We start from the raw sequence: 54,480 nt of genomic DNA, 5'->3' as shown, positions 1-54,480 counted from the left end.
CGAGGTACGCGGCGAGCAGCAGTTCGGGCTTCAACCGGCCGGCGCGGATGAGCCAGGCCGCTTCGGCGACGGTCAGCTCGGTGAGGTCGTCCAGGGCCTCGGGGCGGGGTTCGGTGTAGGCGTCGATCCGGTCCGGCGTGGTTGCCGACACGGGACCGGCGTACGCGATCGCCGGGAGCGCGACCGCGCCTCCGATCGTGGACGCGGCGGCCAGCGCGGCGCTGCGGACGACGAACGAGCGCCGGTCGATCAGCCGGTCGATCGGCTGTGTCGGTGTCCTCTCATCGACGGCGGTCATGCCGTCAGCCGGTCCGTGCTGATCGAGGGCGGTCATGACTTCCACCGGTCCGAGCGCGGTCATGACTTCCGCCAAGCCGTGCTGATCGACGGGTAGAGCATCGGCGCCGGCTGCTGCGACAGCGGCCGGACGTGTGCCGGGTCGGTGCCGGCCGGCACCGGCATCTGGTAGGCGGCGATCGTCGTGACCGTGCTCCGCACGAAGGTGCGCAGGGACGCCAGTACCGTCTCGCGTCCCGGCGATCCCGTCACCGGATCGGCCACGGTGCCGGCGGGAAGCTGGTCGAGGTCGATGCCCAGCGCTGCCAGGCGGGCGCGGATCATGGTGTCGAGTTCGGCGTCGGTGGGTGGGGTGGCAGGCACGGTTGCTCCTTCCGTCCGGGTACCGGAACCCTCGCTGTTGATCGTTTCGAACGTGTTCGAACCGTGTCACAGACCGGTCAGCGCGGCGGCCCGCCCTCGGGGTGCCGTCAGCATGGCGGCTCCGCTCGCCGTATTCACTGCCGGTAGCGTGCTCGCTCGTGGAAAACCGATCAGATGCGGCGCCGCTCCTGGCTGGAACGTGGCCGACCTTCGCAGCGGAGCTGAGGGCAGCCCTTGGCGAAGCGGGCGAAGATCGGTTGGCGTGTCACGTCGACCGGTTGCGCGTAGTCGAGGTCTGCGGTTGCGAAGATGACTTCTGCCAAAGTTTCCGCACCGGGCCGAAGCCTTCCGGAGCGTACGGCGATGGCCATCGCAACGTCAGCCTCGTCCCACCATGGCCCGGCGAACTCGTTCTTGACGTAGTCCACGAGGACATCCTGTACATCGAAGTGCTGTACCGACCACCGCTGTGCTGACGCAGTCCGCACGGCGCGGCACCGCCGCACGCCGCGGTTCTGGGTCATCAACCGATCGGACAACCGGAGGCGACGATCGGCTATTTCTATGTGCGACGGCCACCCTGCGACGCTTAGGAAGGACGCATGGCCAACGAGCGGACCGTTCCCCTGCTGCCGTGCGCATCCATTGACGACATCGAGACCTTCTACGGAGTTCTCGGATTCCGCACGACGTACAAGCAGCGCAAGCCCTACGCGTGTGTGGGGATCCAGCGGGAGGATCTGCATCTGCAGTTCTTCGAGATCGCCGGATTCGACCCGGAGCAGTCCTATGGCTCCTGTCTCGTGATCACCGAGGACATCGAGGGGCTACATCGGGCCTTCGCAGACGGCATGCGCGCCGCGTACGGCAAGGTACTGGTGTCCGGAACGCCGCGGATGACCCGGCCCAGGGCGCGGAAGAACGCCGACGGGTTGGGCGGATTCAGCGTCATCGACCCGGGCGGCAACTGGATCCGCGTCTTTCGGGACGCCGCCACCGCGTCCACGCCGGCCGCCACGCCGGCCGGGCGGCTGGCCAAGGCACTGGCGAATGCTGTCGTGCAGGCCGATTCCAGGGGAAACGCCGGACAGGCCGTTCGGATCCTCGACAGCGCGTTGGCCCGCCCGCAAGCCGACGACGACCCGGTCGAGCAGATAGAGGTCCTGGTCTACCGCGCCGAACTCGCGATGGTGCTGCACGATCCAAAGACTGCGGCCGAGATGCTGACCCGCGCCCATTCCGTCACGCTCACGGAGGACGAATCCGAAAGGGCGGCACCCGCGTTCGACAACGCCGCCGAACTCGCAGCAGCACTGCGGTGACTCACCCTACGGACGCCTCCCTGATCTCTGAAGAAGTACATCGCGGAGACGGGGCACCCGGCGGTGCGGCGGTGGTCCGGCTGAAGGTGGTTCTGGTCGGAAGCTGGCCGGCGCACAGTTCCAACTCGGGTCCGGCACACGTGAAGCCCCACACCGACTGGGCTCCCGGCTCGACGGCGTAGCGGCTGAGGACGGTGCCGTTGCGGCGCTGGACCACGACCTTGGTACTGGTGACGACGGTGATCGTGACCGTCCACGCGTCGGTGGTGTACCGGCTCGTGGCCGTACCGGTGGTCGTCGTGGTGAAGGCCACCGTGTTCGACGTGCCCAGGTCGATCCCGAGCCGCACAGCCGTCACGACGCGACAATAGCGCCGAACGGCAGAGCCATTGATCAATGGCGTAAATGCGCTCGTCGTTGTCGAGAGCGTTTGCGACGATGCGCCCATGACTGCATCCGACTCCATCGAGCTGATCCGAGCGTCTCACCTGACCGACCGGGCGCCGTACGCCTATGCCGCGGTCGCATCCGACGTACGCCGGTTGGTGTTCACCGCCGGTGCCTGCCCGCTCGACGAGGACGGCGCCACGGTCGCGGTCGGTGACGTGGCCGGTCAGGCCGAACAGGTGATGTCGAACCTGCGCACAGCGCTGGCAGCGGCCGGTGCCGACCTCACCGACGTGGTCAAGACGACCGTCTACGTCGCCAGCCACGACAGGGACGATCTCGTGACGGCGTGGGACGTGGTCAGTCGACACTTCGGCGCGCACGACGTGCCCAGCACGCTGCTCGGTGTCGCCGTCCTCGGCTACCGCGACCAACTCGTCGAGGTGGAAGCCGTCGCCGCCCTCCGCTGACCATCCGCCCGGCCAACGGCCCGATGCGGCGTCGTGGCCTCGCCGGAACGTGCCTACCGGTTGACCACCCGGAACTCGGTGCCGGCGATCGTCACCGTGCGCGCGGGCTGCCCGGCGGCGGCCCACAGGTCGATGCCCGTCATGCCGGGCTGCTCACGGGCCTCGACCTCGACGTAGGAGCCGTCGGGCAGCGGCAGCCGGTGCCCGTCCGGTACGACGTTGAGCACCTCCGCCCAGCGATCGCGTAGTGCGTCCGGATCGGGCCCGGCGATCCGGACGCCGGCAAGGCCGGTGACCACGCGCGTCCGGCTGCGGTCGGGCCAGTCGGCGCCGCCCCACCGCCACGACGACGGCGGCACCGGCCGGTCGAACGAGACAAGGGCGGCACCCGTGTCAGCCGGATGAGCGTGCGTGCCGCTGATGTCGTCGAGGTCCACCGACCAGACCTTCCGGACGCCGGAACCCGCAAGATGCGCACGGGCCGCGGCCATGTCGGTGACCTGCACGAGCACCATGTAGCCGCAGTCACCGCCGTGCCGCGCGAGATGCCGCCCGACGGCGGTGCCCTCGCGGCAGGGCGTCACCACCTCCAGGAACGCATCGCCGACCGGCACCACCCCGTTGACGAGACCGAACGCGGCGACTCCCGGGTCGTCATACGGCGCCCCGAGACCGAACTCGCGTTGCCACGCGGCGACAACGGCCGCCCGGTCGTGGGACGCCACCACCGCCTGCCGGATCCGCTCGACGTTCATGCGAACACTCTCACACAGCGGCACGGGCTCCCCGCCGGACCGGGCCTGGCGAACACGGCGTCACGGGGTTGAGGGCATAATCGCCGGTCGTGGATCTCGATCGGCTCGCCGCTCTCATCGGAGCGCCACCCACGGACGTGCCGCCCGTCGATTGGGCCGACGTACAGGCCCGGCTGGGAATGCAGCTGCCGGCGGACTTCCGGGCCTTCGCCGCCGCCTACGGACCGATCGACCTCGGCGAGTACCTGTGGATATGGTCGCCGGCGGGTAGCGAGGTGCCGTACCACATCCGCAACGTGTCCTGGCTTCGCGCCAGCCGGGACGCGGACCCCGACTCGGCGCCGTACCGGTTCTGGCCCGAACCGCGGGGGCTGCTGTGGTGGGCGATGAGCCGGGCCGGCGACCACTTCTTCTGGGACCCGTCGGGCTCCGACGACCCGGACACCTGGCCGGTCCTCGCCCGCTTCGGCTACCACCGTTGGCACCGGTTCGACCTGACGATGACCGATCTGGTCGCTGCCATGGTGACCGACGGCATCGACTGGAGCCCCGGCCACCGCACCGGCCCGCTGCCCGCCCGGTACGGACCCGACCGCAGCCTCGACCGGCCACGCCCGACGCCGGTCGCGCCGGTCACCCCGTCACGTGTCGGGCTGGACCGGCTGCGCGCCGCACTGCCGGCGGAGACAGCGTTGCCGGCGGAGACAGCGTTGCCGGCAGGGACAGCGTTGCCGGCGGAGACAGCGGCCCGTGGCCGGGCCGGCAGCTGGGCTGATGTGGAGGCTCCGGCCGACTATCGGGAGCTGCTCGACGCGACCGGGCCCGGGACACTCGGCGGCGTACTGCGCCTGCTGGCACCGGGCGGGCCGGGCGGGTTCGACCTCGCCGCCGAGCACGCCACCGCCGCCGCGACGCTGACCGACCCGCCGGCCGGCCTGCACCCGGACCCGCCAGGAATGAGGCTGTGGGGCCGGATGGCCACCGGCGAGACGTTGTGGTGGCTGCCGGCCTGGCACACCGCCGATCACTGGCCGGTCGTGGTGATCGGCAGCGGTTGGCAGCGGATCGACCTGCCCACGACCTCGTTCCTGGCCGAGTGGCTCGACGGGCGGATGGACCTGCCGGTGCTCGATCCGGCGGCGTCCCCCCGCACCGCAACAGGGACCGCACCGGGGACGGCACCGCCGGTGGCACTGTGGACGCCGGCCGCCGACGGGGTACCGCCCGCGCCGCCGCCGTCGAACCGGCACCGCGACCCGCTCACCCTGCTCACCACCCTGCTGGGGCCACCCGACCCCGGTGAGATCGACTGGACCGACACCGAGCGGGGGCTCGGGCTGCGGCTGCCCACCGACTTCAAGCTGCTGGTCGCCGGCTACGGCGAAGCCGTGCTCGACGGGCTGTCCCTCGGCGACCCGGGTGAGCACACGCAGTGGTTCACCGATCTGCTTGACGAGGATGAAGAACCGCCATACCCGGTGGTCATGTGCGGTGGCACCGAAGGCCGCGACCTCATCGGCTGGAACGCCACGAACTCCGACCCCGACACCTGGACGGTCGTCGTTGAGCGGGCCGGCAAACTGGAGCCGTTCGACGGCACACTCACCGAATTCATCATCGCCGTGGCCACCGGACGATCCGACGTCCTCGGCACCACACCGAGCAAGCCCCGATTGCGCCCGTGAACCCTGGCTGCAGGACGGCCTCGCCGACCTCAGCGTCGTTCGCCGTTGCTAGCAGCCTTCGCCGAGCCGGTCGCGGACCGCCTTGTCGAGCACATATCCCTCGCAGACGCCGCCGGTGCCGAGGTTGAGCGGGATCCACCGGTTCCCGGGCCGTACGTAGCCGAAGAGAAAATAGGCGCGTTCGTGGGTTTGCGTCTTGTCCGCGTCGCGGGCGTAGGCGTAGTTCTTGTAGCAACTGACGCCTTCGAGCGCGGTCGGGTCGCCTCCCCGATGTGCGATGTCGGTTCCCTTGAGAACCCCGAGCAGGGTCTGCGCGCTGACCGGGCAGGCGTCGGGCGCGTCGGCGTTGCCCGGGGTGGGCGTCCGGGTTGAGGTCGGTGGCGGGGTGTCGGTCGCGGTGTTGGCCGGCGACGCGGCCGTCGTCGCGGTCGTGGGCGGGGTGGTGGTGGGCGGCGCGGTGGGACCGCTCGTGGTGGTCGGGGCCGGGTCGCAGGCGGCCAGAGCCGCACCGGCGGCGATGATCAGGACGATGGTGCGGACACTGAACATGGAACTCTCCAATGTGGATGGTGCGGCCGGCAGCGGTCAGCAGCCGGGGAGACGGGAGCTGATCGCCTCGTCGAGGACGTAGCGGTCGCACATGCCCGCCGGCCCGGCGTTGAGCGCGATCCAGGTGCGTTCGGGCAAGGTGTAGCCGAAGAGAATCCGCACCGAGCCGACCGGAGGTACCGGCAACGCGGTCGCGTACCGCTTGTAACAGGTCACTTCGCTCAGCCGGGTTGGATGACCGAAGTCCGTGCCCAGGTGGGCATTCGGCAGCGTCGCCAGCAACGTTGCCGCCGACACGGGACAGCCCGTCGTCTCCCTGTCGTTCGATGCCGATGCCGATGCCGACGACGGCGTCGACGATGGACGGCCGCTCGACGTGCTGGGTGCCGGTGTCGCCGTCTCGGTCGGGGAGGCGGGGTCCCCCAGATGATCGGGCGGGTTGGGCGACGACCGGGACATGAGCACGACCGGCACGGCGGCGACGACCAGTGCGGCGGCGGCCACCGACATCGCGACGCGCCGCCGGATCGCCATCCGCCGCGACGCCCGCGCGACCCGGTCCTCCATGTCCGTCCACCCGGCCCCCTCGGCCAGGTCGGACAGGCCGGCGCGCAGCCGATCCTCCAGACCCATGTTCACACCCCCTTACCGGTCGAACGCTCGTCGAGTTCCGGTGCGATCTGACGCAGCCGGGCCAGGGCGCGACTGGTCAGGCTCTTGACCGTGCCGACCGAGCACGACAGCAGTTCCGCGGTCTCACGCTCGGTCTTGTCCTCGAAGTACCGCAGCACCACCGCGAGCCGCTGGCGGCGGTTCAACTGGGCCAGGGCGTGTTGCAGGCTCAGCCGCAGGGCGACGCGGTCCGGATGATCCGTGGGATCCCGCGGATCGGCCCACTCCCCGGCCAACACTTCCGAACGGGCCTTCCGGCGCTGCCACCACCGGATGTGCAGGTGGTAGATCGCCGTGCGGGTGTACGCCTCCAGGTGGCTCTCGGAGGTCAACCGACGGCGCGCCCGATGAGCCTTCGCCAACGCGTCCTGCACCAGATCCTCGGCCAGGTGCCGGTCACCGGTGAGCAGGTACGCGGTCCGCAGGAGCGCCCCCGTGCGCGCCCTGACGAAGGCGTTGAAATCGATGTCGGGACCGGTCGGCACGCAGCGATCCCCTTCTGCGCCGGTACCGGTCCCGGCGAGATCCCGGCACGTCAGCTCCAGCCGCATGCCTACTACATCCGGACGGACCCACAAAGGTTCCACCCGGGCACCAACTGTCATCCAGCCGACAGGGGCCCAGCCTCGGGGGTTCGTAAGGTGGATGGCCGACACGGTGGCTGGAGCGGAACTGACGAGAACCGGCTGGGTCGGCCTCGAACCACGGTGCTATGGCCGGCGCTTACCCCGTCGGGACTGATATACGACCACGCCGACCACAGCCAGGATCACCAGAACCACCAGAACCGCGAAGGTCACCGCACCCCACACCTGGAGCAGGTGCTCAGATACTTTGTTCTCGGCCTGGGCCTCCTCGTACGTCAATCCTTCCCGGTTGTTCGTGCGCAGGTTGGTGATCCAGCCGACGAACGAATCATAGGCGCATGCGATTGCCCCGGCGCCACAAAAAAGGATCACCACGGGCGACGCCAGCAGCGCAACTAGACAACCCGGGCTGCAGCCTTCTCCGGGCACAGGGACGAATTGCGTCGCTGCATCCGTCGCGGTCTCAGCGGTCCAGCCCACGACGTTGCCCGCAGCATCATGCAACGGGTTGGACATGTCACCATCCCAGGTCGATTGACCGTCGCTGTGCGGCACGAGTGAATCGCCGCCAAACGATTCGCGAAAAGAGCGCGCGATCCGGAGCGCGACAGCAACCATTCAACCCAGCTACACCCCTGCGGTCGATCGCACGAATGGCCAGATGACACTCGCGAGAGGGCCTGAGCATTGACGACGACCGGCTCGAGGGCCGACCACCGGGTACGAAGTAGGCTTCAGCCCTGTGGCCCTTGATGAACAAGACCTGGACCGTGAATGCTCCGCACTGCTCGAATTGCACGCACGAGTCCGCCGGGCGCACTTCGAGACGGACGTCGAGCAGCTGCTCGCCCACGACGCCGACGAGCGGATCAACGTTCGGGACGCGCGGGTCGAACGCCGTCGACGCGAGGAGAGTGTGCGCACGTTCACGGAGTACTTCGACGGCGCGACGTACCACGAATGGGACGACGTCGAGCCGCCGATCGTAAGCGTCTCCCGCGATGCCAGCCTCGCCTGGATGATCGTGTCCGTCCGGGTCCGGCGCACCAAGAACGGCGAGGAACTCCGGTTCCGCTACGCGGGCATCGACACCTTCGAGAAGCGTGACGGTCGGTGGATCAAGGTCGCCGAAGTAGGCACATTCCAACGGGAATGATTTCTCCGGGCGCCGGTCGCCTCACGAGCTACGCGGCCATGTCATTCCCGGATGAACGAAGTGAATCTTCATACTGCGAGCGGTTGAATACGAGTGGCCCAAGCCCGCTGAGATCCCAATTGCGGCTGTTGTTCCGAAATCCCGACCAGGTCACCGTTTGCTCCGTCAGGACGACTCTGGTCAGAAGCGCCCAGCAGTCATTGATGCCGCAGGTGCACCCCAACACCATGGTTTCGCCCTCATCCCCGCCATGAGGCAGTTCGAGACGCTCACCGAGAAAGTGGCGGCTGGGCCAGGCGAAGTTCGTCGAAAGGGGCATGTAGTTTCCCGCGAGTTCCTGTGCGAGTGTCCCAGGCGGGAGATCCGCAAATTCACTAGCGCGTTCGATCTCCTCGGCTTCTGCGTACGGAAGTTCCAACTCCCGGACGCGCTGAATCAGCGAGACACCGTCGACGGCGATGTCCACCACCGGCCATCTGCTCGGCTCCCAGGCAACCGGGAGCAGGACCGCACGAAACTCGATCGTGTTCACGTCCAGACGATACCGACGGTCGATGATCGAGATTCGTTCAGATGATCACTCGGTTAGCCTGTGCTCATGCCGTCCTTCAACGACAACATCATCGACATCTTCCGGGCCAACGACGGCGTCGTCGGCATGCATTGGGAGGGCAAGACCCTGGTCCTGCTGCACCACGTTGGACGGCGCTCCGGCAAGGAGTTCGTCACTCCCCTGGTCGCCGCCCCCGCCGGTGACGCGTACGTGGTCTGCGCCAGCATGGGTGGTGCGCCGGAGGACCCGCAGTGGGTGGCCAACCTGGAGACCGCCACCGGCCCGGCCACGATCGAGCTCGGCCCGGCCACGCTCAGCGTGGACTACGACGTGGTCCGCCCGGGCGATCCGCGTTGGGAAGACCTCTACGGGACCTGGCGCGCCTACTGGCCGGACGCCGCCGAGTACGAGAAGAAGACCGACCGCCAGTTCCCGGTCGTCCGGCTGCAGGTACCGCCGGCCGGCTGATCCGGCCGGTCGCCTCAGGTCTCTCGGCGCTCAGCCGCCGGCCTCGTCGAGCCAGCCCTGTGCGGCCACCCGGACGGACCCGTCCGGGTCGCCGCACGCGGTACGGCCGACGTCCAGGTACGCCTGGCCCTGGCGGCCCCACCACCGCAGCCCGAGAACCGACAACCGCCGCACCACCGGGTCCGGGTCGTCGGCGGCGCGGCGCGCCAGCACCGGCAGCACCCGACGGCCGGCGGCCGCACCGAGGCGCCGCTCGCCGAGAACGGTGACGGCATGGCGGCGCACCAGCGGATGCGGCGACCCGGTTCCGCGCAGCGCCTCGTCGACCTCGGCGGCACCGATCTGGCACATCGGCGTGCCCGGTGACAACTCGGACTCCAGCATCGCCAGCAGGTCCGGACGGTCCTCGATCGCCCGTTCCAGCGGCGCGTAGTCCAGCGGCCGCGGCGCCGACGCGTGGTCCCGGAAGCTCCGGTACGGGGCGGTGACCGCGGTCGCGACGTCGCCGGGTGGCCCCGGCGCGGCGAGGACGATGTCGAGCCGGCCGAGCCGGGACAGCGCCGACGCCACCCAGGACCGGTCCGCTCCGTTGGTGCGGTGAAGCGCTGCGGCCAGGGCCTGCACGACGGTGTCGTCGGCCAGGCCGATGTCGGCGAGTATCTTCGCCGCCTGCCAGCCCTCCCCGTCGACGGTGAGCCGCGGCAGCAGCGCCGGCACGGCGGCCGGTCCGAGGTCACGAAGAGCCGTCTCGGCGTCCTCGCTCCCGATCGGGCCGTCGAACGTGCCGAGCAGCCCGACCAGGTGCGCGGCCTGCCGGTCCGGCGGCAGCGCGGCGAGCTCGGACCGGGCCCGGGTCTGCTCGTCGAGTTCCGGGAACATCCGGCGGGTCTCCGCCTTCGTCAGGATCCGCGGGACGACCGTCGCGTGCAGCTCCGCGTCGAGCACCACCACCGGCAGGCCGCCGAGGCCGCGGCGAGCCCGCCGGCACACGGTGACCAGCGCGGTGACGAAACGATCGAACGTCGCGTCCCACTGCGCGACGGTGCCCCGGCGGGCGTGGGCGGCGAGGTCGTGCTCCCACCGCCGAGCGACGTCGCCCGAAAGCCAGTCGACGTCGTCGTACTCCCAGTCGGCAGGGCTCCACCGCAGGTCGTCCCGCTCGTCGGCCGGGAGCCGGCCGAGTGCCTGTTCGGTGTTGACGGCCAGCATCGGCAGCCGGATCGGCCCGTCGGTCTCGCGGTACAGCAGCCACAGCGCGGCGGCGTAGAACCGCTCGTCGTGGCGGTCGGCGACAAGCGCGGAGACGGCGCGCACGAGGGCGTCGGCGAGGTCGTTCTCCAGCGCCCGCCAATCGAACCGTGTCACGGCGACGACCATAGCGGCAATGCCCCGGCGACCCGGGCGACATTGACCAACATCAGTGCGCGTTGGGGCTGTTCTTCGCGCCATCCATCGATCATCATGATTTCATCATCGTGGTGACGGGGGTACCAGGTGCGGAGATCCAGGCGAGTTGGCGCTGCCTTGTGGCCGAGTGGCCGGCTGCCGTTCGCGGCCGTCGCCGTCACGGCGTTGCTGGTCGGAGGCGCGGCGCCGGTCGCGGCGCGCGCCGATCCGATCCCGCCGTCGCCCGCCGTCGTCGCCGCTCCGACCACGCTCGTCACGACCACGCTCGCACCCGGCCTCACCCTCCGCGACACCACCGCCAGCGGACCCAACGTGGTCAACGTTCTGACCGCGGACCTGTCCGAGCCCACCCTGAAGCCGAAGTACCTCAACCCCGGCACGGTCGGTGCGACCACGGCCCTGACCACGCAGGCCAACCGGGTCGGCGCCGTGGCCGCGGTCAACGGGGACTTCTTCGACATCGGTGCCACCGGGGCGCCGCGCGGTGTGGGCATCGACAACGGCACGTTGCTCAACGGCCCCGCCTCCGGCTGGAACCAGGCGGCGGCGCTGTACGCCAACGGCGCGGGCAGCCGTGGCGGGCTCGCCGACATCTTCCTCGATGCCACGATCACCCTGCCCGGCGGCGTCACACGCACCGCCACCAACCTCAACTCGCCGAACCTCGCCGCCAACGGGATCGGCATCTACAACCCGCTGTGGGGCGACCAGCCGCGCAGCCAGGTGCTCGACGGGGCGACCCGGTCCCGCGAGATCGAGGTCACCGGCGGCACGGTCACCAGGGTCGGCACGAGCCCCGGCGGCAAGGTCGCCACCGGCACCGTCGTCGTTCTCGGTGTCGACGCCGGCGCCGACGCCCTCGCCGCGCTGACGGTCGGCGACCCGGTCTCGGTGAACTACCGGCCGCGTGGCGGAGACGGCGCGCAGGTGGCGATCGGTGGCAACCTCGTGCTGGTGCGCGACGGCGTCGTCACCACGACATCGCACCCGCGTAACCCGCGCACCGCCATCGGATTCTCCGCCGACGGCCTCACGATGTGGCTGGTCGTCGTCGACGGCCGGTCCACCGCCAGCGTCGGAATGACCTACGTGGAACTGGCGAACTACATGAAGTCCCTCGGTGCGGACGACGCGCTCAACCTCGACGGCGGCGGGTCGACGACACTGGTCGCCCGGATGCCGGGTGCGACGGGCGTCTCCGTCCGCAACACCCCCTCCGACGGTGCGCAGCGCCCGGTGCCCAACGGAATCGGCTTCGTCTCCACCGCACAGCCCGCCGCGTGCGTCACCGCCAACCTGACCTTCACCAGCTATCCCGGCTCTCCTCCGGCGCGACCGGAAACACCGTGACCGCCGCGCAGTGCCTCCTGAAGAACGCCGGATTCGATACGGGTGCGGCCAACCCCTCCGGCACGTTCGACGTCGGTACGACGTCGGCCACCACGCGGTTCCAGCAGGATCGGGGACTCGCGGCGACCGGGATCGTCGACTCCCACACGTGGACCGCGCTTCTGTCCACAGGCGACACTCCGACGCTGCGCGTCGGCTCCACCGGGTACGCGGTCACCCGCCTGCAACGGGCACTCACCGCCGCGTTGTCCCGCACGGTGAGCGCCGACGGGCAGTTCGGGCCGCTGACAGAGCAGGCGGTCCGGGACTACCAGACCGCACGAAGCCTCGGCGCCGACGGCATCGTCGGCCCCCTGACATGGACGGCGCTGCAAGCCGGTAGATAGGTCCACGGAAGGACTGCGTGATGGGCTGGAAAGCAGTTGTAGCGGGCGTACTCCTCGCCGGTCTCGCCGCGCCGATGTCGATACCCGCGCCGGTGTCCGCGTCGGTTCCCACCCCGACGGTCGACACCACCGTCGTGTCCTACCACGGCTACCGCGTGGAGATCCCGGCCACCTGGCGGGTGGTCGACCTGGCCAAGTCCCCCGATGCCTGTGCACGGTTCGACACGCCGGCGGTCTACCTCGGCCATCCCGGTGACCAGTCGACCTGCCCGGCCAGGCTGCCCGGTCGCACGGCGGGCCTGATCGTCGAACCGTTGGACGGCACCGTCGCCGAGCGGATCACCGACGACGTCGCCGTGGTGGCCGCCGGCGCGGTGCCGCCGTCGGCCGTGACCCGGGACGGGTCCATCCAGGTGGCGGTCGAAACCGCCGGAGTCCTCGTGACGGCCCTGCACACGCCCGACGCCGAGCCGACCGTACGGAGCATCCTGATGAGCGCGCGCCTGACCACGGGTGGGCGCGCCGCGACGATTCCCCCGCGGTCCCCCGCCGGGACCGCGGCGGTGACGACGCCGCAGCCAGGTACGTTCCGCGGCAAGGGGTTCGACGCGTGCACGGCACCACCACAGTCCACTATGGACAAGTGGCTGTCCGCCTCGCCGTACCGGGCGATCGGCGTCTACATCAGCGGCGGATCGCGGGCCTGCGCCCAGCCGAACCTCACCGCTTCCTGGGTGTCGACCCAGGTGACCAAGGGCTGGCGCCTGATCCCGATCGACGTCGGCCGGCAGGCGCCGTGCACGAGCTTCAGCAGCCGGATCTCGAGCACCCCGGCGACCGCGCGTTCGCAGGGCAGCGACGCGGCCGCGACGTCCGCGCGAGCGGCACAGGCTCTCGGCATCCCGACCGGCAGCGCCATCTACAGCGACATCGAGGGCTACACGTCGACCGCCTCCTGCCGGGCCGCGGTGCTGTCGTACCTGTCCGGTTGGACCGAGGCGCTGCACGGGCTGGGATACCTGTCGGGCGTCTACTCCAGCGCCTCCTCGGGTATCCGGGACGCCTCCAACGCCTACGACGACGCGAGCTACACCCGCGTCGACCACATCTGGTTCGCCTGGTGGAACAACGCCGCGGACACGAACACCGGGTCGTACGTGCCGTCGACGCGGTGGGCCGACCACCAGCGGATCCACCAGTACGCCGGCAACGTCTCCGAGACGTGGGGCGGTGCGACGCTGAACATCGACCGCAACTTCCTGGACGTCGCGGCAGCCACCCCCGAACCGCCGGCGGCGTGCCTCACCGTCACCCTCGACTTCACCGCCTACCCGGCACTCGCCGCCGGCGCCACCGGCGGCCCGGTACGCGCCGCCCAGTGCCTGCTGGAGAACTCCGGCCACCAACCGGGCGCGGACGGACCGACGGGCACGTTCGACGCCGGCACGGTCGCGGCGACCCAGTCGTTCCAACAGGCCCGCGGACTGCCCGTCACCGGCACCGTCGACTCGCACACCTGGACCGCGCTGCTCGCTTTCGGTGACACACCGCTGCTGCAGAACGGATCAACCGGACCCGCGGTCAACCGGTTGCAGCGCGCGTTGACCGCCGCGCTCTCCCGCACCGTCACCATCGACGGCCAGTTCGGACCCCTGACCGAGGAAGCGGCTCGCAACTACCAGACCTCCCGCAGCCTGTCCGTCGACGGTGTCGTCGGCCAGCAGACCTGGACCGCACTGCAGACCGGAAAGTAGGCGAACGAGCTATGCACCGTCGTCGCCGTCGCGCAGGGAATGGATCATGCTCCGCAGGATCCGGAACGCCTTTGACTGGTCGGTCTCGCTCAGGCCGGCCAGCATTCTGACCTCGACGGAGCGGACCGCCACGGTCGCCTTCTCCAGGCTCCGCCGCCCGCGGGGGGTGAGCCGCGTGGGAAGAACCTTTCCGACGGGTGCCTCCGCGGGCCTGGTCACGTAGCCCTCCCGTTCCAGGGCCTGTAGCAGCACGTTCATCGACTGCCGGGTCACGAACGCGCCCCGCGCGAGCTCGGAGTTCGACAGGCCCGGCCGTTGAGCCAGCAGTTCGAGGCAGGCGTACCGCGTCACGTTCATCCCGAGCGGCCGCAGCACCTCCTCCATGGCCACGCGGAGGGCGCTCGACGCCTCTTTCAGCAGGTAGCCCAGTGACGTCTCCAGGTCGACGCCGACACCGTCTTGACTCATGTCAGCATTCTGACATACGGTGTCTCGTGTCAGACAACTGACACGAACGAAGGAGCATCATGCCCGCCACCGGCCCCGACTTCATCTCGCTCCAAGCGCGCGACCTCGACGCTTCGCAGGCGTTCTACGAGCGGTACCTCGGCCTCGTCCGCTCGCCGGCCGGACCTCCGCACGCCGTCGTCTTCGACACCAAGCCGATCGCGTTCGCACTCCGCGACGTCGTTCCCGGCACCGACCTCGCATCCGTTGCCCAGCCCGGCATCGGTGCCGCGATCTGGCTCCACGCCACAGACGTCCAGGCCATTCACGACGCCCTCGCCGCCGACGGTCACACCATCGTCTCCGCACCGATCGACGGCCCCTTCGGCCGGACCTTCACCTTCGCCGACCCCGACGGCTACCGGATCACTCTCCACGACCGCGCCTGACAGGCCAACCGCCACCGGTGCGCGTTCTGAGCGGGCCCCGACGGCGAGGTTCCGCCGCACCGGAGCTGGCGCCGCTGACCGCCCGGGAGACGGAGATCCTGCGCCTGGTCGGCACCGGCCGATCCAACGCCGCCATCGCGCGCACGCTGTTCGTCAGCGAGGCCACCGTGAAGACCCACCTGACCCGGCTGATGTCCAAGCTCGACCTGTCCAGCCGCGCCCAGGCCGTCGTGACCGCGTACGAGACCGGCCTGATCGTCCCGGGACGACGCGACGCCTGACCCGTCGCTCGGCTCGCGTGCCTACTGCGGCAGAGTGTCGGTCCACTCGGTGGTCAGGGCGATGGATCCGCCCTCTCCGGCCATGTACAGCCCTCCCTCGGGCAGGACGACGAAGGTGCTCCGATGGACCCGCGTGGTCGCCGGGTCGATGACCAGTTGCACCTGCAGGTCGTCGAAGAGGGTGATCCGCAGTCCGGTCCCGCCGTCGACCGGGCCGAGGTTGGTGACGTTCGGATAGGCGGCGATGGCCTGGAACGCGGCAGCGCGGACCTTCGGCGGCGCCGGCAGCTGGGACACCAGTGAGATGAGGCCGTAGAAGACGTGCTCGGCCCGACCGTCGGCGTCCAGCGGGCCGCCGCTGTTCCTGATGCCGCTGTTCTCGACCGCGGTGGTGACCCACGCCTTCAGCGCGTCAGGGCTGGTCGGCAGGTTCTGGATCTGCTGAAGGCTCACATTGTGAGCGCCGACGGTGAATCCAGCGTTGTTGGGCGACGCGACGGGCCGGTCGCCGAACTTGGGGGTGCGGTACCAGGCCTTTCCGTCGCGGTCGAACCAGTACTCCCACCGGGTCCCGTCCGTCGTCACCGTTTTGATGTACCAGTAGGTTCCGGTGCCGTCCGGCTGCTGCTGTGCGGTGGTCGCGGCCGCGAGCAGGAGGTCCGGCCCGGACAGCGTCGCGGTTGTCTGGCGGGGTGGCGGCGGACTGTCGCCGGAACCTCCCGTCGCCGTGACACCGACGACCGCCGCGATCGCCGCCGCGGCGGTCAATGCCGCGGTGACGAGGACGGGCCGCCGCACCGGTGGACGGGCCCGGGTGGTGCGTCGATCACGGTGGATCTCGCTCATCACGAACTCCTGCAGTTGGTGGTGACGGTCGCTCGGAAGGTCCCGTTCCACCGTTCCCGGCACCAGCCGGGCCAGTTCCTCGCGCACATCCGCGTCGGACCGGTTCGGGGATCTGTTCATCGGACTCTCTCCTGAGCGAGCAGGGCCACGATGTCGCGGCCACCATGTACCTGTCCGGAGCCGGCAGGCGGTTCCCCGTCTTCGTCGGGTGGGCGCAGCTTTCCGGCGGCGACGAGCCTGGCCAGCCGGGCGCGGGCCCGGGACAGCCGCGACCGCACCGTGCCGACCGGGACGCCGAGTGCCCGCGCCGCCTCGGTGTAGTCGAGGCCGGCCCACACGCACAGCGCCAGCACCTCACGCTCGGGCCCACGCAACGCCGCCAACGCCACACCCACCCGGGCCAGCCGGTCACGGTCGTCGATACGCGTGGCGACCTCGTCGGCGGGGTCGGGTACCGGCTCGGCCCGTGGTAGCCGGGCCAGCACACCGTCGTGCCGCCGGGCGGCCCGTCGGACGTTACGCGCGACGTTGGTGGCTATGCCCAGCAGCCACGGCCGTAACGACCCGCCGCCGTCGGGACCGGCGTCGACCCGTTCCCGCAGCCGCCACGCCTCCAGGAAGGTCAGGGACACGACGTCCTCAGCGGTCGACCAGGTGCCCGTCAGCCGGAACGCGTGGTTGTACACCGAACGGGCGTGCTCGACGAACAGCTCCCGGAAGACCTCCGGATCCCCGGCGCACACACGTTGTCGCTCAGGAAGACGCATGCTTCTCTCCACACCTGGAACTGTCCGCACCGACGATCGAGTTCCTGTGACACCGGCCACAGGGACCCGGTTGACAGTGCGCCGCGGCGGCCAGCGGCACGGTGACGCGCCACAGCTGTCAGGATGCGCGGATGGAGTTCCAGATCGCCATCTCCGCCCCGGCGGACAGCCACCCGTTCGAGGTCGCGATCGAGCCGGAGGGGATGTCCTACGCACTGCCCGCGACGACCAAGGTCGTGCTGACGTTCCGAGGCTCGGATGCCATGACGGTCGAACTGACCCATCACCCGGACGCATTGATCATCTGGCGGCCGGCAGACACCGAGGTGTGGGCCACCACCGCTGACGGCAGGCACGAGCAGATCGCCGGTTGGAAGGAGATTCCGGCGCCTGGTCTGGACTCCGGCGGGGCGCCGCTGACCCATCCGATGCGAACGATGATCGAGACGCTCTTCCACGGCCGGGAGACGCCATGACACCGCTGACACCCGCCGAGGCGCTAGCCCGGGGTCGGTGGTGCTGTGGTTCCGTGGCGGGTCTGGCGGTGGAGCATCTCGAGGATCTGGTCGGCGGCGCCGGTTGCCTCGCGGCGATGGTGTGCGAGGTAGGACTCGACGAGGAACACGTCCCGGTATATGCGGGCCCGGTCGATGGTGGCACTGTCGAACAGGGTCTCCAGCACGGTCCAGCCGAACCCGTCGGCGAGGCAGGCGATGTCGTAGGCCCGGTCACCGGCGAAGGCGAGATCCCAATCCAGTACGCCCACGAGCCGGTCGGCCTGCCAGAGAAGGTTGGTGCCGGCGAGGTCACCGTGGACGAGGACCGGCGTGGCCGGTGCAGCCAGCGCGCTCGCCTCGTCGATGCTGCGGGTGACCAGCCGGGCGGCCGGCGGGTTCAGGCGCGGGAGCAGATGCCGGCGAGCCTCGTCGGCCCATTCGGTTCCGCCGGCGGGTGCACGTGGCGGTCCGATGGCATGCGAGATGCCGTCCAACGGAACAGCGGCGATGGCGTCGAGGGCGTCGCGTAGCACCGCCGGATCGGTCAGTCCGGGCTCGGGCACCGGGCGTGGCTTGCCCGCAACGAAGGTCGTCGCCAAGGCGGTCCTTCCGTCGAGCGCCTCGATCGCTCCCACCGGCCGCGGAACGGCGAGTGGCAACCGTGCGTCGGCCAGGACGGTCAACAGCGTGGCACTTCGCCGCAACTCAACCTCGGCCTGAACGGTGCGGGCAAACCGCACCGCGGCAAAGCCCGGCACCACAACGACGTCATGCGACATCCCACGACGTACGACCGCACCGCCGACATCGGCCTGCGGCCAGCGTGCGGCAACCGACCTGATCAGGTCCCCCGCGTCCGGCTGCACCGGCCAAGCGTACGAGCCGTTGGGGCCCACCTTCGCCTACGGTCTCGTCTCTGAATCGCACCCGTGTTGATCGTGCCCGGTAGCATTCATGCCGATGATCGACGTTGCGCGCTGGTTGTGGCAGGAAGCCGATCCTGGATCGTGGACCCCCGACGACCTCGAAGCGATGTGCACCGCCCGGGGCTGGCGCATCGAGGGTGAGCAGGTCAGCACCGGACTGCCGACCGGCGACGGCGTGCTGCACACCGCACCCGGCAACGACACGTACATCGCGCTGTCGGTGCCGCTGAGCGGACCGCACCCGGACGCGGCTACCGCGAGCGCGGAGTTTCGGCGCGCCGGCAAGGAACTACGCGACGAGTTCGGCGAGTCGACGGCCGCTGGCCACTACATTCTGTTCGACGGCCGGTACGAGCCGCATTCGCCCTGGGGCGGGCCGTTCCGCCAATGGCGCGGCCCGGACCGGCTGCTCGACCTGAGGTTCGAGGACCGCAGCGTCACGATCGCCCTGCAACCCCGGGAGATCGTCGAGCGGCACCGGGTCGAAGCGGTCCGGTCCACCACGCCGCACACCGTGCACGGCTTCCACCTGCTCCATCGCGACGGGTACCTCGATGGGCTGAACATGCCCGGCGGCTGGCTGGTCGACGACTGGGAGATCTTGCGCGAGCAGTTCGCCCGGCTGCTGACCGCGATGCCGACGACAACCGCCGCACTGGGCACCACCGTCAGTTTCCGGTTCTTCCCCACCGTCTCCGTCGGCAAGACCGCATGGGTGGACATCCTTTCCCGCGACCGGCTGTGCGTGTACGGCACACTCGACCTTGTCGCCGACCCCGCCTCGCTCGGCTGGCAACCCACGAGCGAACCGCCTGACGACGTCTTCGGGTGGCGACCGTTCCAACTCGGCCGATACCCGGAGTGGATTGCTCCGCACGACGCCGACGGGACCGTGCTCGCCGACCTCATCGTCAACAGCGTGCTGGCAGCCGGCGTCACCGATGCCAACGACTCGTCGGTGGAGTTTCTGTGGGAACCGCCGAGACATTACCCACGGATGTACGGCCTGAGCGTCATGGAATAGGTGACACGGAGCGGCATGGGCCGATGGCGGGCTGTCGCTAACGATCAAGCCCGGCACGGGCGATCGACGGTGGGCCTTCGTCAGGCAACACGACGACGAACTGACAATCCTCCGTGATGACCCTGGCGATGCCTACGCGCTCGTTGGTGCTCCACGCCGCCGCGGCCGCTGGACCGCCCTCAACGATCTGACCCGCACGGCCGTAGTGCTGTCCCAGCCTCACGCCGGGCCCGTTGACCCAGATCTTGATCGGGCCGCCGCGGCGCAGTGCGGCGAGCAGCTCGTCCTTCATGGAACCCGGACCAGCCGCCAGGACCCGATCGTGAAGCCGTTCCTGCGCGCTCGGCCGGGTCGGCGCGGCCGCCGCATGAAGGCGGCAAGCGGGGCAGGCTGCCGGGTGGTTCGACCGGAACAGGTGGCGATAGACAGTGACTGTGCCGGCCGGGATGCTGCACAACGTCTGCTCGTCGTCCAGCGCATGCTCCACGCCGGGAGACCCTGGATCCACTGCCGCAGCGAACTGTGCCGGCTCCCGCGCAGCGTCGAACGACCAGCCACCGTCGTCGGCGATTGACACAGCCGGGAGCGTACCCGCCAGCGCCGCTAGGATGGGTCCGTGTCGAGGAGCAGCAGGGGATGTGAGGTGCGACCCGGGCAGCCGGGCACGCGCTGACCGGTCCCCTTTCCGATCAGTCGCGCGTGCCGCGCCTCTGAACTTGGAGCTTCGCCTACCGGGCGGGGTCCACGGTGTGGTGTCGCCGCGCGATGCTGCCCTCGAAGGTCTCCATGCTTGTCGCGTTTCTCGCCTTCTTTGCAATCGCTCTTCCCGACGGCGTGCTCGGCGTTGCCTGGCCGTCGATGCGGCTCGACTTCGGTGTGCCGATCGGCGCGCTCGGGGTGATGCTGCCGTTCGCGGTCGTCTGCTCGATGCTGTCGAGTTCGGCGACCGGGTTCGTGCTCGGCCGCATCGGTATCGGTTGGCTGCTCACGGTCAGCACGGCGCTGGCCGCAACCGCCCTGTTCATCCAGAGCCTGGCCGCCGCGTTCTGGGTGGTCGTGGCCGCGTCGTGCCTGTTCGCCGTCGGATCGGGCGCCATCGACGCGGGACTCAACGCGCACGTCGCCCGCCGGTTCAGCGCGCGGCGGATCACCTGGTTGCACGCGTGCTACGGGGTGGGTGCCGCGTGCGGGCCGCTCATCGTCAGCGGTACAGCCGGTCTGGGCCTGTCGTGGCGGTGGGCGTTCGGCGCCGTCGCCGCGATCCAGGGCGTGCTCGCCCTGGCGTTCATGGTGACAGCGCGGTCATGGGTCGCACCGATCCCGGCGGCGCGGCGCGCGAGTGACGGATGGTTCCCGGTGCGCGGGGCCTGGCCCGGGGTGACGCTGTTCGCGGTGTACACCGGGTTGGAGGCGAGCGCCTCGCTCTGGGCGTACACCTACCTGACCGGCGCCCGGGGGCTACGGCCCGCGTCCGCCGCGCTGCTGGTGTCCGCCTACTGGCTGACGCTCGTCATGGGACGCGTAGCGCTCGGCCCGATCGCCGACCGCACCGGTGCGCGTCCGATGCTGCTGGCCTGCTTCGGTGGCCTCACCGCCGGCGCCGCCCTCCTGTTCCTACCGGGGCGGGCCGCGGCGGCCGGGATCCTCATGCTGGCGCTGGCGGCGGCACCGGTGTTCCCGTTGCTGACCCTCACCACGAAGGACCGCGTCGGCGCGCACCACGCCGACCGGGTGATCGGATTCCAGGTGGCGGCCGGATCGGCGGGTGCCGCCACGATCCCGGCGGTGATCGGGGTCCTCATCGGCCGGTTCGGCGCCGACGTCCTGGCACCCTGCCTGGTGGTGCTCGCCCTGGCGGCGACGTCGACATATCTCCTCGCCACGAGATCGACGTCGAAGGCGTCGAGCGCACCTTCGCGGTAGCGATCGACGGCCTCTGCGACGCGGGCGAGCAGGTTTCCCAACTCGACTTCGTGGTACTCCGCGATTACCGAGCGCGCTGCTCGTCGCTCCGACTTGTCAGACACGGGCACGAGACTACGCAAGGCGTACGCCGCCTGACCCGGGCCCGATAACGCCGGGCGGTGTCCGGTCGCGTCGAGCGCCGGCGAGTGGCGTCAGCGCGGTCCGCCCGTACGATCTTGCTCGTGCAGATCCGGCCGTTTGCCCAACTCCGACCAGTTGATCAGGGCTGATCACCCACCGTGGAAGGGATGCAACCGCGGGTGGCGCGGGCGATGATGTGGATCGCGCTGGGGCTGATCGTCGTCGTCCGGCTGCTGAGCGGGATCGCGCATGGGTGGGGGGCGGGCGCGCTGCTGCTTGCCATGGTCTCCTACCCGCCGCTCGTCGCCCTGCTCTGGCGGTCGTGGCCGGGACGGGTGCGGTACGGGCTGGTGGCGCTCATCGTGGGGTTGGCGGCTCTGCCGTTCGCGGTGGTCGGTACGGGCTGGGACTGGCTGCCGTGGACGGTGGCCGTCGCGGTCCTGGTGGCCTTCCGGGGTCGGACGGCGGCCGCATTGTTCGCTGTTCTCCTCGGGGCTGTCCTGGCCGGTGGGTTGCTGGCGGGAGATTCCGCGGCGGACGTGCTGTGGCGGATGACCGCGACCGTCAACGACGGGTTGATCATCTTGAGCCTCCACACGCTGGCGGGGATGGTCCGCGATCTCACCACGGCGCGGGGCGAGCTGGCCCGGCTGGCGACGCTGCGCGAGCGGCTGCGGTTGGACGGGGAACTCCGCGATGTCGTGGGCGGGGATCTGCGGGTCATCGCCGAGCGGCTGTCCGGGGGGCTCGGCGGGGTCCGGGAGGCGGTCGACCTCGCCCGGCGGGCGCTGGCCCGGATCCGGGAGGCGGCGGCAAACTATCGGACGGCGGGCATGGCGGCGCACGGGGCGGGACTCGGGTCGCCGCGGATCGCGCGGTTCGTGCTACTCGGGGTGCTGCTCATGCAGGCGACGGCCGCAGCGGCCTACGTGGCGACCGTCAGTGTGGTGCAGCTGTTCGTCGCCGTGCCGGTGCTGGTCTCGATCGTCACGCTGTATCTGGTTCCGCATTTCCGCTACCGGCTCGTGGCAATCGCGGTCCTGACGTTCCCCTTGGTGTGGCCGGGCTCCTTTCTGGTGCCCGCCTGGGGATGGGACGGGATGTGGGGGTTCTTCATCGGGCTGAGCCTGCTGCGACTGCGGCCGCCCGCCTCGTGGGTGGTCGTCGTGTCGGTGCTCGGCCTGCACGTCGTGCTGGGCCGGACGCTGCCGCCGGTCCTTCCGCCCGCGCTGATCGCGATGAGCCTGGCTTCCGACCTCATCCTCGGCGGCCTGGTCTACAGCCTGACCCGACTGGGTGAACTGGTGGTGGTGCTGGACCGGGCGCGGTACGAACTGGCGGACGAGGCGGTCGCGCGGGAGCGGGTCCGGATGGCCCGGGATCTGCACGATGTGCTCGGGTTCAGCCTCTCGGCGGTGGCGCTGCGTGGGGAACTGGCGTTGCGGTTGCTGGACCGGGATCCCGGGCGGGCCGCCGCCGAGCTGGCTTCCCTGCGGGAACTGGTCGGGCGGTCGGCCCGCGAGCTCGCCATGATCACCGACGGCCGGATCAGGCTACAGCTGGCCCAGGAGATCGACACCGCTCGCGAGGTGCTGGCAGCGGCCGGGGCAGCGGCCGAGATCACGGTGTCGACGGGCCCGCTCGCCCGGCAGGCCGACACCGCGCTGGCTGCCGTGCTGCGGGAGAGTGTCACCAACGTCCTGCGGCACAGCAGGGTACGGACCTGTGTGATCGACATCGTCGAGGAAGGCGGCCTGGTGCGGCTGACGGTCACCAATGACGGGGTCGCGGTCGCGGATGTTCCGCAGCCGCAGGAGGGCCTGGGGCTGGCGAGCATGGCGGTACGGGCGGGAGGACGTCTGCGGGCGGGAACGCTACCGGGCGGTCGGTTCGAGTTGGTCGCGGAGTTCGGGTCAGATCCAGCCGGCTTCGGTGGCGATGCGGATGGCGTCGATGCGGTTGCGGGCACCGAGCTTGGTCACCGCTGAGGTGAGGTAGTTCCGGACGGTCCCGTAGCCGATGAAGAGGCGCTCGGCGATCTCTGCGGGCTGGGCACCGGTGGCCGAGAGCCGCAGTGCTTCGGTCTCGCGTTGGGTGAGCGGGCTGGGCGGGGTCCGGAGCGCGGTCAGCGCGAGGGCGGGGTCGACGGCCTGGCCACCCGCCGCGACCGCGCGGATCGCGTCGGCCAGGTCTCCGGGCCGCAGGTCTTTGGGGAGGAAACCCGCCGCACCGGCCGCCAGTGCCCGGCGGAGTTGGCCGGGACCGCTCAGCGCGGTAAGGATCAGGACCCGGCAGCCGGGCAACCGGTCGCGGAGCGCGGCGGTCGCGGTGATGCCGTCCTGATCGGGCAGATCGATGTCGATGACGGCTACGTCGGGCCGGTGTAGTAGTGCCTGCCGCACGATGTCGGCGCCGGACCCGACCCGTGCTACGACCTCGAGGTCGTCCTCCTGGCCGAGCAGCTCTATCAATGCCTCGCGGAGCAGCGACATGTCCTCGGCGAGGAGGATCCGGATCACGCCCAGCATGATCTCATGACTATGAAAAATGCATGGTCGAAACGCGTACAGGGGCACTGGGGACGGGCGCGGCGGCGGGCGAGGATCGTTCTGCCATCAGCAGCGTAGGGAGAGTTCATGATCCTTGTCACTGGTGCCAACGGAAACGTCGGCTCCGAAGTCGCCGCCGCTCTCGTCGACGCCGACGAGCCGGTACGCGCGCTCAGCCGCACCGCAGCAACGTCGTCGATACGACCCGGCGTCGAGGTCGTTCCCGGCGACCTGGACCGGCCCGAGACGTTGGCCGCCGCCCTCGCCGGCGTGGATGCGGTGTTCCTGCTGCCCGGCTTCCGGGACATGCCGGGTGTACTCGCCCGGATCCGTGCGGCCGGCGCGGCGCGCGTGGTGCTGCTCTCCGGCGGCTCGGCCGGTGACAACGACCCGGACAACGCGATCTCCCGCTACATGGCCCGCTCCGAGACCGCGGTCAGGGAATCCGGTCTGCCGTGGACGTTCCTGCGGCCCGTCGCGTTCATGTCCAACACCCTGCGTTGGGTACCCGAACTCCGCGACGGTGACGTGGTCCGCGAACCGTTCGCCACCGTACGGGTCGCCAACATCGACCCCTACGACATCGCGGCCGTCGCCGTCCGGGCCCTGCTGACCCCCGCACACGAAGGCAGGATCTACCACCTGTCCGGACCCGAATCCCTGCTGCCCGCCGATCGGCTCGCCATGCTCGGCGCGGTGCTCGGCCGGAACCTGACCCTGCGGGCGTTGTCGCCCGACGAAGCGCGAGCCGAACTGACCGCCGCCATGCCGGCCGAGTACGTCGACGCGTTCTTCCGCTTCTACGTCGACGGCACACTCGACGAGTCGACCGTTCGCCCCACCGTCGAGGAGATCACCGGTCGCCCGCCCCGCACCTTCCGGCAATGGGCCACCGCACACGTCGGGGCCTTCGCCGCCCGGAAATGACCGACACACCGCGACCCGGGCCGGACGCCAGCCTGCTCACCATCCTCACCACCGAGCACTTCGTTCTGCAGACCGCACGCGGCGGCACCATCGGCGAGGCCAACGGCCGCGCGTCGATCTACCTGGGCGCGGTCTCCAGTGGACTGATCGCGCTCGGCTTCGTGGCTGACGACAGCGACCGCTTCATCCTGTTCGCCGCGGCGGTACTGCCCGCCGTGCTGATCCTGGGCTGGTTCACCTTCGTGCGCCTGGTCCAGACCGGTGTGGAGAGCATGCGATACCTCGCCCGCATCCAACGGATCCGGCACTGGTACGCGCGCCAGTGTCCGCCCGGTTCGGTCTGGTTCGCCGATCTCGCCGACGATGCCGACGATGCCGACGATGTGGACGAGGCCGCGGCCGCGGTGCGCAGCATGGGTATGCGGCCGTCGTTCTGGCAGCTGCTGTACACCGCGGCCAGCATGGTCGGCGCACTCAACTCACTGATTCTCGGCATCGCCTGCTGCCTCGCCGTCCGCGGCGCCGACGCGCTCGCGCTGCCATGGGCCGCCGGCCTCGGCGTCCTGCTCGCCCTCGCGGCCCTCGTCGGCCACGTCGGCTATCAGCGCCGGGAGTTCGCCCGCGGCGTCGTATGACAAGCCCAGTCACGGTCAAGCGATGGGAAGTCCATGGAACCCACCGACATCCTGCCGATCGTCGCGATCCTGTCGTTGGTCACGGTCGAATTCGGCGGACACGCGCTGCTGCGCTTCATCACCACCGACCGGGACCGGCTCGGCGCGTCCCGGGAACGCTTCTTCCGGGCCGGTCACGCGCACGCCGGCGTACTCCTGGTGCTGACCCTGGTGTACCTGCTCTATCTGCCGCGCACCGGCTTCTCCGATGGGCTGCAGTGGCTGGTCGGCGTGATGTTGCTCGTCGGCGTGCTGGCCCAGTCGGGTGGCTTCTTCGTCCACATGGCGGTCGGCAGGGACGGCAGCCGCTCGGCCGGCACGACGCTGACCCGTAGCGGGGCACTACTCATTGCGGCAGCGCTGGTCGCCCTTGCCGTCGGACTCATCCGTGCCGCGTAGCGGACCGGCACTGTGATTTCTACTGTCCGGCGCGCAGGCGCGTCGGGGTGGACCGGCTGTTCGGGGTCTCGTCCGGGTCGAAGATCGACCACTGGGCCTTGCCGGCTGACTTGGCCGCGTACATGGCCAGGTCGGCGTGGTGCAGCAACTCGTCGGTGTCGGCGGTGTCGGCGGTGGTGAACGCGATCCCGACACTCCCGCCGATGTTGACCGCCCCCGCGGCCAGGAGTACCGGTTCGGCGAGCGTGTCGACCAGGCGCGACGCAAGGTCGGCGGCGGCCGCCCGGGTGAGATCGTGCGCGATGAGGACGAACTCGTCACCGCCGAGTCGGCAGACCAGGTCGTCGTTCCGCGTCGCCCGGGTGAGCCGGGCGGCCACCTCGCGCAGCAGTTCGTCACCGGCGGCGTGGCCGAGAGTGTCGTTGACCTGCTTGAAGTCGTCGAGGTCGATCAGCGCCACAGCCACCGGACGTCCGTCGACCCGGAAGCGGTCCACGGCCTGCGCCACCCGTTCCCCGAACAGGACGCGGTTGGCCAGCCCGGTCAGCCCGTCATACCAGGCCTGACGCTGCAGTTGGATCGTCAGCTCGTGGTTGCGCGACAACAGCGTCGCGTTGTCCCGCAGCGCGACCACCTGCCGGATCGTCACCGTGCACACCAGCAGCGCGAACACCGCGAGAACTCCGGCGCGCCGCCACTCCAGGCCCGGCGCGATCACGGCCATCACCAGCGCCAGCGCCGCGATCGACACTCCGAAGGGCAGCACACTGAACGGCCGACGCCGCCGACCGACGTCGAGGCGAGCCCGGACCGTCCTGTCCCGCCGGTACTGGTGGGTGACGCCGACCAACCCGCACAACAAGGCGCCGGCCAGCAGCACGCCGTTGACCCGGTCCGCCGACGAGCCCTGGTCCGCCTGAAACGCGCTACCGATCGCGGCCAACCCCACACACGCGGCGAACCACGCCAGGGTGCGGCCGGCCATGATGCCGGCGCCGGCGATGGCGACCTTCGCCAGCGCGAAACCGGACATGAGGGTGACCAACGGCGCCACAATCGCCGGGGCAAGGTCGGTGAGCCCGTCGGACGGCTCCCACGACGGGCCGATCAGGAAGAACCACAGGAAACACGTGCTGCCGAGCAGCACGTTGGCCACATCCAGCGCGACAGTCACCCGCTGGGCCCACGTGACGGCCGTGGTCGGGTACCGGAACATCGCGACGATCGTGACCGCACCCGCGACGGGGAAGAAGTACTGCCGGCCGATCGACTGGCCGAGCACGCCGAAGAACAGCTGTGCCCAGTCTGAAACCAGCTCGGCGAGCATGCCGGCGGTGTAGACGTACATCGCGCGGCTCATGATGCGCCAGAACGACGCGGTCGCCCTGGGCAGGTCCGGCAGGGTCGCGATCCCTCGCATGGTCAACGCCAGTAGAACGATCAGCACCAGCTCGGCGAGTGGCTGGAACAGCGTCTGCACCCGGCCACCGACCATCGTCGCCCCCACAGCGGTGGCGGCGACGACGACGCCGACCGGCAACGCCCAGCCGATGCCGTCCGGCCGCTCAACCGGTGCAGCCGTCGTCATCTTCGCTTCCTCATGACAATCCCCCGCCGATGTCCTACCGCTCGACACGGCACCCATCGGCTCACGGGTGGGGCACCTGAGGATGACGTCGGTCCGGGCCTCCGCATCAGGAACGTCTCGAAGGCGTGGTCATGTGTTACGGCGTCAGGTGGTTGCGCGGCATGAGGGCTGTGCAACCACCTGTCCGCGTGAGCTCGTTGTTACTGGTACAGCAGCGGGGTGATCTTGGCGTCGTCGATGTTCGTCTTGTCGTACCAGTAGAAGCCGGTGTCGATCGTCTTGGCCACGCTCTCACCCTTGATGACCGCCACCGCGGCCTTCACCGTCTCGTAGCCGATTCCCACCGGGTTCTGGGTGATGGCGCCGGCCATGAGGCCGCTCTTGATCGCGTCGACCTGATCCTTGCCCGAGTCGAAGCCAACGATCTTCAGCTTGCCCTGGATGCCGAGTTCCTGGACGGCGTGAACCACGCCGATGGCCGCGCCCTCGTTGGAGCCGTACATTCCCTTGAGGTCCGGGTTTGCGGCGATGATCGCCTTCGCGAGGTCGGTCGCCTTCAGCGGGTCACCGCTGTACTGGATGTCGACAATGTTGATCTTCGGCTCGTTCTTCTTCATGTAGTCACGGAAGCCGTCGCGGCGCTGCACGCCGGTCACACTCGTCTGGTCGTGCACCACCATGGCGATCTTGCCCTCGTGGCCGATCAGTTCGGCCATGCGCTTGGCCGCCTCGGCCGCGGCGGCGAGGTTGTCGGTCGACGCCGTGGTCACCGGCACGTCGCTGTCGACGCCGGAGTCGAACGCGATGACGGGGATCTTGCTGTCTTTGGCCTGCTGCATGAGCGGGCCCGCCGCCTGACTGTCGATGGCGGCGAAACCGACGGCGTCGGGGCGCTTGTCCAGGACGGTCTGCAACAGCTGGATCTGTTGCTCGACGTTGCCCTCCTCCTGCGCGCCCTCGAAGGTCACCTTGACGTTGAACTCCTTGCCGGCCTGCTCGGCGCCGGCCTTCACCGCCTGCCAGAACTGGTGGCGGAAGCCTTTCGAGATGAGTGCGACATAGGGCTGCTTGTCGCCGCCACTACCGCCGTCCGCATCCGGGTCGCCGCAACCCGACACGGCAACCGCGACCGCCATCACGCCGACAATCGCCGTGATCGTCCTTCTGTTCATCGACGTAACTCCTCAATACCTGGGTGATGGGAACAAACGACTCCCCGTCATCGCGGCACGAGGTGCGCGATGCTGGTGGTGCTGCCCCATGGGTGGGATGGGGTGGGTGGGTTGGGGATGTCTGCCGCTACGCCCCTTTCCTTCGCAAGATGTCGACATAGACGGCCACCAGGATCACGCAGCCGACGACGACGGACTGCCATTCCTGGGGTACAGCGGTGACCCGCAGCCCGTTGGTGAGGACCGCGACGATGAGTGAGCCGATCACCGTTCCGAGGATCGAACCCTTCCCGCCCTGCAGGGAGGTGCCTCCGATCACCACAGCCGCGATGGCCTCCAGTTCCAGGCCCATTCCGCCGACCGGCTGCGCGGAGCTCAGTCGCGAGGCCGCGAGGACGCCGGCGACCCCGACGAACAGGCCGGCCATCGAGTAGATGGCGATCTTCCATTTGACGACGTTGACGCCCGACAACGCCGTCGCCGCTTCGTTGCTGCCGATCGAGAACGCGTACCGCCCGATGATGGTTTTCGCGAGGACGATGGCGGCGACAGCGGCCAGGACGATGAAGATGACGACACCCAACGGGAATCGCTGCCCCGGAATCACCGACTGGTTCATCAGGAGTTGGAAGTCGGGGGTTTCCTTGAAGTAGATCGGCTTCGTCCCGGAGATGACCAGGGAAAGGCCGGCCGAGATCAGCATCATCCCGAGCGTCGCGATGAAGGGGGGCAGCCGGAGGATGGCCACGTTGACACCGTTGACAAAGCCGATCAGACCGCCGAACAGCACCGCGGCCGGCACACCGAGCCAGAGCGGCCAACCCCAGTAGGTCAGGAACACACCCGTCATCACGCCGCACAGGATCATGCCGGTGCCGATCGACAGGTCGATGCCGCCGGTGACGATGACGAATGTCGTGCCCAGGGCCAGGATCCCGGTCACGGTCGCGGCCATGAGGATGCCGACGAGGTTGCTGTAGGTCAGGAAGTACGGGCTCGCGATGGTGAAGAACGCCAGGATCACGATCAGACTGACGAAGGCCAGCAGTTGCTGCACCGATCCGCCGAGCCGGGCCCGGATGGCCGACCTGGCCGGGGGTGCGGCACCGGTCGAGGTTGGTGTGGTGGTCATGGTCACGACGTCACGGTTCCTTCGGCGCTGAATGCGTGGCATGGTGCATGATCTTTTCCTGCGTCGCGTCGGCGTTGTCGAGAATCGCCGTGATCCGGCCCTGGCACATCACGGCGATCCGGTGCGACATCCGCAGGATCTCGGGCAGCTCGGAGGAGATCATGATGATCGCCTTGCCCTCGGCCGCCAGATCGTCCAGCAGTGCGTAGATCTCGTCCTTCGCTCCCACGTCGATCCCGCGCGTCGGCTCGTCGAAGATCAGGATGTCGCAGTTGCGGACGAGCCACTTCGCGACGACGGCCTTCTGCTGGTTGCCGCCGGACAGGTTCTGCATCTGCTGCGTGACCGTCGGGGTCCGGATTCGCAGCCGCGCCACGTAGTCGGTCGCGGCCTTGCCGATCATCTTGTCGAGCACGAAACCGGCACCGTTGGTGAAGGCCGGCATGGACGCCAGGGCGATGTTGTCCCGGACTGTGCGGCCGAGGAGAAGTCCGTACCGTTTGCGGTCCTCCGAGAGGTAGCCGATACCGACCTTGGCCGCCTCGGCAGGGTTGGCGATCGAGACCTCGCGACCGTGGACCCGGATCGTGCCGCCGTCCCTCTTGTCCGCGCCGACCAGCGCCCGCGCCACCTCGGTGCGCCCCGCACCCATGAGACCCGCGAATCCCAGGATCTCCCCGCGACGGGCCTCGAAGCTGACGTCGCGCACGTGGGCCTTGGTACGCAGGCCGGTCACCGAGAGAACGGGCACCGCGGCGTCCACAGTGGACCTCGGCCGTTGCTCACCCTTGATGTCGCGACCGACCATCAGGGAGATGATGTGGGCGACGGTGCTGGAGGCCGTCTCGAGAGTGTCGATGTACCGGCCGTCACGCAGGATCGTGACGCGATCGGTGATCTGCGTCAGTTCGTGCATCCGGTGGGAGATGTAGATGACGCCGGTGGCAGGGCTGACGAAGCGGCGGATCAGCCCGAAGAGGGTTTGGACCTCCACCTCGTTCAGCGCAGCTGTCGGCTCGTCCATGATCAGCACCCGCGCGTTGAAGCTCAGCGCCTTGGCGATCTCGACCATCTGCTGCCGGGCCACGGTGAGGTCCCCGACGAGATCGGTCGGCTCGAGCGGAAGGCCGAGCCGTCCGAGCAACTCGGCGGTCTGCCGGTTCAGTGCCCGGTCCGACAGGAACACGCCCGCGACCTTCGGCTCGCGACCGATGTAGATGTTCTGCGCGACCGTCAGGTCCGGCATCAGGTTCAGCTCTTGGTGGATGATCGAGATGCCGAGTTCCTGGGCGTGGCGGGGATTGGACGGTGTGTACGGCGTCCCGTCCAGGACGAACTCCCCCGAGTCGGGCCGGTCTATCCCCGACAGCAACTTCATCAGCGTCGACTTGCCTGCGCCGTTCTCCCCCACGACGGCGTGCACCTCACCATGACGCAGGTCCAGATGGACGTCGTCGAGCGCCCGCACCCCGGGAAAGCTCCTGCTCGCGCCGCTGACTCGCAGCAGCGGGGTGCCGGCCGAGCCGGTCGAGCCGGTATCGGGAAGCCCGTCGCTGGCCACATCAGACTCCTTCAGCTCGTCCCGGAGCTCTGTGCTGGCAGGCGGGAGCGCCAGTAGGAGCCGCCCGGGTACGTGAACTCGGCGACCGACCGTTCGATCATCTGTGTGCTGTAGCCGGGCCGTTCGGGCGGGACGTAGTGGCCGTCGACGACGATGCACGGATCGGCAAAGTGCTCATGCAGGTGGTCGACGTATTCCGTCACGCGACTGTCGAGCGATCCCGACACGGCCACGTAGTCGAAGACGGACAGGTGCTGAACCATCTCGCACAGGCCGACGCCGCCCGCATGCGGACATACCGGGACGTCGAACTTCTTGGCCATCAGGTACACGGCGAGGATCTCGTTGACGCTGGCCAGCCGGGCAGAGTCCAGTTGGCAGTAGTCCAACGCCGAGGCCTGGAACATCTGCTTGAACAGCACCCGGTTCATCCCGTGCTCACCGGTGGCAACGCCGATCGGCGCCACAGCCGCCCGGATCGCCGCGTGACCGAGCACGTCGTCGGGGCTGGTCGGTTCCTCGATCCACAGCGGCCGGAACTCCGAGAGCCGGTGGACCCATTCGATGGCCTGGGGAACGTCCCAGACCTGGTTGGCGTCGATCATCAGGTTGACGTCCGGGCCGATCACCTCGCGGGCGATCGAGAGGCGACGGATGTCGTCATCGATGTCCTGGCCGACCTTCATTTTGACGTGACGGTAGCCGGCGTCCATCGCCTCCTTCAGCCGGCGGCGCAGCTTGTCGTCGTCGTAGCCGAGCCACCCTGCGCTGGTCGTGTAACACGGGTAGCCGCCGCGGCGGTGCAGCCGCTCGATCCGCAGCTGACGGGTCGGCTCCATCTCACGCAGCATCGCGAGCGCCTCGGCCGGGGTCAGGACGTCCGTGAGGTAGCGAAAGTCCGTCGCCGCGACCAGTTCCTCCGGGGTCATCTCGGTGAGCAACCGCCACAGTGGCTTGCCGGCCCGGCGTGCGACAAGATCCCAGACCGCGTTCATGACCGCGGCGAAGGCGAGGTGGACGACCCCCTTCTCCGGCCCGAGCCACCGCAGCTGCGAATCCGCGGCCAACTCGCGGTACACCGAACCGGGATCCCGACACAGGTCGTCCACGTCGCGGCCGACGAGCGGCAACGCCCACTGGCGCGCCGACTCGGTCACGAGATCATTGCCCCGGCCGATCGTGAAGGTGAGCCCGTAGCCGCCGAGGCCGGGGGCGTCGGTCTCCAGCACGACGTACGCCGCCGAGTAGTCCGCGTCCTTGTTCATCGCGTCCGAGCCGTCGCGGTCAAGGGATGTGGGGAACCGGACGTCGTGGGCCCGGATCGCGGTGATCGCCGTCATCCGCGGGCTCCGTCGAACGAGTGGACCGGGCCGGTGCGTGGCATCGGGAATCGACGTTTGCGTGTGCCGTCGAGCATGCCGCCACCTCGCACGATTGATCCTACCTATCGCGGCGAAGATAGCAGTCTGGGCTGGCCAAGTCATCACCAGACCGGATATTGGTTGGATGTTTAGTCGAGCGCGGGCGACTCGGTCACCTCGACATGGGCCAGGCGAGATACTCGCCGAATTCCCGTACGACCCCGTCCCGCGTCTCGAACACGAGGAACAGGCGCTGGGTGAAGGGCTCACCGTGCAGCGTTCCGGTGACGGCGACCTCGAACCCGTTCCGGGCCCGGTCCGTCAACGTCGACAGGACCCGCAGGTCGGCCCGGATGGTGTCGGCGAGGCGCGCGAAGAACCGCGCCGCAGCGTCGACTCCGTGCTGCATCCCCTCGAAGCCCGCCACGGGGACATGGAAGGTCACCGCGGGATCGAGGACGGCGAGCAGGCCGGACCAGTCACCGGTGGCGGCCCCGACGATCCAGCGGCTCATCGCGTCTTCGGCAGTCCGCAGGTGTTCGTGGTCCGACCTGATCGCCATGGGGACGCCCTTCAAGCAATCTCTGAGGACGAGTTTTGATTGAACTAGGCAGAATAGAGCTCTGCATTGGCTCTTTGAGCCAATCTATTGACTGGACTGTAGTAAATACCGATACTCACCGCAAGCAATTCGGACTGGAGTGGTGTGATGTCCGCCCTGGACGTGCGATCTGCTCAACGCACGACGAACCGCAGCCGTGTGATCCACGCGCTGCGGCAGAACGGTGCGATGAGTCGCAGTGAGCTGTCCACGGTGGGCCTGTCCCGCTCGACCGTCGCCAGCGTCGTCGGCGAACTGCTCGAAGCGGGCACCGTCGTGGAGATCGTCGACACGCCACGGATCGGTCGGGGCACCGGCCGGCCACCCGGTCTCGTCGCACTCAACGGCCGACTCGGCGTCGCGGTCGGTGTCGAGATCGCCAACGGGATCGTGCGGGTCGCCCTGTGCAGCGTCGCTCAGGAGTTACTACTGCACGAGTCCGCGCCAACCGATGACGAAGCTGCCCCGGAGGTGACGCTGCAGATCGTAAGCAGCCTGATCGACCGGCTGCTGGCCCGGCAGGGGTTCCACCGCAGCCAGGTGATCGGGGTCGGGATCGCCATGCCCGGCCCGATCCAGCGCCGCACCGGCCTGACCGGTCGGGCGTGCACCCTGAAACGCTGGGTCGGCATCAACCCGCGCACGGTCGCCGCCGGCGTGCTTCAGCTGCCGGTGCTGGCCGACAACGACGCCAACCTGGCCGCCCTCGCGGAGCTGACCTGGGGCGCGGCGCGCGGGCTGCGCGACTACGCCTACATCTACACCGCGACGGGCATCGGTGCGGGTTTCGTCATCGACGGCGGTGTCTACGTTGGCGCCAACGGCACCGCCGGCGAGATCGGACACACCACCATCGACGAAGACGGCCTCGTCTGCGAATGCGGCGGACGCGGCTGCCTCAACACCCTCGCCAACCCCGACGCCATCACCCGGCATCTCTGGCAGAGCCACCGTCGCCGTCCCGCTATCGACGAAGTGATCCGGCTCGCCCACGACGGCGATGCCGGCTGCCGGCGGGTTCTGGCCGACGCCGGACGACACATCGGCGTCGCCATGGCCAACATGTACAACCTGCTCGACCCCGAACTGATCGTGCTCGGGGGGAACCTCGCCGCCGCCGGCGCCATTCTCATCGACCCGCTGCGGGATTCGATGGTGCGCCGGGCGATCCATGCCGGGGAGGCCGTGCCACCGGTCGTCGCCGGCACGCTCGACGAGAACATCGTCGTCGTGGTCGGCGCCGCCGCGGCCGTCGTACGCGACTCCGCACGGTTTCCCCTGCCCCTGAAACAGACCGGCTAGACCCCGAACCCATCACACCGACCCAGGCGCGTCGGGCTGCCCCGTCCCGACGTAAAGAACGGCCAGAGTCCGAAGACCCTGGCCGCCCTGCCGCACGCAATGCGGGCACAACAATTGACTGCGGATTCCGGCCGCAGCCAATCACGAGGTCACGACTCGTCGTGACCGCTACACCCGAAGGTGGAGCGCGATGATTCTACATCGGTATGCGCGGCTGCTGGCCGCGGCGGGCACAATGGTGCTGCTGGCCACATCGGCATGCAGTTCCGGCACGTCGAATGCCGACTCGTCCGGCGAAAAAAAGGGAAAACTGAAGATTGCGCTGTCGAATTCCTTCATCGGGAACCAATGGCGCGTCGAGATGGAGAACGTCTTCAAAGCGGCATGTGCGATGCCGCCATACAAAGACGAAGTTGAATGCACGGTTTTCAATGCCGGCAATGACGTCGCCACCCAGACCAAGCAGATTTCGAATCTCATCGCACAGGGTGTCGACGCCATCGTCATCAACGCGGCGTCGACCAGCGGCCTCAACGGCGTGGTACAGCAGGCGTGCGACCGCAAGATCGTGGTCGTGTCGTTCGACAACACGGTCGACGCGAAGTGCGGGCTGACGGTCAACACCGACCAGGTGAAGTTCGGCGAGCAACTCGCCCAGTTCGTGGTCGATCAGCTCAAGGGCCAGGGCAACGTCGTGATGGTCACCGGCGTCGCCGGCACCGGCGCCGACAACGACCGCAACGCCGGCGCGAAGAAGGTCTTCGACGCGAACCCGGGGATCAAGGTGGTCGCGACGTACAGCGGCATGTGGGACTCGGCCACGGCGCAACGGCAGACCGCCGCCCAGTTGCCCAGCCTGCCGAAGGTCGACGGGATCTGGGTCTCCGGCGGTACCGACGGCGTCATCAAGGCCTTCGTGGAGGCGGGTCGGCCGATGCCGGTCGCCGGCGGCGAGGCCGAGAACGGGTTCCGCAAGTACATGGCGGGCGTGTCGACGCCGAAGGTGAACGGCATGTCCATCGGACAGCCGCCGTTCCTGTCGGTGATCTCCCTCGAACTGGCCCGGGCGGTGCTCAAGGGCACGCATCCGAAGTCCAGCATCACGATCCCGTTCCCGATGGTCACGTCGGACACCGTGAAGGTCGGCGAGACGGTGTTCCCGGACCTGCCGGACAGCTTCTTCGCTGACTTCACCGACTCCGGGCCGAACGCGACCGTGGTGTTGTGCCAGGCGGCGGCGACCGCCGGTACGCCGTGTCCGGGCACGCTCACCGTGAACCTGGGTTCCTGACGTGGATCGGAGCCCGCCGGCGGCTACGTCGACCGAGCCGACGTCGACCGAGCCGACGTCGACCGACCCGACGCCGGCCGAGCCGATGGCCACCGATCCGGATCTGACGTCGGCCGTCCGGGCTAGCGGGGTCGACCGCTCTTTCGGCGGGGTCCACGCGCTCCGGGACGCGTCGTTCGCGGCGCGTGCCGGAGAGATCCACGCCCTGGCGGGTGAGAACGGGGCCGGGAAGAGCACGATGATCAAAGTGCTGTGCGGCCTGGTCCGTGCCGACCGCGGCACCGTGGAGATCCTGGGTGAGCCGGTCGGGCGGGTGGTCGGCCCGGCCGCACGCCAGCGGTTGGGCATGGCCACCGCGTTCCAGGAACTGTCGCTGATGCCCGACCTGACCGTCGCCGAGAACATGCTCCTGCAGAACCCGCCACGCGGACGGCTCGGCCTGGTCAGCCGCCGGCGGCTGGTTCCGGAGGCCGATGCGCTCCTGCGGCGCTTCGGCGTGGACCACATCGACAGCGCTGCGGTCACCGCCGGCCTGTCCGTGGCGCACCGCCAGATCGTGGAACTGGTGCGGGCATTGGCAACCGAGCCGAGGATTCTCATTCTCGACGAACCGACCGCCGCGCTGCCCGACCGTGAGGTTGCCTGGCTGGCCGAACACATGCGGCGGCTGCGGGATCAGGGCTGCTGCGTCATCTTCACCTCGCATCGCTGGCGCGAGATCGAGACCTTCGCCGACCGCGTCACCGTGTTCCGCAACGGCACCCATGTCACCACCCGGTCGCGGATCACGGAGTCGGAGGCGGTGCGCCTGATGAGCGGCCGCAGTCTCGCGGGCGGCTATCCGGACGTCACCGCGATCCCGGTCGGTGACAGCGCGCTTCGGGTGACCGACCTGCGGGGAGGCACGCTGCGGGGGGTGTCGTTCGACCTGCGTGCCGGCGAGGTCCTGGGCATCGGTGGCCTGGCCGGGCAGGGCCAGCGGGACCTGTTCCTGATGCTGTTCGGAGCGCGGCGGTCCGCAGCGGGCCGGATCGCCGTCGCCGGGCGGCCCGTCACGATCCGACGGCCGCGCGACGCGATCGCCGCCGGCGTCGGCATCGCGTACGTGCCGGAGGACCGCAAGGCCGAGGGCCTGCTCATGCCGATGTCCATCCGGGACAACCTCAGCCTGGCGACGCTGGACCACCGCTCGCGTCTCGGGTTCATCCGGCGCGGCGCGGAACGCGGCGCCGTGCGGTCCATCGTGAGCCAGCTCGGCATCGGCACCCGACGCCCGCAGACCCAACCGGTCGGCACGCTGTCGGGCGGCAACCAGCAGAAGGTGCTGATGGGCCGATGGCTGCTGACCGACGCCGATGTGCTGCTGCTGTTCGACGTCACCCGGGGCGTCGACGCGGCGACGAAGCACGACTTCTACCGCCTCGTCGCCGAGCTTGCCGGCCGCGGCAAAGCCGTACTGCTGTACTCCAGCGAGACCGAGGAAATCGCGCGCCTGTGCCACCGGGTCCTCGTCCTGCGGGAGGGTCGGATCGCGGCCGAACTCGCCGGCCCGGTCGGCGACGCCGAACGCATCGTGGCCGCGTCCCTGCGGGAGGTACCCGGTGACCGGGACTGAGACATCCGCGCCGGTCCGGCTCCGTTGGTGGCGCGTGCTGCGCCGCCACACGCTGCCGCACCTGTCGCTCGGCTACGCTGTGCTCGCCGCCACGTTCGTGGCGTATCTCGTCGTCTACACCGGCCGCCTGCAGCACCTGCCGACGCCGTTCGACTACCTCTCGCTGCTCAACACGTCCCTGCCGCTGATCTTCGTGGCGATCGGGCAGAGCCTGGTCGTCCTCACCGGCGGGATCGACCTGTCCGTCGGCGGAATCGTCAGTCTCGGCGTGGCGATCGTCGCGGCGACGTCCGGCGCCGGGGTGGCGGCCACCCTCGGGTGGATGGTCACCGTCCTCATCATCTGCGCGGCCTGCGGCGCGGTGAACGGCATCATCATCGCCAAGGGTCGCATCGCACCGATCCTCGCCACGCTCGCCACGTTGTCCGTCTACGGCGGCCTGGCGTTGAAGGTGCTGCCGGTGCCCGGCGGGTCCGTCGATCCCCAGGTACGGGCCGTGCTGACGAACCCGGACCTGCCCACCGGCGCCATCTGGCTCGGGCTCGCCGTGGTCGGTTGGCTCGTCCTGCGCCGGACCCGGTTCGGGATGCGGGTGTTCGCCGTCGGCAGCGACGAGGCCAGCGCGCGGGCCGTCGGTATCCCGGCGGTCTGGGTGAAGGTCGGCGTCTACGCACTGGCCGGCCTGTGCTGCGGCCTCGCAGCGGTCTTCTACGTATCGACCACCACCTCCGGTGACCCGAACGCCGGCGACCCGTACATCCTCGCGTCGATCGCCGCGGTCGTGGTCGGTGGCATCGCGTTCACCGGCGGCCGGGGCAGCGCACTGGGCGCGATCGCCGGCGCCCTCGCCCTCTCGCTCGTCATCGACGTGCTGTTCTTCGCCGGGATCGATCCGCTGTACCAGTCCCTGTTCCAGGGGCTGTTCCTCGTCGTCGCGGTGCTGCTCGGCGGAGGCGTCGCCGTCATCCGCCGGCTCCGGAAGGGAGTGTCATGACCGACACCGGTCGGATGCTGCGCCGCCGCTGGTTCGACGACGTGACCGCGAGCACGCGCCTGGTGGTGTACGCATGTGCGGTCGCCGTCGCGATCCTCGCCGTCGGTACCGTCGTGCACCCCGGCTTCGCGTCGGCGAGCAGCGTGCGCGCCATGGTGATCCTGGCGAGCTTCATCGGTTTCGTCGGGGCCGGGCAGATGCTCGTGGTGCTCGTCGGCGGCATCGACCTGTCGATGCCGTGGGTGCTCAACGCCGCGGCCATCGTGCTCACGACGAGCAGCCTCGGCCAGGTCGGACGGCTGCCGGCCGCAATCGGCCTGGCACTCGGCGTCGGCGCGGCCGTCGGCTTTGCCAACGGGATGGGCGTGGCCTGGCTCAATGTGCCGGCGGTGGTGATGACGCTCGGCATGAACGGTGTCCTGCAGGGTCTTTCCCTCGGCCTGTCCAAGGGACTGACCTGCGGGTCGTGCGCGTCGTACGTGCCGGAGCCGTTGCGCCGCCTGGTGGTCGGCCAACTGGCCGGGATTCCGGCGGAACTGCTCGTCTGGGCTGGTGTGGCGTTGTTCGTCAGTGTCCTGCTGACCCTCACGACGTTCGGCCGGCGCGTCTACGCGATCGGCAACAATCCGCGGGCCGCGTTCCTCGCCGGCGTGCCGGTTCGCGCCGTCACCGTCACCCTGTACACCCTCAGCGGGATGTTCGCCGCGCTGGCCGGCATCGCGCTGGTCGCCTACGGCGGGCAGGCCTCACTCGGGCTCGGGGATCCGTACCTGTTCGAGTCCATCGCGGCCGTCGTCGTCGGCGGTGTGTCGATCCTCGGTGGGCGCGGCAACTACATCGGCGTCATGGCCGGCTCGGTGACCCTCGTCGCCATCGTCACGCTGCTACAGGCAAAGCAGGTTCCCGAATACGGCCGGAACATCATCTACGGCCTGGTCATCCTGACGATCCTCCTCACCTATGGCCGGGAGCGCGCCAATGATTGACGTACTCAGCGACATCGTGTGCGATCTCGGCGAGAGCGCACTGTGGGACGCGGAAAGGTCCCGGTTCTACTGGGTCGACATCACCGGTTGCCGGATACATGCCCTCGACTGGGACACCCGTCGAACGTCCACACTGGACGTTCCCGAACCGGTCGGCTGCGTGGCGTTGCGGACCGGCGGCGGTCTGGTCGCGGCGCTGCGGCACGAACTCGTGTTCTGCGACGTCGACAGCGGAAGGATCGAGGTGGTCCGGGACGTCGAGGCAGGCCGGCCCGGCAACCGATTCAACGACGGCGCGGTCGATCCGGGCGGGCGATTCTGGTTCGGCTCCATGGACCTCGCGGAGGCCGAGCCGACGGGCTCGTTCTACTGCCTTTCCGCCGACAGCACGGTGAGCCGGGCGTTCGACGGCATCATCTGCTCCAACGGACCGGCCTGGAGCCTCGACGGCAGCACGATGTACCACGTCGACTCGACCCGACGACGGATCACCGCGTACGAATTCGACGTCGACACCGGCACCGTCGGCGCGGGCCGCCTGTTCGTATCCGACGAGGACGAGTTGTGGTTCCCCGACGGCGTCACCGTCGACGCGGAGGGGTTCATCTGGAACTGCAAATGGGACGGCGGTCGGATCGTGCGGTACTCCCCCGACGGCGCGGTCGACCGCGTCGTCGAGCTACCGGTGTCGCGGCCGACGCGGTGCGCGTTCGTCGGACCGGACCTCAACCTGCTCGCGGTCACCACCGCTCGGATCGGGATGACCGACGCCGCGCTGGTGGCCGCGCCCCGCTCCGGGCAGGTACTTCTGGTCGACCCGTCGACCAAGGGAACGGAACCGACCAGGTTCGCCGGCTGACTGGGCAGGAGCAGATCGTGGGCCGCGTCCGGGACCGTCGTGTTCTTCCGGCCGGGCTTGAGCCGACGAAGTAGCGGGAGCAGCCCGACCGCCACGGATCGGAGCCGAGTGTGGATGTCGTCCTCGTCTCGGCTCCAGGACAGGAGATCAGCGAGGATCCGCAGTGCCACCCCACGGGGCGGACCCGGGTGCTGCTCGGCAACCTGGGCGTTCACCAGATGCGTGAATGCCTCACCGAGCTCAGCCGGGTCGGCGACGCCGTAACGGGCCCAATCGATCGCCCGCACGACGGGCCCGATCTCCCGCTCGGAGTCCGTGTTGTCCACGAGTCCATCATCGAACACTCCTATGCCCGATGAGTGGCCGACGGTGGCCCTGCCGGTCGTTGTTTCAATGCGTTGACACATGCCGATGTTGGCGGTCCAACCAGTTGCCGGCGTGGATTCGTGTCGCAGCTTCTCGTGCAGTACCGGCCGGGCGGCAGTCCGGCGCATGGGAACGTCGCTGGTCGGCGGGATCCTGCCAGAACAGCCGGAACGGCTGTGCTGCAACCCTCATCACCGCCGGATCAAGTTTCCCGATGGGTCCGGTAGGTGCTCGATTCCGGTTGGTGGGTGCTGACATGTCGCCGCCTGATCAGTCGTCGGAGGTGGTGTCCTCAGGCGTCGTTGCGGGTTTGGTGTGGAGGAGCTCGCGGACCTGTTCTGCGGCGCGCAGGATGCTCTCGCTGATGTGGTCGCCGAAGCGGGCCATGTTCTCCATGCGGTTGCCGGCCGGGCTGTCGCGACCGAGGATGGCGACGCCCTGCCGCGCGACCTCGGCGACCTGGACCATGCCGCGGGCGCTGGCGAGTGTGGACTCGTACCAGACGTCGCCGTCGACGAAGTAGCGTTCGCGGCGGCGCTCGTCGCGCACTCGGGCGATCAGGCCCTGGCTCTCGAGGGACGCGACCGACTTGGAGACGGTCGCGGGGCTGATGCCGAGGCGTTGGACGAGTTCAGCGGCGGTGACGCTGCCCGAGTCCGCGATGAAGAGGCACGTCAGTACCCGAGCCGTCATCTTGGGCATGCCTTGGCGCATAAGGAGACCGGTGAACGTCTCCTCGTACTCGCGCACGGCTGCATCATCCCTGCCAAAGTCCGGAGCCGGGGCCGCCTGCCGTCGGGGCGTGGTGCGCTTGGGTTGGCGAGCACGGCGCTCGGTGGCGAGGTGGGCCAGATCTGCGCGGTAGCCGCCGGGTCCGCCGTTGCGCATCACCTCGCGAGTGACCGTCGAGGTGGGACGATCGAGGCGCCGTGCGATCTCCGCGTACGGGACGTCGTCGGCCAGCGAGCGCGCGATCTGCTGCCGCTCCTGCTGGGTCAGTCTGCTCCCCGACACCGTGTCTCCCTCCGCGCTTCACTGGTGCCGCCATCGTAGCGTTCGTTTTCCATCCAACGCAACGAGTGACCTGCATCCGTTGCGTTAGTTCTACATCCGTCGCAATGAAGTCACGCCTCTGGCCTGCCGTTTTACGGGTATATCGCGAACCGTTTGTTGCCGGGAGAGGGAACGCAACGTAGCGTTTCTCGTATCGGAAACAACGCCAGCAAGGAGATCCACCATGAACGGCAACAACGGCTTCACCGCATCGGGACTGACCAAACTGCACGACGTCCTGGCCCGGCATGTCGACTCCGGGAAGATCCCCGGCCTCGTCGCCCTGGTCAGCCGCGGCGGCCAGACCCACGTCGAGGCGATCGGGACGATGCGCCACGACGGCGGCGCCCCCATGCGCCGCAACACGATATTCCGCATGGCCTCCACCACCAAACCGGTCGCGGCCTCCGCGGCGATGGTCCTGCTCGACGAGTGCCGGCTCCGCCTGGACGACCCGATCGACCAGTGGCTCCCCGAACTGGCCGACCGCCAAGTCCTCAAGGCACCCGACGGCCCGCTGGACGAGACCGTGCCGGCGTTCCGGCCGATCAACGTCCGCGACGTGCTCACCTCCACTCTCGGTCTCGGCCTGGACATGACCGCCCGGACCGCCCCGATGATGGCCGCGTTCTTCGAGCGCGGCGTCTACGGCCAGGCAGACGGATGGCTCCTGCCCGAACCCGACCCGGACGAGTGGCTGCGCCGCCTCGCCACCCTGCCGCTGATGTACCAGCCCGGCGAGCGGTGGCTGTACAACCTCGGCGACGACCTCCTCGGCGTCCTGGTCGCCCGCGTCACCGGCCGGCCGTTCGAGGACTTCCTGCGCGAGCGGGTCCTCGAGCCGCTCGGCATGCACGACACCGGCTTCCATGTGCCAGGCGACAAGATCGACCGCCTCCCGCCCCTGTACGCCCCGCACCCCGAGACCGGCGAATTCCTCGTCGAGGACCCAGCCGAAGGCGGACACCACAGCAAGCCCCCCGCATTCGCTTCAGGCGGCGGCGGACTCGACTCCACCGTCGACGATTACCACGCCTACTTCCGGATGCTGCTGGACGGCGGGAAGCACAGCGGCGAGCGCATCCTCTCCAAACCCGCTGTCGAGCTGATGACCACCAACCGCCTCACTCCGGGGCAGCAGGCCGCCCGCGACGCCTGGGCGAACAGCATCGCCCACCTCTCCTACGGCACCGGGCAGCACGGCGGCTGGGGCTTCGGCATGACCGTGCGCGTCCACCGCACCGACTACGCCCCCCTCGGCCAGTTCGGCTGGGACGGCGGCGCCGGCATCACCGCCTACGCCGACCCCGCCAACGATCTCGTCGGCATCCTCTGCACCCAGGTCGGCATGTCCACCCCGGACTCGGCGCGGGTCATGCACGATTTCTGGACCACTCTCTACCAGACCATCGACAACTGACACCGAACCCGACAACGCCAGGACCACGACAGAGCGGCCATCGCATCGATGGCCGCTCTCGCACTCCCTGTTCCCTTTCACAGCACTGGCGGCAGCCTAGTTTCAACCGCTGCAACACCCGGGCGCGATGGCGAACCGGAGTCTGCTGGGCCACGCCACGGAACGACCACACCGATGACAGGAGTTCCCCGAGAGGCCGCCCGTGACCTCGCCGTAGCCGAGCAGAGCCTGCGCCGCGGCGCGGAGTTGGCGCTGCCGCGTTCCCGCTGGCGGTATCCGGGAATCGTTGTGCTGTACACCGTGTGGGGCGCGACCTGGGACACGCCGCAGGCCTGGCGTTGGATTCCGCCGCTGGCGTCCGTCGCGGCGCTCCTGATCGTCACCGGGCCGCTGTCGCGGCGAAGGGCCCGCCCCTTGCCGATCCCGCTCGGGTGGCGGACATGGCTACTGACCTCCGCGATCGCGACCACCTCCGTCGCGATTTCGTTGGGGATGGGCCTGGCCCTACAGACCCTGGGCGTACCGCTTCCGTTCACGCTGAGCGGCCTGTGCCTGGGCGTCGCCGCCTCCCTGGTGACGTGGCGCAGCCGGTACTGGGGAATCGGCTACGTCCAGCAGGTAACTCGGGGCAAGTGGTGACCCACCATCCGCCCCTCCCCGACCCGATCATCAACACCACGACCCGGCTATCACTGATGGCCGTGCTCGCCGGGGCACAGGAAGTGGAGTTCGCCGACGTCCGTGACACCAGCGGACTGAGCGACTCCGTCGTATCCAAACAGGCAACCGCACTGCAAGCAGCCGGATACGTGACCATCCGCAAAGGCCACCTCGGACGACGACCACGTACCTGGCTGTCCCTGACCCCGGCAGGCCGAGCGGCACTGCACAGGCACATCGCGGCACTGCGCCAGATCGTCGACCTCGCCGACCGCGCGGACGCTAGACCTCGTCGGTGACGGAGCCGTCCGGGTACATGCGTCCGCTACGGATCACCGACGACCGGAACAGCCCGCGCCGCCGGGCCTCGCTGACCTTGACCGTCATCGTGTACGCGCGGTCGCCGCTCTCCCGCCACACCGTGCGGCTGATCCGGTACGCCACGCCACGGTCGGTGACCTCGCTGTCGTCGGAGGACGAGTGTTCGTCGCGGTGGGCCAGTTCGGCGTACGACGTGCTGGCGCACCAGCGGGAGTAGTGCTCGTCGGCCAGCCGGCGAGCGGCCACCTTGTCCAGACCCATGCCCGATCCTGTCCGCCGGGCGACCGGCGCCGCAATCGGGATCTTGGCCGCCGTTTACCGGCCGATCGGGGCCGGGTGCAGGTTCGCCCACGAGCGGCCGTCGGTCCGCTCGGCGGCCCAGGCGTCGAGCAGCGCCCGGGCGTCGTCTTCGGCGGCGGCGATGTAGACCTGCTGCTCGCCGTCGTACTCCCCGCGCTGCTGGCGGATCGTCGAGCGGCTGCAGCAGTCGCACAGCTCGACGCGGCTGGCGAGGACCTCGAATCCGAGCCGGCGGCTGGCGAAGGAGTCCTCGAGCGCCTCGAGTTCGCCGGGGCCGCAGGTGACCAGGACCGAGAGGGTCGCGGTGTCGGACGGCTCGAACAGGGCGACCTCGTCGAAGACCGGCACCGTCATGTCGCCGTAGGTCCGCTCCCCGCTGGGTGCCCCGTCGTGGACGACGACCTCGCCGAACCGGCGCGAGGCATCGAAGGGGACGCTGATCACGCGCGCCCGGGTCGGGCACAGCCGGACGGCCCACACGACCTCGCTGACGTCGGAGAGCCGCACGCAGGTGGGGCCGAGTTCCGCGTCGATCTGGCCGGTGCCGGGGAACGGTTCCAGGCCGTACCCGGCCCACGCGTCGCGGGCGGTGTCCCAGTCGCGCAGGACGGTCGCCGCGGTGCCGAGGTTCCAGAACGCGGGCTCCTCGGCGCCCCGTTTGACGTACGTCACGGCTGTCTTGCCGGTTTCGTACGCGCGGACCCAGTTGCGGGCGAACTTGTACGCGAGCGCGGCGTCGAACCAGGTCGCTCTGGCGGCCTTGCCGCTGAGCCGGGCGGCGGCGTCGGCGAGCAGATCGCCGGCGCGTGGCCAGTCCTTCGCTTCGAAGGCCGCGTAGCCCCGCGCGACCGCTGCCCGGTCGGCCGACCGCCGCGGATCGGTCCAGCGCGAGAACATGCGGCGGACGGTACCAGCGATCGCCGGGAGGTCGGCGGGGACGGTCCGGAAAGGCGCCGTCGGGTAGATTGTGATGAATTCGTTCGCGCGATACGGGGAGAGCGCATGCTGCGAGTTCGTAAGCTGCTGGCCGGAATCACGCTGCTCGGCCTGGGCGTCACGGCGGTGGTCACCGCGGTGGTCACCGCCGCCGGCCCGGCCCAGGCGGCGCCGGACCGCAAGTACGGTCCGGCGGTGGAGATAGCCGACGCGGACAGCGAGGCAGACGCCATCAACGACGCCGGTCTGGTCGTGGGGATGGCGTCCGGGTTCGACTTCGTGCCGCATGCGTTCACCTGGCAGGCCGGCGTGCGGACCGACATCGGATCCGGGTGGATCCCGCGGGCGGTGGCCGACACCGGTCACATCGCCGGCGACGTGGTCGGCACCGACGGTAAGCCGACGCGTGCCGTGCTGTGGGTCGACGGCGCGTTCACCGACCTCGGCACCCTGGGCGGGCCCAACAGCCACGTGATGGCCATGAACGACCGGGACCAGGTGGTCGGCTACAGCGACCTGCCCGACGGGCGGATCGGCGCGTTCCTCTGGCAGAACGGCACGATGACCGCGTTGGCCAACCCGTACGGCGGCAACAGCGCGGCCCGCGACATCAATGCGCGCGGCGAGATCGTCGGCTGGGCGCTGGACCAGGCCGGCGCCACCGGCGGCGTGCGGTGGCGCGGCGGTGCCGTCACCTTCCTCGGTGCCACCGTGATCCAGGACGCGGCCGCGATCAACGACCGTGGTGACATCGTCGGCAACACCTACGTCGGTGCCGACCTGCACGCCCGGCTGTGGCGGCACGGGCAGGTCACCGACCTCGGCTCGATGGGTTACAAGGGTCCGAACGGCGACTCCTACACCCGGGCCGACGACCTCACCGACGACGGCCTCGTGGCCGGCGACAGTTACGGCGCCGACGGGATCCGGCACGCGTTCGTGTGGAACGCGGGGCGGTACACCGACCTCGGACAGGGGCTCGTGGTCGGAATCACGGCCACCGGCACGGTCGCGGGCAACGCCGCGGAGTTTCCCCGCGTCGGGTTGGTCTGGCAGCCGCTGACCTGACCGGTCGCGCGCCGGGCGCCGCCGGCCGGGTCCCCCGGAAGATAGCGTGTCGGAGAGTTCCGGGCCGGATACGATCCGGCCTGGGCTTTCAGCCGAAGGTCCGGGACTGAAATGGATTTCATGGTCGGCCACGAGAAGATTCGCGCCCTGCTCCTGGAGAGCATCCACCCCGACGCTGTGTCCCGGCTGCACGCCGCGGGCTGCGTCGTCGAGAGCGTGCCCGGTGCGCTCGACGAGGACGAGCTGATCGAGCGGGTGCGAGACGTGCACCTGCTCGGTATCCGGTCGAAGACCCAGGTCACCGAAAGGGTGCTGGAGGCGGGTTCCCAGCTGCTGGGCGTCGGGGCGTTCTGCATCGGCACCGACCAGATCGACCTGGCGGCGGCGGCCGCGGGCGGGGTGGCGGTCTTCAACGCGCCGTTCTCCAACACGCGCAGTGTCGTGGAGCTCGCGCTCGCCGAGATCATCATGCTCGCCCGTCGGGTGGTCGAGAAGAACGCCAAGATGCACGACGGCGAGTGGGACAAGGCCGCCACCGGCAGCCACGAGGTCCGCGGGCGGACGCTGGGCATCGTCGGGTACGGCAACATCGGCACCCAGCTGTCCGTGCTCGCGGAGGCGCTGGGCATGCGGGTGTACTTCTACGACACCGCCGACAAGCTCGCCCTGGGCAACGCCAAGCGCTGCGACACGCTCGACGAGCTGCTCGAGGTGGCCGAGACGGTCACGCTGCACGTCGACGGGCGTCCGGGCAACAGCGGGTTCTTCGGCGAGGAGCAGTTCGCCCGGATGCGACCGCGCAGCCTGTTCCTCAACCTGTCGCGCGGCTTCGTCATCGACTACCCGGCGCTGCGGCGGCACCTGGTCAGCGGGCACATCGCCGGCGCCGCGATCGACGTGTTCCCCCAGGAGCCGAAGGGGCGGGGCGACGAGTTCCGGTCGGAGCTGCGCGGCCTGCCCAACGTCATCCTCACCCCGCACATCGGCGGGTCGACCGAGGAGGCGCAGGCCGACATCGGCGGGTTCGTGGCCAACAAGCTCGCCCAGTACGTGAGCGAGGGCAACACCACGCTGAGCGTCAACCTGCCGTCGGTCGCGCTCCCCCAGCAGCCCGGCACGCACCGGATCGCGCACGTGCATCGCAACACGCCGGGCGTGCTGGCCCAGGTCAACAGCATCCTGGCCGCGCACGAGGTCAACATCGAGGGTCAGCTGCTGTCGACCCGCGGCGAGTACGGCTACCTGATCACCGACGTGGGCGCCACCTACTCCGACGACGTGCTCACCCGGCTGCGCGAGATGGAGCAGACCATCCGCCTGCGCGTCCTCTCGTGACCGATCTGGAAGGCGAGCTCCGTTCGGCGGTGGGAGCGGCGCACGTGCTCGTCGACCCTGATCTGCGCGCGCCGTACGAGACGGACTGGACGCGCCGCTTCACCGGCACCGCGCGGTGCGTCGTGCGTCCCGCGTCGACGGCCGAAGTGGTCGCGGTGGTGCGGGCGTGCGCGGCCGCCGGGGCGGCGATCGTGGTGCAGGGTGGCAACACCGGGCTCGTCGGCGCGGGCGTCCCGGCGGGTGGCGAGGTGCTGGTCAGCCTCGCCCGGCTCGCCGGGGTCGAGCCGGTCGACGTGGTCGAGGCGCAGGTGACCGTCGGTGCCGGGGTCACCTTGGAGAAGCTGCAGACGCACGCCCGCGCGGCCGGGCTCGACTTCGGTGTCGACCTGGCCGCCCGCTCGTCCGCCACGGTCGGCGGCATGATCGCCACCAACGCCGGCGGCATCCGGGTGCTGCGCCACGGCAGCATGCGCGCACAGGTCGCCGGGTTGGAGGCGGTGCTGGCCGACGGCACCGTGCTCACCCGGCTCGGCGGGCTGGCCAAGGACAACACCGGGTACGACCTCAACCAGCTCGTGGCGGGCAGCGAGGGCACGCTCGCGATCGTGACCCGGGCCCGGCTCCGGTTGGTACCCCTGCTGCCGGCGCGGGCGGTGGCCCTGGTCGCGGTGGCCGGCACGGAAGCGGCGCTCGACCTGCTCACCGCCGCCCGCGTCCAACTCGCCACGCTGTCGGCCGCCGAGATCTTCTACCCGGAGGGCCTGGACCTGGTCCGGGCGTACGGGCGGCTGCCCGCGCCGTTCGGCGAGCCGGCCGGGGCGTACGTCGTGCTGGAATGCGCGGCCGGCACCGACCCGACCGACGACATCCTGACCATGCTCTCCACCTGCCCGGCTGTCATGGACGCCACGGTGGCCTCGGACCGTGCGGGTCTGGAGCGGCTGTGGTCCTACCGCGAGGCGCACACCGAGGCGATCAGCGCCGCCGGCGTACCCACGAAACTCGACGTGTGCGTGCCGCTGGGCGAGCTGACCGCGCTCGTCGCCGAACTGCCCGAGACGGTGGCCCGGGTCGCGCCGAAGGCGACGGTCATCACCTTCGGCCACCTCAACGAGGGCAACCTCCACCTCAACGTGCTCGACGCCGGCGACGACTCCGACAACAGGGCCGAGGACGTCACCGACGCCGTGCTGCGCCTGGTCGCGGCGCACCGCGGCACGATCAGCTCCGAGCACGGCGTCGGACGGGCCAAGTCGCCCTGGCTGTCGCTGTCGCGCACGCCGGAGGAGATCGCGGCCATGCGCCGCATCAAGGCCGCCCTCGATCCGGATGGACTCCTCAACCCGGGAGTGCTGCTGCCCGACTGAGCTCACAGGGTCGCGAAGCTGTCCATGCCGGCCAACGTGAGGACCTCGGCCCGCGTGTCCGGGCATTCCTGTTGGGTCTGCCGGTCTATCTCGCTGCCGGTCGGGACGGCCCCGCGCTTCTCGTACCAGGAATAGAGGTTGACCGTGAGATTGGCCATCGCGCCCACCGTGGACCCGATGGCCCTCAGCGTCGGCAACTGGCCGCGCAGGTAGCCGCACAGGTCTTCCGCGGACACCGAGGTCGAGCCGCCGGCGGTGGCGGCGGCTGTGGTGCCGGCGACCGGGGTTCCGGCGTCCGTGCGGCCCGCGGACGTCGGTGCGGCGCCGTCGGCGCAACCCGTCACCAGAATGCCGACGCTGGCGGCGACGGCCAGAAGTAATCGGGCGCTTCTCATGCCCGCACGTCCTGGGCGGGAGTTGCGGCGGTGACGAGCCAGATGCCGGCAGGTAGCCGGTAGCCGGTGCCCGGCGCGCGGAACCGTTCGAGCAGCCGGGCCGCCCCCGCCCGCGCGTTCGCCTGGTTCGCGGGGGGCGCCGCCCGGTAGGCGGCGCCGGCGGGACCGATCTCGATGAGCCATTCGGCGACGACGTCCGCCTCGTCCGGGGCGTTCATGGTGACGTCGTGCGGCTCGATCGTGACGTTGACGAACCCGGCAGCGGTGAGGACGCGGTCGAGCCGGGTCGGGTCGGCGAAGGAGAACGGGCCGGGTTCGTCGCCGACCGGCAGCGGCGGCAGCGCGCCGACGTGTGGTGCCGCGCCGAGCAGTGCCGCGGGCAGCCACGGGTTGGCACCGCCGTCCCGGAAGACGGTCGCGACGAGGCGTCCGCCCGGTCGCAGGGCGCGCCGGATCGTGGCGCAACCGGCGACCGGGTCGGCCAGCAGCATCAGGGTCATCCGCGAGAACGCGGCATCGAAGGGTGCTCCCGGTACGACATCGAGGGTTTCGATGTCGGCCGCCTGGAACCGGATGCCCGGGTACCGGTCGGCGGGGAACCGCTCGCGAGCCGTCACCACCATCCCGTCCGCCAGGTCGATGCCGACCACCGCACCGTCCGCGCCGACCGCCGCGGCGATGTCGGCCGTGGTGCCGCCGCAGCCACAGCCGACGTCGAGGACCCGTTCGGCCGGCTGCGGCGCCAGCCGGTGCATGCCCACGGCGCCGAGGGGCCGCCCGATGTCGTCCTGGCGGTCGGCGTGTCGGATCCAGCCGGGCGCGGCATTCGCCCAGAAGGTGGCGTTGCGATGGCGCAGCGTGGCGGTGCCGTCCATCAGAACGGCATCTCGGTGCCATCGACGCTCATCGACCGGAACCTGGCGGCCTTGGCGGGATCGAAGCCGGCCTCCTGTGCGGCCAGTCCGGCGGCGCGGACCAGGCGTTCGGACTGGAACCGGCGGAACGCCGCCTCGTCCTGCCAGATGTTGATGATCCGCCAGCCGTCCTCGGTCGGGCCGGCCACGTGGGCCAGTAGCCCCGGCGGCCGATCCGGGCCGAGGTGCTTCTCCACCTGCCGATACTCCGCCTCGCTGACGCCGGGCATCTCCTGCAGCACTCCGAACGGCATCGTCATCTCTTTTCCAGTAGAGTAAAACTCTATCCAATAGAGTACCCTGCGGAGGTGGTTGTCAAGAGGCGATACGAATCGGCCAGGCGACAGGAGCAGTCCCGGCAGACCCGGCGGGCGATCCTGGACGCGGCCGGCAAACTGTTCGTCGACCCCGGCTACGCGGCCACCACGCTGGCCGCGGTGGCCACCGAAGCCGGCGTGGCCGTCCAGACGTTGTACGCGGTGTTCGGCAGCAAGCGGCAGCTGCTCTCCGACCTCGTCGACGTCACGCTGGCCGGCGACGACGAGCCGGTGGCGTTGCCGGCCCGACCCTTCGTCGCGGAGATCCGCGCGCTGTCCGACCCCCGCGCGATGCTCACCCGCTACGCCCACCATCTCGCCGAGGTCAACGCCCGGCAGGCACAGGTGATGCTCGCGCTGGCCGCGGCCGCCACGGCCCACCCCGACGCCGCCGCGATCTGGCGCAAGAACGCCGACGAGCGCCGCCGCGGCATGACCATGTTCGCCGCGGACCTGGCCGGCACCGGCGCCCTACGCCCCGACCTGGACGCTGAACAGGTCGCCGACATCCTTTGGCTCGCCATGGACGTTCGCAGCTACGACTGGCTCGTCCGCCAACGCGGCTGGTCGGTGGAGCAGTACCAACGCTGGTACGTCGACACCGTCGCCGGCGCCATCATCGCCGAACCCGCCCCGGGCCACGGCGGCGAGGCTCCCGGGTAGCCACGGCTACGGATGAAGAAATTACGTCCATTGACACCGGCCAACGTCGCCGGCATCATCTGAAACGTTCTAATCGCCCTCCCGATGCCCCGTTGACCGTGCCGCCGCCCCTGGCACGCAACAGCTCCGCCCTCCCCGCCCCCTTCGGCCCTCGTTCGGCTCCCCTCGACCGCAGCGCGCCTTGCTCCCTCCGTGCGGTGCGGTCTCGCCAGCGTGCGCCGACCCGCACATCACGGAGTACGTATGCGCAGATTGTCTTCGCGCCGGACCCGCATTCTCACGGCTGTGTCCGTGCTGGCCGTATTGCTCCCCACCGGTGCCCTCCCGGTCCACCCGAACCCGGCGGCCGCCGCCCCGACCGGCCCGCTCCCCCGCCAGCTGGCCCCGGTGGTCGCCGCGCCGCCTCCCGGCGCGATCGAGGCGCTGAACCTGTCGCCGACCTCTCGCACGGTCCGACCGACGGCGGTGTACCGCACCACCGGCTCGGTCACGAACCCGCAGAATGTGCTGTCGAACCTCGCGACGCGGGTCTCCGGCACGAACTCGTCCATCACCCTCGACTTCGGCAAGGAGGTCGGCGGCCTGGTGACGCTGAACTTCGGCGCCGCCAGTGACGGCGGCCAGCAGGTCGGGCTGGCGTTCACCGAATCCTCGCTGTACGTCGGCAACGACAGCGACATCAGCGCCACACACGAGGGCCGCGGCGATGGTGCGCTGACGGCCGCCGCGCCCGCGAACGGCTCGTACACCATGCCGGTCCAGTACCTGCGTGGTGGCTTCCGGTACCTGACGGTGTTCCTGCGAACGGGCGGCTGGGTCGACCTGACCGGGGTCTCGTTGAACTTCACAGCCGCGCCCGGCAAGGCCAACCCGGCCGACTATGCGAACTACTTCTACTCCAACGACAACCTGCTCAACCGGATCTGGTACGCCGGCGCCTACACGGTGCAGCTGAGCACCATCGCGACCAACCAGGGCAGGGCGTGGCCCGCGCCGTCGACGTTGTGGAACAACGCCGCCGTGATCGGTGTCGGCACCGCCGTCGTGTCGGATGCCGCCAAGCGGGACCGGAACGTGTGGCCGGGTGACCTCGGCATCGCGACGCCGACCGCGTACGCGTCCACCAACGAGCTCGAGTCCAGCCGCAACGCCCTGACCACCTTGTACAACATGCAACGGGCATCCGGTGAGCTGTCGTACTCGGGCCCGCCGTTCAGCCTGTGGGGCTCGGACACCTATCACCTGTGGACCCTGAACGTGTCGGCGGTGTACTACAACTACACCGCCGACCGGGCCTGGCTCGACAGCGTGTGGTCGAGGTTCACCCGCGGGATGACCTACATCACCAACAAGATCGACGGCTCCAACCTGCTGAACGTCACGAACACCGCGGACTGGGCACGCAGCGGCCAGGGCGGGCTCAACCTCCAGGCCAACGCGCTGCTGTACTCGACATTGACCGGTGCGAGCGGGCTCGCGACGGTGGTCGGTGACAACGCCCTGGCGTCCACCTACGCCAGCCGGGCCGCCGCGCTCAAGACGGCCGCGAACACCCGGCTGTGGGACGCCGCGGCCGGCATGTACCGGGACAACCCGACCAGCGGCTTGTACCCGCAGGACGGCAACTCCCTGGCGGTCTGGTACGGCCTCACCGACACCCCGGCCAAGGCGACCAGCGTCGTGCAACGGCTCGCGCAGCGGTGGAACGCCTACGGCGGGACGACGCCGGAGTGGGGCGGCGGCGTCCACCCGTTCCCCGGCTCGATGGAGCTGCACGCGCACTTCACCGCCAACGACGACAACACCGCCCTGGCCCAGATCCGCCGCACGTGGGGCCACATGCTCGACAGTCCGATCGGCACGAAGAGCACGATGTGGGAGGGCATCAGCGCCGACGGCGGGCTCGCCTACAACCCGCCGTTCATGAGCCTGGCCCACGGCTGGTCGACCGGGCCGACATCGGCGCTGACGTTCCACGTCCTCGGCACGGCACCGGAGCCGACCATCGGGCAGTACCGGTTCGTGCCCCATCCCGGCGACCTCACCAGCGTCGAAGGACGCATCACGATGCCGCAGGGTGCGGTCAACGCCTCCTGGTCGCGCAGTCCGTCGGCCGGTACGTTCACGTCCCAGCTCACCAGCCCGGCCGGTACCACCGGTCGCGTGGGCATTCCGAAACTGACCGGCACCATCACCGTCTCCGTCAACGGGGCGACCGTCTGGAGCAACGGAACCTTCACCCCGCGGCCGGGAATCGGCGGCGGAACCCAGGACGACGCATACGTGTACCTGACCGGCGTCGCCCCCGGCAGCTACCAGTTCACCGCCACCGGCCTGGGCAACCCGACACCGCCCGCACCGGCCGGCGCCGACCTCCCGGCCGGCTACACCCGCTGCGCCGCCGAGAACGGGCAGTGCTCGTTCACCGGCACCCGCGTGGTGGCCTACGGCGCCGGCACCTACACCTACAGGACGGCCACCGGGACCACGCCGTGCACCAACGCCGCGTTCAACGGCGACCCGGCCGCCAACCTGGTGAAGTCGTGCTACCTGGCACCGCTCGGCGGCCCCGGCGGTTACACGCAGTGCGCCGCGGAGAACGGCACCTGCGGCTTCACCGGCACCAGCAGGGTCGCCTACGGGGCGAACGGCGCCTTCAACCACCGGCTCATCGCGGGTGGCACCGCATGCACGAACGACGTGTTCGGTGACCCGCTGAACGGCGTCGCGAAGGCCTGCTACCTGCCGCCGGCCGGTGGCCCCACCGGCGGCTGGACCCAGTGCGCGGCGGAGAGCGGCACCTGCTCGGCGGTCAACGGCCAACCCGTCGCGTACGGAGCCAACGGCGCGTTCGCCTACATCACCGCCACCGGCAATGTCCTGTGCGCGAACGCCACGTTCGGCGACCCG

The 54,480-nt window shown here is 69.7% G+C and carries 62 protein-coding genes (1 of these 62 only partly in view); 32 read left to right on the top strand and 30 right to left on the bottom strand.

The genetic code is table 11. From position 1 onward, the window contains the following. From Vau01_RS56370 to Vau01_RS56360, 3 genes are all read right to left on the bottom strand, one after another. On the bottom strand, positions 1-334 hold the 5' portion of the coding sequence (locus Vau01_RS56370) for an amidase (protein ID WP_239152836.1). The gene continues 1,382 nt to the left of window position 1, outside the view; only the first 334 of its 1,716 coding nucleotides appear in the window; its start codon is at positions 332-334; its stop codon lies beyond the left edge, outside the window. A gap of 23 nt (positions 335-357) precedes the next feature. Next, the gene (locus Vau01_RS56365) at positions 358-660 is read right to left on the bottom strand and encodes a hypothetical protein (protein WP_204011022.1); all 303 of its coding nucleotides are present in this window, start codon (positions 658-660) and stop codon (positions 358-360) included. A 170-nt stretch (positions 661-830) separates the two neighbouring features. Continuing rightward, complete coding sequence (locus tag Vau01_RS56360) at positions 831-1,088, bottom strand: hypothetical protein (protein WP_204011019.1); 258 nt, start codon at positions 1,086-1,088, stop codon at positions 831-833. A gap of 174 nt (positions 1,089-1,262) precedes the next feature. Here Vau01_RS56360 and Vau01_RS56355 point away from each other — a divergent pair, with 174 nt between their 5' ends. Continuing rightward, positions 1,263-1,982 (top strand): DUF8817 family protein, encoded by a 720-nt coding sequence (locus Vau01_RS56355; protein ID WP_204011017.1) that lies wholly within the window; start codon positions 1,263-1,265, stop codon positions 1,980-1,982. A gap of 1 nt (position 1,983) precedes the next feature. Here the strand turns inward: Vau01_RS56355 and Vau01_RS56350 are convergent, their stop codons facing one another. After that, positions 1,984-2,340: a hypothetical protein gene (locus Vau01_RS56350; RefSeq protein ID WP_204011015.1), complete on the bottom strand. Its 357-nt coding sequence runs from the start codon at positions 2,338-2,340 to the stop codon at positions 1,984-1,986. Between the two features lie 88 nt (positions 2,341-2,428). Here Vau01_RS56350 and Vau01_RS56345 point away from each other — a divergent pair, with 88 nt between their 5' ends. Further along, positions 2,429-2,839 carry a RidA family protein gene (locus Vau01_RS56345; protein ID WP_204011014.1) on the top strand — a complete coding sequence of 137 codons (411 nt, stop codon included), beginning with the start codon at positions 2,429-2,431 and terminating at the stop codon, positions 2,837-2,839. Between the two features lie 53 nt (positions 2,840-2,892). Here the strand turns inward: Vau01_RS56345 and Vau01_RS56340 are convergent, their stop codons facing one another. Next, the gene (locus Vau01_RS56340) at positions 2,893-3,594 is read right to left on the bottom strand and encodes a VOC family protein (RefSeq protein ID WP_204011013.1); all 702 of its coding nucleotides are present in this window, start codon (positions 3,592-3,594) and stop codon (positions 2,893-2,895) included. Positions 3,595-3,683: 89 nt separating this feature from the next. Between Vau01_RS56340 and Vau01_RS56335 the strand changes: the two genes are divergently transcribed. After that, complete coding sequence (locus Vau01_RS56335) at positions 3,684-5,279, top strand: SMI1/KNR4 family protein (RefSeq protein WP_204011012.1); 1,596 nt, start codon at positions 3,684-3,686, stop codon at positions 5,277-5,279. A 48-nt stretch (positions 5,280-5,327) separates the two neighbouring features. Here the strand turns inward: Vau01_RS56335 and Vau01_RS56330 are convergent, their stop codons facing one another. From Vau01_RS56330 to Vau01_RS56315, 4 genes are all read right to left on the bottom strand, one after another. After that, positions 5,328-5,828, bottom strand: coding sequence for a hypothetical protein (locus Vau01_RS56330; protein ID WP_204011011.1), 501 nt, complete (start codon positions 5,826-5,828; stop codon positions 5,328-5,330). A 36-nt stretch (positions 5,829-5,864) separates the two neighbouring features. After that, a complete protein-coding gene (locus tag Vau01_RS56325) occupies positions 5,865-6,461 on the bottom strand; it encodes a hypothetical protein (protein WP_204011010.1) in 597 nt (198 codons plus the stop codon). A 2-nt stretch (positions 6,462-6,463) separates the two neighbouring features. Next, a complete protein-coding gene (locus tag Vau01_RS56320; protein WP_239152834.1) occupies positions 6,464-6,985 on the bottom strand; it encodes a SigE family RNA polymerase sigma factor in 522 nt (173 codons plus the stop codon). A 225-nt stretch (positions 6,986-7,210) separates the two neighbouring features. Beyond that, entirely contained in the window at positions 7,211-7,705 is a 495-nt protein-coding gene (locus Vau01_RS56315) for a hypothetical protein (RefSeq protein ID WP_204011006.1), read from the bottom strand. Between the two features lie 175 nt (positions 7,706-7,880). Between Vau01_RS56315 and Vau01_RS56310 the strand changes: the two genes are divergently transcribed. Continuing rightward, positions 7,881-8,243 carry a nuclear transport factor 2 family protein gene (locus Vau01_RS56310; protein WP_204011004.1) on the top strand — a complete coding sequence of 121 codons (363 nt, stop codon included), beginning with the start codon at positions 7,881-7,883 and terminating at the stop codon, positions 8,241-8,243. 28 nt (positions 8,244-8,271) lie between these two features. Here the strand turns inward: Vau01_RS56310 and Vau01_RS56305 are convergent, their stop codons facing one another. Further along, on the bottom strand, positions 8,272-8,775 hold the full coding sequence (locus tag Vau01_RS56305) for a hypothetical protein (RefSeq protein WP_204011001.1): 504 nt from the start codon (positions 8,773-8,775) through the stop codon (positions 8,272-8,274). 66 nt (positions 8,776-8,841) lie between these two features. Between Vau01_RS56305 and Vau01_RS56300 the strand changes: the two genes are divergently transcribed. Further along, on the top strand, positions 8,842-9,264 hold the full coding sequence (locus tag Vau01_RS56300; RefSeq protein ID WP_204010999.1) for a nitroreductase/quinone reductase family protein: 423 nt from the start codon (positions 8,842-8,844) through the stop codon (positions 9,262-9,264). 30 nt (positions 9,265-9,294) lie between these two features. Here Vau01_RS56300 and Vau01_RS56295 read toward each other — a convergent pair whose 3' ends face one another. Further along, positions 9,295-10,629, bottom strand: a complete 1,335-nt coding sequence (locus tag Vau01_RS56295; protein ID WP_204010995.1) for a DUF4303 domain-containing protein — start codon at positions 10,627-10,629, stop codon at positions 9,295-9,297. Between the two features lie 159 nt (positions 10,630-10,788). Here Vau01_RS56295 and Vau01_RS56290 point away from each other — a divergent pair, with 159 nt between their 5' ends. Genes Vau01_RS56290 through Vau01_RS56280 form a run of 3 tightly spaced genes read left to right on the top strand, consistent with a single transcriptional unit; the run spans position 10,789 to position 14,161 of the window. Further along, a complete protein-coding gene (locus Vau01_RS56290) occupies positions 10,789-12,021 on the top strand; it encodes a phosphodiester glycosidase family protein (protein WP_204010993.1) in 1,233 nt (410 codons plus the stop codon). After that, complete coding sequence (locus Vau01_RS56285; protein ID WP_204010991.1) at positions 12,018-12,407, top strand: peptidoglycan-binding domain-containing protein; 390 nt, start codon at positions 12,018-12,020, stop codon at positions 12,405-12,407. The genes Vau01_RS56290 and Vau01_RS56285 overlap by 4 nt, the downstream gene beginning before the upstream one ends. A gap of 20 nt (positions 12,408-12,427) precedes the next feature. Beyond that, a complete protein-coding gene (locus Vau01_RS56280; protein WP_204010988.1) occupies positions 12,428-14,161 on the top strand; it encodes a glycoside hydrolase domain-containing protein in 1,734 nt (577 codons plus the stop codon). Between the two features lie 9 nt (positions 14,162-14,170). Here the strand turns inward: Vau01_RS56280 and Vau01_RS56275 are convergent, their stop codons facing one another. Continuing rightward, positions 14,171-14,629 carry a MarR family winged helix-turn-helix transcriptional regulator gene (locus Vau01_RS56275; protein ID WP_204010986.1) on the bottom strand — a complete coding sequence of 153 codons (459 nt, stop codon included), beginning with the start codon at positions 14,627-14,629 and terminating at the stop codon, positions 14,171-14,173. A 59-nt stretch (positions 14,630-14,688) separates the two neighbouring features. Between Vau01_RS56275 and Vau01_RS56270 the strand changes: the two genes are divergently transcribed. After that, positions 14,689-15,057 (top strand): VOC family protein, encoded by a 369-nt coding sequence (locus Vau01_RS56270; protein WP_204010976.1) that lies wholly within the window; start codon positions 14,689-14,691, stop codon positions 15,055-15,057. A gap of 17 nt (positions 15,058-15,074) precedes the next feature. After that, positions 15,075-15,338, top strand: a complete 264-nt coding sequence (locus Vau01_RS56265) for a response regulator transcription factor (protein ID WP_444546060.1) — start codon at positions 15,075-15,077, stop codon at positions 15,336-15,338. 21 nt (positions 15,339-15,359) lie between these two features. Here Vau01_RS56265 and Vau01_RS56260 read toward each other — a convergent pair whose 3' ends face one another. Further along, entirely contained in the window at positions 15,360-16,304 is a 945-nt protein-coding gene (locus tag Vau01_RS56260; protein ID WP_204010973.1) for a CU044_5270 family protein, read from the bottom strand. Then, on the bottom strand, positions 16,301-16,951 hold the full coding sequence (locus Vau01_RS56255) for an RNA polymerase sigma factor (protein ID WP_204010970.1): 651 nt from the start codon (positions 16,949-16,951) through the stop codon (positions 16,301-16,303). The genes Vau01_RS56260 and Vau01_RS56255 overlap by 4 nt, the downstream gene beginning before the upstream one ends. Positions 16,952-17,082: 131 nt before the next feature. Between Vau01_RS56255 and Vau01_RS56250 the strand changes: the two genes are divergently transcribed. Then, the gene (locus Vau01_RS56250) at positions 17,083-17,427 is read left to right on the top strand and encodes a hypothetical protein (protein ID WP_204010968.1); all 345 of its coding nucleotides are present in this window, start codon (positions 17,083-17,085) and stop codon (positions 17,425-17,427) included. A gap of 23 nt (positions 17,428-17,450) precedes the next feature. Here Vau01_RS56250 and Vau01_RS56245 read toward each other — a convergent pair whose 3' ends face one another. Further along, positions 17,451-18,227 carry an aminoglycoside phosphotransferase family protein gene (locus Vau01_RS56245; protein ID WP_204010966.1) on the bottom strand — a complete coding sequence of 259 codons (777 nt, stop codon included), beginning with the start codon at positions 18,225-18,227 and terminating at the stop codon, positions 17,451-17,453. A gap of 181 nt (positions 18,228-18,408) precedes the next feature. Between Vau01_RS56245 and Vau01_RS56240 the strand changes: the two genes are divergently transcribed. Then, entirely contained in the window at positions 18,409-19,398 is a 990-nt protein-coding gene (locus tag Vau01_RS56240) for a hypothetical protein (RefSeq protein WP_204010964.1), read from the top strand. A 37-nt stretch (positions 19,399-19,435) separates the two neighbouring features. Here Vau01_RS56240 and Vau01_RS56235 read toward each other — a convergent pair whose 3' ends face one another. Continuing rightward, a complete protein-coding gene (locus Vau01_RS56235) occupies positions 19,436-19,975 on the bottom strand; it encodes a hypothetical protein (RefSeq protein WP_204010960.1) in 540 nt (179 codons plus the stop codon). Between the two features lie 209 nt (positions 19,976-20,184). Between Vau01_RS56235 and Vau01_RS56230 the strand changes: the two genes are divergently transcribed. Further along, positions 20,185-21,321: an MFS transporter gene (locus tag Vau01_RS56230; protein ID WP_204010956.1), complete on the top strand. Its 1,137-nt coding sequence runs from the start codon at positions 20,185-20,187 to the stop codon at positions 21,319-21,321. A 290-nt stretch (positions 21,322-21,611) separates the two neighbouring features. After that, positions 21,612-23,432 carry a sensor histidine kinase gene (locus Vau01_RS56225; protein ID WP_204010953.1) on the top strand — a complete coding sequence of 607 codons (1,821 nt, stop codon included), beginning with the start codon at positions 21,612-21,614 and terminating at the stop codon, positions 23,430-23,432. Here the strand turns inward: Vau01_RS56225 and Vau01_RS56220 are convergent. Then, positions 23,358-23,972, bottom strand: a complete 615-nt coding sequence (locus tag Vau01_RS56220; RefSeq protein ID WP_444546059.1) for a response regulator transcription factor — start codon at positions 23,970-23,972, stop codon at positions 23,358-23,360. The two genes, Vau01_RS56225 and Vau01_RS56220, sit on opposite strands and share 75 nt — an antisense overlap. Positions 23,973-24,080: 108 nt before the next feature. Between Vau01_RS56220 and Vau01_RS56215 the strand changes: the two genes are divergently transcribed. The 3 genes from Vau01_RS56215 to Vau01_RS56205 are packed head-to-tail and all read left to right on the top strand — an operon-like array spanning position 24,081 to position 25,993. Then, the gene (locus Vau01_RS56215) at positions 24,081-24,920 is read left to right on the top strand and encodes an NAD(P)H-binding protein (RefSeq protein WP_204010947.1); all 840 of its coding nucleotides are present in this window, start codon (positions 24,081-24,083) and stop codon (positions 24,918-24,920) included. Continuing rightward, entirely contained in the window at positions 24,917-25,555 is a 639-nt protein-coding gene (locus Vau01_RS56210) for a hypothetical protein (protein WP_204010944.1), read from the top strand. Before Vau01_RS56215 ends, Vau01_RS56210 begins: the two co-directional genes overlap by 4 nt. A 33-nt stretch (positions 25,556-25,588) precedes the next feature. Next, the gene (locus Vau01_RS56205; protein WP_204010941.1) at positions 25,589-25,993 is read left to right on the top strand and encodes a hypothetical protein; all 405 of its coding nucleotides are present in this window, start codon (positions 25,589-25,591) and stop codon (positions 25,991-25,993) included. Between the two features lie 19 nt (positions 25,994-26,012). Here the strand turns inward: Vau01_RS56205 and Vau01_RS56200 are convergent, their stop codons facing one another. The 6 genes from Vau01_RS56200 to Vau01_RS56175 all read right to left on the bottom strand — a co-directional run bounded on the left by Vau01_RS56200 (position 26,013) and on the right by Vau01_RS56175 (position 33,369). After that, positions 26,013-27,581: a GGDEF domain-containing protein gene (locus Vau01_RS56200; protein WP_204010938.1), complete on the bottom strand. Its 1,569-nt coding sequence runs from the start codon at positions 27,579-27,581 to the stop codon at positions 26,013-26,015. A gap of 200 nt (positions 27,582-27,781) precedes the next feature. Next, positions 27,782-28,717 carry an ABC transporter substrate-binding protein gene (locus Vau01_RS56195; protein ID WP_239152846.1) on the bottom strand — a complete coding sequence of 312 codons (936 nt, stop codon included), beginning with the start codon at positions 28,715-28,717 and terminating at the stop codon, positions 27,782-27,784. Positions 28,718-28,880: 163 nt separating this feature from the next. Continuing rightward, positions 28,881-29,885, bottom strand: coding sequence for an ABC transporter permease (locus Vau01_RS56190; protein ID WP_275424049.1), 1,005 nt, complete (start codon positions 29,883-29,885; stop codon positions 28,881-28,883). Positions 29,886-29,895: 10 nt separating this feature from the next. Then, positions 29,896-31,446, bottom strand: coding sequence for a sugar ABC transporter ATP-binding protein (locus Vau01_RS56185; protein WP_204010928.1), 1,551 nt, complete (start codon positions 31,444-31,446; stop codon positions 29,896-29,898). An 11-nt stretch (positions 31,447-31,457) separates the two neighbouring features. Next, the gene (locus tag Vau01_RS56180) at positions 31,458-32,786 is read right to left on the bottom strand and encodes an L-fuconate dehydratase (RefSeq protein WP_204010925.1); all 1,329 of its coding nucleotides are present in this window, start codon (positions 32,784-32,786) and stop codon (positions 31,458-31,460) included. A gap of 193 nt (positions 32,787-32,979) precedes the next feature. Continuing rightward, positions 32,980-33,369 (bottom strand): nuclear transport factor 2 family protein, encoded by a 390-nt coding sequence (locus tag Vau01_RS56175; RefSeq protein ID WP_204010921.1) that lies wholly within the window; start codon positions 33,367-33,369, stop codon positions 32,980-32,982. A 228-nt stretch (positions 33,370-33,597) separates the two neighbouring features. Here Vau01_RS56175 and Vau01_RS56170 point away from each other — a divergent pair, with 228 nt between their 5' ends. Next, positions 33,598-34,710, top strand: a complete 1,113-nt coding sequence (locus Vau01_RS56170; RefSeq protein ID WP_204010918.1) for an ROK family protein — start codon at positions 33,598-33,600, stop codon at positions 34,708-34,710. 168 nt (positions 34,711-34,878) lie between these two features. Here the strand turns inward: Vau01_RS56170 and Vau01_RS64180 are convergent, their stop codons facing one another. Beyond that, positions 34,879-35,190, bottom strand: coding sequence for a hypothetical protein (locus Vau01_RS64180; protein ID WP_239152850.1), 312 nt, complete (start codon positions 35,188-35,190; stop codon positions 34,879-34,881). On the opposite strand from Vau01_RS64180, the gene Vau01_RS56165 reads away from it, so the two are divergent. The 6 genes from Vau01_RS56165 to Vau01_RS56140 all read left to right on the top strand — a co-directional run bounded on the left by Vau01_RS56165 (position 35,072) and on the right by Vau01_RS56140 (position 40,814). Continuing rightward, a complete protein-coding gene (locus Vau01_RS56165) occupies positions 35,072-36,001 on the top strand; it encodes a sugar ABC transporter substrate-binding protein (protein WP_239152844.1) in 930 nt (309 codons plus the stop codon). The genes Vau01_RS64180 and Vau01_RS56165 overlap by 119 nt on opposite strands. A gap of 1 nt (position 36,002) precedes the next feature. Further along, positions 36,003-37,616, top strand: a complete 1,614-nt coding sequence (locus Vau01_RS56160) for a sugar ABC transporter ATP-binding protein (RefSeq protein WP_204010905.1) — start codon at positions 36,003-36,005, stop codon at positions 37,614-37,616. Then, positions 37,603-38,610 carry an ABC transporter permease gene (locus Vau01_RS56155; protein WP_204010903.1) on the top strand — a complete coding sequence of 336 codons (1,008 nt, stop codon included), beginning with the start codon at positions 37,603-37,605 and terminating at the stop codon, positions 38,608-38,610. Before Vau01_RS56160 ends, Vau01_RS56155 begins: the two co-directional genes overlap by 14 nt. Continuing rightward, positions 38,607-39,596 carry an ABC transporter permease gene (locus Vau01_RS56150; protein ID WP_204010901.1) on the top strand — a complete coding sequence of 330 codons (990 nt, stop codon included), beginning with the start codon at positions 38,607-38,609 and terminating at the stop codon, positions 39,594-39,596. The genes Vau01_RS56155 and Vau01_RS56150 overlap by 4 nt, the downstream gene beginning before the upstream one ends. Next, positions 39,589-40,455 carry an SMP-30/gluconolactonase/LRE family protein gene (locus tag Vau01_RS56145; protein ID WP_204010898.1) on the top strand — a complete coding sequence of 289 codons (867 nt, stop codon included), beginning with the start codon at positions 39,589-39,591 and terminating at the stop codon, positions 40,453-40,455. Before Vau01_RS56150 ends, Vau01_RS56145 begins: the two co-directional genes overlap by 8 nt. A gap of 110 nt (positions 40,456-40,565) precedes the next feature. Continuing rightward, positions 40,566-40,814, top strand: a complete 249-nt coding sequence (locus tag Vau01_RS56140) for a hypothetical protein (RefSeq protein WP_204010897.1) — start codon at positions 40,566-40,568, stop codon at positions 40,812-40,814. Between the two features lie 277 nt (positions 40,815-41,091). Here Vau01_RS56140 and Vau01_RS56135 read toward each other — a convergent pair whose 3' ends face one another. Further along, positions 41,092-41,835, bottom strand: a complete 744-nt coding sequence (locus tag Vau01_RS56135; protein WP_204010896.1) for a GbsR/MarR family transcriptional regulator — start codon at positions 41,833-41,835, stop codon at positions 41,092-41,094. A gap of 223 nt (positions 41,836-42,058) precedes the next feature. Between Vau01_RS56135 and Vau01_RS56130 the strand changes: the two genes are divergently transcribed. The 3 genes from Vau01_RS56130 to Vau01_RS56120 all read left to right on the top strand — a co-directional run bounded on the left by Vau01_RS56130 (position 42,059) and on the right by Vau01_RS56120 (position 44,253). Beyond that, positions 42,059-43,294, top strand: a complete 1,236-nt coding sequence (locus Vau01_RS56130; RefSeq protein ID WP_204010895.1) for a serine hydrolase domain-containing protein — start codon at positions 42,059-42,061, stop codon at positions 43,292-43,294. Positions 43,295-43,468: 174 nt separating this feature from the next. Continuing rightward, a complete protein-coding gene (locus tag Vau01_RS56125; protein ID WP_204010894.1) occupies positions 43,469-43,933 on the top strand; it encodes a hypothetical protein in 465 nt (154 codons plus the stop codon). Next, positions 43,930-44,253 carry a winged helix-turn-helix domain-containing protein gene (locus tag Vau01_RS56120; RefSeq protein WP_239152832.1) on the top strand — a complete coding sequence of 108 codons (324 nt, stop codon included), beginning with the start codon at positions 43,930-43,932 and terminating at the stop codon, positions 44,251-44,253. The genes Vau01_RS56125 and Vau01_RS56120 overlap by 4 nt, the downstream gene beginning before the upstream one ends. On the opposite strand, the gene Vau01_RS56115 is transcribed toward Vau01_RS56120, so the two are convergent. Next, entirely contained in the window at positions 44,237-44,536 is a 300-nt protein-coding gene (locus tag Vau01_RS56115) for a hypothetical protein (protein ID WP_204010893.1), read from the bottom strand. The genes Vau01_RS56120 and Vau01_RS56115 overlap by 17 nt on opposite strands. A gap of 54 nt (positions 44,537-44,590) precedes the next feature. Next, a complete protein-coding gene (locus Vau01_RS56110) occupies positions 44,591-45,472 on the bottom strand; it encodes a hypothetical protein (RefSeq protein WP_204010892.1) in 882 nt (293 codons plus the stop codon). Between the two features lie 105 nt (positions 45,473-45,577). Here Vau01_RS56110 and Vau01_RS56105 point away from each other — a divergent pair, with 105 nt between their 5' ends. The 3 genes from Vau01_RS56105 (at position 45,578) to Vau01_RS56095 (ending at position 49,281) form a co-directional block, all read left to right on the top strand. Then, entirely contained in the window at positions 45,578-46,579 is a 1,002-nt protein-coding gene (locus Vau01_RS56105) for a hypothetical protein (protein WP_204010891.1), read from the top strand. Positions 46,580-46,690: 111 nt separating this feature from the next. Continuing rightward, positions 46,691-47,914, top strand: coding sequence for a phosphoglycerate dehydrogenase (serA, locus tag Vau01_RS56100; RefSeq protein WP_373320476.1), 1,224 nt, complete (start codon positions 46,691-46,693; stop codon positions 47,912-47,914). Further along, positions 47,911-49,281, top strand: a complete 1,371-nt coding sequence (locus Vau01_RS56095) for an FAD-binding oxidoreductase (RefSeq protein ID WP_204010889.1) — start codon at positions 47,911-47,913, stop codon at positions 49,279-49,281. The genes serA and Vau01_RS56095 overlap by 4 nt, the downstream gene beginning before the upstream one ends. A gap of 2 nt (positions 49,282-49,283) precedes the next feature. Here Vau01_RS56095 and Vau01_RS56090 read toward each other — a convergent pair whose 3' ends face one another. The 3 genes from Vau01_RS56090 to Vau01_RS56080 are packed head-to-tail and all read right to left on the bottom strand — an operon-like array spanning position 49,284 to position 50,844. Then, on the bottom strand, positions 49,284-49,676 hold the full coding sequence (locus Vau01_RS56090) for a hypothetical protein (RefSeq protein ID WP_204010886.1): 393 nt from the start codon (positions 49,674-49,676) through the stop codon (positions 49,284-49,286). Then, the gene (locus Vau01_RS56085) at positions 49,673-50,551 is read right to left on the bottom strand and encodes a class I SAM-dependent methyltransferase (protein WP_204010883.1); all 879 of its coding nucleotides are present in this window, start codon (positions 50,549-50,551) and stop codon (positions 49,673-49,675) included. The genes Vau01_RS56090 and Vau01_RS56085 overlap by 4 nt, the downstream gene beginning before the upstream one ends. After that, complete coding sequence (locus Vau01_RS56080; RefSeq protein WP_204010880.1) at positions 50,551-50,844, bottom strand: hypothetical protein; 294 nt, start codon at positions 50,842-50,844, stop codon at positions 50,551-50,553. Before Vau01_RS56080 ends, Vau01_RS56085 begins: the two co-directional genes overlap by 1 nt. 54 nt (positions 50,845-50,898) lie before the next feature. Between Vau01_RS56080 and Vau01_RS56075 the strand changes: the two genes are divergently transcribed. Together Vau01_RS56075 and Vau01_RS56070 are read left to right on the top strand one after the other, a co-directional pair. Next, positions 50,899-51,570, top strand: coding sequence for a TetR/AcrR family transcriptional regulator (locus Vau01_RS56075; RefSeq protein WP_204010877.1), 672 nt, complete (start codon positions 50,899-50,901; stop codon positions 51,568-51,570). 285 nt (positions 51,571-51,855) lie between these two features. After that, positions 51,856-54,480 (top strand): alpha-L-rhamnosidase-related protein (locus tag Vau01_RS56070; RefSeq protein WP_204010875.1); only part of this gene is annotated, 2,625 nt, incomplete at its 3' end.

This window comes from Virgisporangium aurantiacum, assembly GCF_016863635.1.
In the GTDB taxonomy this organism is placed as follows: Bacteria; Actinomycetota; Actinomycetes; order Mycobacteriales; family Micromonosporaceae; genus Virgisporangium; species Virgisporangium aurantiacum.
This window is presented reverse-complemented; position numbering and strand designations above follow the sequence as displayed.

Coding starts and splice junctions, on each gene's coding strand:
- Vau01_RS56355 (WP_204011017.1), top strand. CDS start 1,263: ATGGCCAACGAGCGGACCGTTCCCCTGCTGCCGTGCGCATCCATTGAC.
- Vau01_RS56345 (WP_204011014.1), top strand. CDS start 2,429: ATGACTGCATCCGACTCCATCGAGCTGATCCGAGCGTCTCACCTGACC.
- Vau01_RS56340 (WP_204011013.1), bottom strand. CDS start 3,594: ATGAACGTCGAGCGGATCCGGCAGGCGGTGGTGGCGTCCCACGACCGG.
- Vau01_RS56330 (WP_204011011.1), bottom strand. CDS start 5,828: ATGTTCAGTGTCCGCACCATCGTCCTGATCATCGCCGCCGGTGCGGCT.
- Vau01_RS56325 (WP_204011010.1), bottom strand. CDS start 6,461: ATGGGTCTGGAGGATCGGCTGCGCGCCGGCCTGTCCGACCTGGCCGAG.
- Vau01_RS56315 (WP_204011006.1), bottom strand. CDS start 7,705: ATGGTTGCTGTCGCGCTCCGGATCGCGCGCTCTTTTCGCGAATCGTTT.
- Vau01_RS56300 (WP_204010999.1), top strand. CDS start 8,842: ATGCCGTCCTTCAACGACAACATCATCGACATCTTCCGGGCCAACGAC.
- Vau01_RS56280 (WP_204010988.1), top strand. CDS start 12,428: ATGGGCTGGAAAGCAGTTGTAGCGGGCGTACTCCTCGCCGGTCTCGCC.
- Vau01_RS56275 (WP_204010986.1), bottom strand. CDS start 14,629: ATGAGTCAAGACGGTGTCGGCGTCGACCTGGAGACGTCACTGGGCTAC.
- Vau01_RS56270 (WP_204010976.1), top strand. CDS start 14,689: ATGCCCGCCACCGGCCCCGACTTCATCTCGCTCCAAGCGCGCGACCTC.
- Vau01_RS56260 (WP_204010973.1), bottom strand. CDS start 16,304: ATGAACAGATCCCCGAACCGGTCCGACGCGGATGTGCGCGAGGAACTG.
- Vau01_RS56255 (WP_204010970.1), bottom strand. CDS start 16,951: ATGCGTCTTCCTGAGCGACAACGTGTGTGCGCCGGGGATCCGGAGGTC.
- Vau01_RS56250 (WP_204010968.1), top strand. CDS start 17,083: ATGGAGTTCCAGATCGCCATCTCCGCCCCGGCGGACAGCCACCCGTTC.
- Vau01_RS56245 (WP_204010966.1), bottom strand. CDS start 18,227: ATGTCGCATGACGTCGTTGTGGTGCCGGGCTTTGCCGCGGTGCGGTTT.
- Vau01_RS56240 (WP_204010964.1), top strand. CDS start 18,409: ATGATCGACGTTGCGCGCTGGTTGTGGCAGGAAGCCGATCCTGGATCG.
- Vau01_RS56230 (WP_204010956.1), top strand. CDS start 20,185: ATGCTTGTCGCGTTTCTCGCCTTCTTTGCAATCGCTCTTCCCGACGGC.
- Vau01_RS56225 (WP_204010953.1), top strand. CDS start 21,612: ATGCAACCGCGGGTGGCGCGGGCGATGATGTGGATCGCGCTGGGGCTG.
- Vau01_RS56220 (WP_444546059.1), bottom strand. CDS start 23,972: ATGCTGGGCGTGATCCGGATCCTCCTCGCCGAGGACATGTCGCTGCTC.
- Vau01_RS56215 (WP_204010947.1), top strand. CDS start 24,081: ATGATCCTTGTCACTGGTGCCAACGGAAACGTCGGCTCCGAAGTCGCC.
- Vau01_RS56210 (WP_204010944.1), top strand. CDS start 24,917: ATGACCGACACACCGCGACCCGGGCCGGACGCCAGCCTGCTCACCATC.
- Vau01_RS56205 (WP_204010941.1), top strand. CDS start 25,589: ATGGAACCCACCGACATCCTGCCGATCGTCGCGATCCTGTCGTTGGTC.
- Vau01_RS56200 (WP_204010938.1), bottom strand. CDS start 27,581: ATGACGACGGCTGCACCGGTTGAGCGGCCGGACGGCATCGGCTGGGCG.
- Vau01_RS56195 (WP_239152846.1), bottom strand. CDS start 28,717: ATGGCGGTCGCGGTTGCCGTGTCGGGTTGCGGCGACCCGGATGCGGAC.
- Vau01_RS56190 (WP_275424049.1), bottom strand. CDS start 29,885: ATGACCACCACACCAACCTCGACCGGTGCCGCACCCCCGGCCAGGTCG.
- Vau01_RS56180 (WP_204010925.1), bottom strand. CDS start 32,786: ATGACGGCGATCACCGCGATCCGGGCCCACGACGTCCGGTTCCCCACA.
- Vau01_RS56175 (WP_204010921.1), bottom strand. CDS start 33,369: ATGGCGATCAGGTCGGACCACGAACACCTGCGGACTGCCGAAGACGCG.
- Vau01_RS56170 (WP_204010918.1), top strand. CDS start 33,598: ATGAGTCGCAGTGAGCTGTCCACGGTGGGCCTGTCCCGCTCGACCGTC.
- Vau01_RS56165 (WP_239152844.1), top strand. CDS start 35,072: ATGGAGAACGTCTTCAAAGCGGCATGTGCGATGCCGCCATACAAAGAC.
- Vau01_RS64180 (WP_239152850.1), bottom strand. CDS start 35,190: ATGAGATTCGAAATCTGCTTGGTCTGGGTGGCGACGTCATTGCCGGCA.
- Vau01_RS56150 (WP_204010901.1), top strand. CDS start 38,607: ATGACCGACACCGGTCGGATGCTGCGCCGCCGCTGGTTCGACGACGTG.
- Vau01_RS56145 (WP_204010898.1), top strand. CDS start 39,589: ATGATTGACGTACTCAGCGACATCGTGTGCGATCTCGGCGAGAGCGCA.
- Vau01_RS56130 (WP_204010895.1), top strand. CDS start 42,059: ATGAACGGCAACAACGGCTTCACCGCATCGGGACTGACCAAACTGCAC.
- Vau01_RS56125 (WP_204010894.1), top strand. CDS start 43,469: ATGACAGGAGTTCCCCGAGAGGCCGCCCGTGACCTCGCCGTAGCCGAG.
- Vau01_RS56115 (WP_204010893.1), bottom strand. CDS start 44,536: ATGGGTCTGGACAAGGTGGCCGCTCGCCGGCTGGCCGACGAGCACTAC.
- Vau01_RS56110 (WP_204010892.1), bottom strand. CDS start 45,472: ATGTTCTCGCGCTGGACCGATCCGCGGCGGTCGGCCGACCGGGCAGCG.
- Vau01_RS56105 (WP_204010891.1), top strand. CDS start 45,578: ATGCTGCGAGTTCGTAAGCTGCTGGCCGGAATCACGCTGCTCGGCCTG.
- serA (WP_373320476.1), top strand. CDS start 46,691: ATGGATTTCATGGTCGGCCACGAGAAGATTCGCGCCCTGCTCCTGGAG.
- Vau01_RS56090 (WP_204010886.1), bottom strand. CDS start 49,676: ATGAGAAGCGCCCGATTACTTCTGGCCGTCGCCGCCAGCGTCGGCATT.
- Vau01_RS56085 (WP_204010883.1), bottom strand. CDS start 50,551: ATGGACGGCACCGCCACGCTGCGCCATCGCAACGCCACCTTCTGGGCG.
- Vau01_RS56080 (WP_204010880.1), bottom strand. CDS start 50,844: ATGCCGTTCGGAGTGCTGCAGGAGATGCCCGGCGTCAGCGAGGCGGAG.